The 57,671-nt window shown below is 45.4% G+C and carries 49 protein-coding genes (2 of these 49 running past the window's edge); 29 read left to right on the top strand and 20 right to left on the bottom strand.

From position 1 onward, the window contains the following. The 4 genes from cydB to HPT30_RS22185 all read left to right on the top strand — a co-directional run. Window positions 1–925, top strand: the 3' portion of a protein-coding gene (gene cydB / locus HPT30_RS22200; RefSeq protein WP_066377886.1) for a cytochrome d ubiquinol oxidase subunit II. 92 nt of this gene lie to the left of the window's left edge; 925 of the gene's 1,017 nt are visible here — the last part of the coding sequence; its start codon lies off the left edge, out of view; it ends in the stop codon at window positions 923–925. After that, complete coding sequence (gene cydD, locus HPT30_RS22195) at window positions 925–2,799, top strand: thiol reductant ABC exporter subunit CydD (protein ID WP_175373498.1); 1,875 nt, start codon at window positions 925–927, stop codon at window positions 2,797–2,799. Before cydB ends, cydD begins: the two co-directional genes overlap by 1 nt. After that, window positions 2,796–4,724, top strand: a complete 1,929-nt coding sequence (locus HPT30_RS22190; RefSeq protein ID WP_175373497.1) for an amino acid ABC transporter ATP-binding/permease protein — start codon at window positions 2,796–2,798, stop codon at window positions 4,722–4,724. Before cydD ends, HPT30_RS22190 begins: the two co-directional genes overlap by 4 nt. A gap of 541 nt (window positions 4,725–5,265) precedes the next feature. Further along, window positions 5,266–5,433, top strand: a complete 168-nt coding sequence (locus tag HPT30_RS22185; protein ID WP_066377900.1) for a CxxH/CxxC protein — start codon at window positions 5,266–5,268, stop codon at window positions 5,431–5,433. 171 nt (window positions 5,434–5,604) lie between these two features. Here the strand turns inward: HPT30_RS22185 and HPT30_RS22180 are convergent, their stop codons facing one another. Beyond that, window positions 5,605–5,886, bottom strand: a complete 282-nt coding sequence (locus HPT30_RS22180; protein ID WP_175373496.1) for a hypothetical protein — start codon at window positions 5,884–5,886, stop codon at window positions 5,605–5,607. Between the two features lie 219 nt (window positions 5,887–6,105). Here HPT30_RS22180 and HPT30_RS22175 point away from each other — a divergent pair, with 219 nt between their 5' ends. The 8 genes from HPT30_RS22175 (at window position 6,106) to HPT30_RS22140 (ending at window position 14,892) form a co-directional block, all read left to right on the top strand. Then, window positions 6,106–7,518, top strand: a complete 1,413-nt coding sequence (locus HPT30_RS22175) for a hypothetical protein (RefSeq protein WP_175373495.1) — start codon at window positions 6,106–6,108, stop codon at window positions 7,516–7,518. A 264-nt stretch (window positions 7,519–7,782) separates the two neighbouring features. Then, window positions 7,783–8,631, top strand: coding sequence for an EcsC family protein (locus HPT30_RS22170; RefSeq protein WP_175373494.1), 849 nt, complete (start codon window positions 7,783–7,785; stop codon window positions 8,629–8,631). Between the two features lie 206 nt (window positions 8,632–8,837). Next, window positions 8,838–9,317 (top strand): 23S rRNA (pseudouridine(1915)-N(3))-methyltransferase RlmH, encoded by a 480-nt coding sequence (gene rlmH / locus HPT30_RS22165; RefSeq protein WP_066377914.1) that lies wholly within the window; start codon window positions 8,838–8,840, stop codon window positions 9,315–9,317. Between the two features lie 370 nt (window positions 9,318–9,687). Further along, complete coding sequence (locus tag HPT30_RS22160) at window positions 9,688–11,856, top strand: hypothetical protein (RefSeq protein WP_175373493.1); 2,169 nt, start codon at window positions 9,688–9,690, stop codon at window positions 11,854–11,856. A 478-nt stretch (window positions 11,857–12,334) separates the two neighbouring features. After that, window positions 12,335–13,267, top strand: coding sequence for an HNH endonuclease (locus HPT30_RS22155; protein WP_175373492.1), 933 nt, complete (start codon window positions 12,335–12,337; stop codon window positions 13,265–13,267). A 163-nt stretch (window positions 13,268–13,430) separates the two neighbouring features. Further along, window positions 13,431–13,574: a hypothetical protein gene (locus HPT30_RS22150; protein WP_175373491.1), complete on the top strand. Its 144-nt coding sequence runs from the start codon at window positions 13,431–13,433 to the stop codon at window positions 13,572–13,574. A gap of 382 nt (window positions 13,575–13,956) precedes the next feature. After that, window positions 13,957–14,367 (top strand): DUF1413 domain-containing protein, encoded by a 411-nt coding sequence (locus HPT30_RS22145; protein ID WP_175373490.1) that lies wholly within the window; start codon window positions 13,957–13,959, stop codon window positions 14,365–14,367. A 66-nt stretch (window positions 14,368–14,433) separates the two neighbouring features. Then, window positions 14,434–14,892 (top strand): hypothetical protein, encoded by a 459-nt coding sequence (locus tag HPT30_RS22140; RefSeq protein WP_175373489.1) that lies wholly within the window; start codon window positions 14,434–14,436, stop codon window positions 14,890–14,892. Window positions 14,893–15,256: 364 nt separating this feature from the next. Here HPT30_RS22140 and HPT30_RS22135 read toward each other — a convergent pair whose 3' ends face one another. From HPT30_RS22135 to HPT30_RS22090, 10 genes are all read right to left on the bottom strand, one after another. After that, window positions 15,257–16,969, bottom strand: coding sequence for a recombinase family protein (locus HPT30_RS22135; RefSeq protein WP_175373488.1), 1,713 nt, complete (start codon window positions 16,967–16,969; stop codon window positions 15,257–15,259). Between the two features lie 19 nt (window positions 16,970–16,988). Next, entirely contained in the window at window positions 16,989–17,210 is a 222-nt protein-coding gene (locus HPT30_RS22130) for a hypothetical protein (RefSeq protein WP_175373487.1), read from the bottom strand. 130 nt (window positions 17,211–17,340) lie between these two features. Beyond that, window positions 17,341–17,799: a JAB domain-containing protein gene (locus tag HPT30_RS22125; RefSeq protein WP_175373486.1), complete on the bottom strand. Its 459-nt coding sequence runs from the start codon at window positions 17,797–17,799 to the stop codon at window positions 17,341–17,343. After that, window positions 17,792–18,217 (bottom strand): hypothetical protein, encoded by a 426-nt coding sequence (locus tag HPT30_RS22120; RefSeq protein ID WP_175373485.1) that lies wholly within the window; start codon window positions 18,215–18,217, stop codon window positions 17,792–17,794. Before HPT30_RS22120 ends, HPT30_RS22125 begins: the two co-directional genes overlap by 8 nt. A 73-nt stretch (window positions 18,218–18,290) precedes the next feature. Continuing rightward, the gene (locus tag HPT30_RS22115; protein ID WP_175373484.1) at window positions 18,291–18,896 is read right to left on the bottom strand and encodes a hypothetical protein; all 606 of its coding nucleotides are present in this window, start codon (window positions 18,894–18,896) and stop codon (window positions 18,291–18,293) included. A 200-nt stretch (window positions 18,897–19,096) separates the two neighbouring features. Continuing rightward, window positions 19,097–20,728 carry a DUF927 domain-containing protein gene (locus HPT30_RS22110; RefSeq protein ID WP_175373483.1) on the bottom strand — a complete coding sequence of 544 codons (1,632 nt, stop codon included), beginning with the start codon at window positions 20,726–20,728 and terminating at the stop codon, window positions 19,097–19,099. Between the two features lie 82 nt (window positions 20,729–20,810). Then, window positions 20,811–21,596 carry a hypothetical protein gene (locus HPT30_RS22105; protein WP_175373482.1) on the bottom strand — a complete coding sequence of 262 codons (786 nt, stop codon included), beginning with the start codon at window positions 21,594–21,596 and terminating at the stop codon, window positions 20,811–20,813. 437 nt (window positions 21,597–22,033) lie between these two features. Beyond that, a complete protein-coding gene (locus HPT30_RS22100) occupies window positions 22,034–23,056 on the bottom strand; it encodes a helix-turn-helix domain-containing protein (RefSeq protein WP_175373481.1) in 1,023 nt (340 codons plus the stop codon). Window positions 23,057–23,181: 125 nt separating this feature from the next. Then, on the bottom strand, window positions 23,182–24,300 hold the full coding sequence (locus HPT30_RS22095) for a copper amine oxidase N-terminal domain-containing protein (protein WP_175373480.1): 1,119 nt from the start codon (window positions 24,298–24,300) through the stop codon (window positions 23,182–23,184). A gap of 64 nt (window positions 24,301–24,364) precedes the next feature. Continuing rightward, window positions 24,365–25,357 carry a TcaA NTF2-like domain-containing protein gene (locus HPT30_RS22090; RefSeq protein ID WP_175373479.1) on the bottom strand — a complete coding sequence of 331 codons (993 nt, stop codon included), beginning with the start codon at window positions 25,355–25,357 and terminating at the stop codon, window positions 24,365–24,367. A 161-nt stretch (window positions 25,358–25,518) separates the two neighbouring features. Between HPT30_RS22090 and HPT30_RS22085 the strand changes: the two genes are divergently transcribed. Beyond that, a complete protein-coding gene (locus HPT30_RS22085) occupies window positions 25,519–25,866 on the top strand; it encodes a helix-turn-helix domain-containing protein (RefSeq protein ID WP_175373478.1) in 348 nt (115 codons plus the stop codon). Between the two features lie 8 nt (window positions 25,867–25,874). On the opposite strand, the gene HPT30_RS22080 is transcribed toward HPT30_RS22085, so the two are convergent. Both HPT30_RS22080 and HPT30_RS22075 read right to left on the bottom strand, forming a co-directional pair. After that, entirely contained in the window at window positions 25,875–26,903 is a 1,029-nt protein-coding gene (locus tag HPT30_RS22080) for a hypothetical protein (RefSeq protein ID WP_175373477.1), read from the bottom strand. A gap of 71 nt (window positions 26,904–26,974) precedes the next feature. Next, entirely contained in the window at window positions 26,975–27,445 is a 471-nt protein-coding gene (locus HPT30_RS22075) for a hypothetical protein (RefSeq protein WP_175373476.1), read from the bottom strand. A 498-nt stretch (window positions 27,446–27,943) separates the two neighbouring features. Here HPT30_RS22075 and HPT30_RS22070 point away from each other — a divergent pair, with 498 nt between their 5' ends. From HPT30_RS22070 to HPT30_RS22040, 7 genes are all read left to right on the top strand, one after another. Continuing rightward, the gene (locus HPT30_RS22070; protein ID WP_175373475.1) at window positions 27,944–28,741 is read left to right on the top strand and encodes a hypothetical protein; all 798 of its coding nucleotides are present in this window, start codon (window positions 27,944–27,946) and stop codon (window positions 28,739–28,741) included. Beyond that, the gene (locus HPT30_RS22065; protein WP_175373474.1) at window positions 28,738–31,977 is read left to right on the top strand and encodes a DEAD/DEAH box helicase; all 3,240 of its coding nucleotides are present in this window, start codon (window positions 28,738–28,740) and stop codon (window positions 31,975–31,977) included. Before HPT30_RS22070 ends, HPT30_RS22065 begins: the two co-directional genes overlap by 4 nt. A 206-nt stretch (window positions 31,978–32,183) precedes the next feature. After that, window positions 32,184–33,737 carry a hypothetical protein gene (locus HPT30_RS22060; RefSeq protein ID WP_175373473.1) on the top strand — a complete coding sequence of 518 codons (1,554 nt, stop codon included), beginning with the start codon at window positions 32,184–32,186 and terminating at the stop codon, window positions 33,735–33,737. Window positions 33,738–34,387: 650 nt separating this feature from the next. Continuing rightward, window positions 34,388–34,804, top strand: coding sequence for a GntR family transcriptional regulator (locus HPT30_RS22055; protein WP_175373472.1), 417 nt, complete (start codon window positions 34,388–34,390; stop codon window positions 34,802–34,804). Further along, on the top strand, window positions 34,801–35,487 hold the full coding sequence (locus HPT30_RS22050; RefSeq protein ID WP_175373471.1) for an ATP-binding cassette domain-containing protein: 687 nt from the start codon (window positions 34,801–34,803) through the stop codon (window positions 35,485–35,487). Before HPT30_RS22055 ends, HPT30_RS22050 begins: the two co-directional genes overlap by 4 nt. Beyond that, entirely contained in the window at window positions 35,484–36,329 is an 846-nt protein-coding gene (locus tag HPT30_RS22045) for a hypothetical protein (protein ID WP_175373470.1), read from the top strand. The genes HPT30_RS22050 and HPT30_RS22045 overlap by 4 nt, the downstream gene beginning before the upstream one ends. A gap of 24 nt (window positions 36,330–36,353) precedes the next feature. Beyond that, window positions 36,354–37,553, top strand: a complete 1,200-nt coding sequence (locus HPT30_RS22040) for a hypothetical protein (protein WP_175373469.1) — start codon at window positions 36,354–36,356, stop codon at window positions 37,551–37,553. Between the two features lie 860 nt (window positions 37,554–38,413). On the opposite strand, the gene HPT30_RS22035 is transcribed toward HPT30_RS22040, so the two are convergent. Both HPT30_RS22035 and HPT30_RS22030 read right to left on the bottom strand, forming a co-directional pair. Beyond that, window positions 38,414–38,977 (bottom strand): sugar O-acetyltransferase, encoded by a 564-nt coding sequence (locus HPT30_RS22035; protein WP_175373468.1) that lies wholly within the window; start codon window positions 38,975–38,977, stop codon window positions 38,414–38,416. Window positions 38,978–39,227: 250 nt separating this feature from the next. After that, window positions 39,228–40,316 carry a sensor domain-containing diguanylate cyclase gene (locus tag HPT30_RS22030; RefSeq protein WP_175373467.1) on the bottom strand — a complete coding sequence of 363 codons (1,089 nt, stop codon included), beginning with the start codon at window positions 40,314–40,316 and terminating at the stop codon, window positions 39,228–39,230. 287 nt (window positions 40,317–40,603) lie between these two features. Between HPT30_RS22030 and HPT30_RS22025 the strand changes: the two genes are divergently transcribed. Both HPT30_RS22025 and HPT30_RS22020 read left to right on the top strand, forming a co-directional pair. Continuing rightward, the gene (locus HPT30_RS22025) at window positions 40,604–41,185 is read left to right on the top strand and encodes a sensor domain-containing protein (protein ID WP_175373555.1); all 582 of its coding nucleotides are present in this window, start codon (window positions 40,604–40,606) and stop codon (window positions 41,183–41,185) included. A gap of 121 nt (window positions 41,186–41,306) precedes the next feature. Then, window positions 41,307–43,097, top strand: a complete 1,791-nt coding sequence (locus HPT30_RS22020) for a helix-turn-helix transcriptional regulator (RefSeq protein ID WP_175373554.1) — start codon at window positions 41,307–41,309, stop codon at window positions 43,095–43,097. 126 nt (window positions 43,098–43,223) lie between these two features. On the opposite strand, the gene HPT30_RS22015 is transcribed toward HPT30_RS22020, so the two are convergent. Further along, on the bottom strand, window positions 43,224–45,275 hold the full coding sequence (locus tag HPT30_RS22015; RefSeq protein WP_175373553.1) for a serine hydrolase domain-containing protein: 2,052 nt from the start codon (window positions 45,273–45,275) through the stop codon (window positions 43,224–43,226). A 271-nt stretch (window positions 45,276–45,546) separates the two neighbouring features. Between HPT30_RS22015 and HPT30_RS22010 the strand changes: the two genes are divergently transcribed. The 7 genes from HPT30_RS22010 to HPT30_RS21980 all read left to right on the top strand — a co-directional run bounded on the left by HPT30_RS22010 (window position 45,547) and on the right by HPT30_RS21980 (window position 50,956). Further along, entirely contained in the window at window positions 45,547–46,083 is a 537-nt protein-coding gene (locus HPT30_RS22010; protein ID WP_175373552.1) for a DedA family protein, read from the top strand. 85 nt (window positions 46,084–46,168) lie between these two features. Beyond that, a complete protein-coding gene (locus tag HPT30_RS22005) occupies window positions 46,169–46,330 on the top strand; it encodes an aspartyl-phosphate phosphatase Spo0E family protein (protein WP_175373466.1) in 162 nt (53 codons plus the stop codon). Between the two features lie 311 nt (window positions 46,331–46,641). After that, window positions 46,642–46,920: a hypothetical protein gene (locus HPT30_RS22000; RefSeq protein WP_175373465.1), complete on the top strand. Its 279-nt coding sequence runs from the start codon at window positions 46,642–46,644 to the stop codon at window positions 46,918–46,920. Window positions 46,921–46,991: 71 nt separating this feature from the next. Further along, window positions 46,992–48,047, top strand: coding sequence for a LytTR family transcriptional regulator DNA-binding domain-containing protein (locus HPT30_RS21995; RefSeq protein ID WP_175373464.1), 1,056 nt, complete (start codon window positions 46,992–46,994; stop codon window positions 48,045–48,047). 142 nt (window positions 48,048–48,189) lie between these two features. After that, window positions 48,190–49,035: an ABC transporter ATP-binding protein gene (locus tag HPT30_RS21990; RefSeq protein ID WP_175373463.1), complete on the top strand. Its 846-nt coding sequence runs from the start codon at window positions 48,190–48,192 to the stop codon at window positions 49,033–49,035. Further along, window positions 49,032–49,754 carry an ABC transporter permease gene (locus HPT30_RS21985; protein WP_175373462.1) on the top strand — a complete coding sequence of 241 codons (723 nt, stop codon included), beginning with the start codon at window positions 49,032–49,034 and terminating at the stop codon, window positions 49,752–49,754. Before HPT30_RS21990 ends, HPT30_RS21985 begins: the two co-directional genes overlap by 4 nt. Window positions 49,755–50,194: 440 nt before the next feature. Further along, window positions 50,195–50,956, top strand: coding sequence for a leucine-rich repeat domain-containing protein (locus HPT30_RS21980; protein WP_175373461.1), 762 nt, complete (start codon window positions 50,195–50,197; stop codon window positions 50,954–50,956). A 154-nt stretch (window positions 50,957–51,110) separates the two neighbouring features. Here the strand turns inward: HPT30_RS21980 and HPT30_RS21975 are convergent, their stop codons facing one another. The 4 genes from HPT30_RS21975 to HPT30_RS21960 all read right to left on the bottom strand — a co-directional run. Beyond that, entirely contained in the window at window positions 51,111–53,735 is a 2,625-nt protein-coding gene (locus HPT30_RS21975) for a family 16 glycosylhydrolase (RefSeq protein WP_175373460.1), read from the bottom strand. Between the two features lie 168 nt (window positions 53,736–53,903). Beyond that, window positions 53,904–55,475, bottom strand: a complete 1,572-nt coding sequence (locus HPT30_RS21970; protein WP_175373459.1) for a response regulator — start codon at window positions 55,473–55,475, stop codon at window positions 53,904–53,906. A gap of 3 nt (window positions 55,476–55,478) precedes the next feature. Next, window positions 55,479–57,317: a sensor histidine kinase gene (locus tag HPT30_RS21965; RefSeq protein ID WP_175373458.1), complete on the bottom strand. Its 1,839-nt coding sequence runs from the start codon at window positions 57,315–57,317 to the stop codon at window positions 55,479–55,481. 148 nt (window positions 57,318–57,465) lie between these two features. Further along, window positions 57,466–57,671, bottom strand: partial view of an extracellular solute-binding protein gene (locus tag HPT30_RS21960; RefSeq protein WP_175373457.1) — the final stretch only. The gene runs 1,453 nt beyond the window's last position; only the last 206 of its 1,659 coding nucleotides appear in the window; the start codon falls outside the window, past its right edge; the stop codon is at window positions 57,466–57,468.

Raw genomic sequence — 57,671 nt, 5'->3', positions numbered from 1 at the left:
GGAAACACAGCTCTTGGCCAAGAATGATACGGAGCGCCGGGTGCTGATCAACTCGATTGGACCGTTCTGGGATGCCAATGAAGTATGGCTGCTGACGGGTGCAGGCGCGATGTTCGCGGCCTTTCCGAACTGGTATGCTACGCTATTCAGCGGATTTTATATTCCCTTCGTGTTCGCGCTACTGGCGCTGATCGCCCGGGGTGTAGCATTTGAATTCAGGGGCAAGCGGGATTCCCTGGCCTGGAAAAGAACTTGGGATGTCTGCATCTTCCTCGGCAGCTTCCTCCCGCCGTTCCTGCTGGCTGTCGTCTTCGCAAGCTTCATCAAGGGCTTGCCGATTGACGCCAATATGCAGATGTATGCCGGATTCACGGATATCGTTAATATCTACACCGTTGTTGCCGGAATTACAGTAGTTCTGCTCTGTCTGGTACACGGCCTGATGTTCACGACGCTGCGTACGATTGGTGATCTGCAGGTACGGGCCCGCAAGCTGGGGCAGAAGCTGTTGATTCCACTGGGCGTACTGCTGCTGGGTTTTGTGGTAATGACCTACTTCATGACCGATATCTTTGAAAAGCGTGGAACAGTGCTTCTGAGTATAGTAATATTGGGTATTATTGCATATGTACTGGCAGGCTACTTCATGTTGAAGAAGAAGGACAGCTGGGCATTCGGCATGACTGGAGCGGTATTCGCCTTGTCGGTGGCTTCGATCTTCGTGGGACTGTTCCCGCGGGTGATGATCAGCTCCATTGATCAGGCGTTCAACCTGACGATCACGAATGCGGCTTCCGGACATTATTCACTGAAGGTTATGACGATTGTGGCGTTGACGCTGCTGCCGTTCGTATTGGGTTATCAGATTTGGAGTTATTTTATCTTTCACAAACGGGTTCACGAGAAGGAGCATCTTGAATACTAATGGATAAAAATTTGCTTGGGTACAAAGGAGTTAAGCCGGTCTTTCTGATCGTCGGCTTCCTGACCCTGGTGCAAAGCCTGTCCATTCTTCTGCTGGCCAAATGGCTGGCGGAAGTTGTCTCTGCGCTGTTTGCGGGAGCACCGCTGAAGGAACAATGGGGTACTTCCCTATTGTTCCTTCTTGCGTTTCTGGTGCGCCATGTGTGCGCCCTGCTGATGAGCCGGGTATCCTACCGGTTCGCGGAAGCGACCGGAAGAAGCATGCGGCAGCAGATGATGGATAAGCTGTTCCAGCTAGGGCCGAGATTGGCAGGCGACCGGGGCACCGGTACGCTGGTTACACTGGTATTGGAAGGCGTAACAAAGTTCCGCACTTATCTGGAGCTGATCATTCCGCGCATGGTTGGAATGTCAGTCACACCGCTAATGCTGCTCGTCTATGTGTACACACAAGACACGACAAGCGGCGTGATTCTCACCGTGACGATGCCGATCATTATTGCATTCATGATCCTGATCGGAATGACGGCTCGCAAACAAATGGATCGTCAGCTAAAATCCTATCGGACGCTGTCGAATCACTTTGTCGATTCGCTGCGGGGCTTAGAGACGCTGAAGTTCCTCGGCCGCAGCCGTAGTCACAGCGAGAGTATCGCTCATGTCAGCGATCGTTATCGCTCAGCTACGATGCGCACCTTGCGCGTGGCGTTCCTGTCTTCCTTTGCTCTGGATTTCTTCACCATGCTCTCGGTAGCTTCCGTGGCTGTCAGCCTCGGTCTGCGGTTAGTCAATGAGCAGATGACATTGGTCACCGGACTGACCATTCTGATCCTGGCGCCGGAATATTTCCTGCCGGTTCGGCTTGTGGGTGCGGATTTCCACGCTACGCTGGACGGAAAAGAAGCTGGTGAGGCTATGAAGAGTATTATTGACCGGGAGACCGTGCAGGCGGTTAAGTTGACGGCGAGTGGAGCAGGGCAAGGGGTTGCTGAAAAAGGAGCTGCCTCGGGTGCTGTGGCTGGTAATGTAAGTAGTGCTGGACGTGTTGGTGGTGCTGGTCGGGCTGGAACTAATAGAACTGCTGGTACTACTCTTGTAGGGCAACCGTCCTCTGCATCCGACTTTGCTTGGACTAACGGCGCCATTCTACAGTTGAATGGCGTGGGTGTTAAGTATGAAGAAGGGGGATTGTCCTCGCTGGAAGGGGTCAGCCTGCGTTTCGCAGGGGCGGCTAAGATCGGAATTATTGGGGAGAGTGGAGCAGGGAAGTCCACACTGGTGGATATCCTGGGTGGCTTTCTGCATCCTACGTCTGGCAGTATTACCGTGGGCGCTAGCACGTTCAGCTCACTGACAGACGAAGCCTGGCGGAAGCAGACGGCGTATATCCCGCAGCGGCCGTATATCTTCAGTGGCACGCTTGCGGACAATGTGCGCTTCTATTATCCAGAAGCTTCAATGGAGGAAGTTCGCCGAGTAATCGGCGAAGCCGGATTGTCGAGACTGGTAGATTCTCTACCGAACGGGTTGGAAGAAATGATTGGCGGCGGCGGTCGTTCCCTCAGTGGCGGTCAAGAGCAGCGGGTAGCGCTAGCTCGGGCGTTGCTGAGCAGTCGTCCGATTATGCTGCTGGATGAGCCAACAGCCCATCTGGATATTGAGACGGAGTACGAGCTCAAGGAAACGATGCTTCCACTGTTTGCCGGGAAGCTGGTCTTTCTCGCGACACATCGCTTGCACTGGATGGTAGATATGGATCTCATCGTCGTGATGAAGCAGGGGCAAGTAGCTGAGACCGGCACCCATCAGGAACTGATCGCCCGCAAGGGTGCCTATTATGAGCTTATTCAATCGCAACTGGAGGGAATCCATTGAAACGAGAAGGATGGTTCGCCCCATATGTATCTTCATACTTCTGGCGGTTTGTGCTGATTATTGTCCTTGGTGCACTGACGGTGTTCTCAGCTTCTTCTCTGATGTATACCTCGGGGTTCCTAATCTCCAAGGCCTCCATCCCGCCGGAAAATATATTAATGATCTATGTGCCGATCGTCGGTGTACGCACCTTTGGCACAAGCCGTGCTGTGATCCACTATGTGGAACGGCTCGTCGGTCATGACACGATCCTGCGGATTCTGTCCAAGATGCGTGTCCGCCTGTATCATATACTGGAACCACAGGCGCTGTTTCTGTCCTCACGCTTTCGGACAGGAGATATCCTCGGCATGCTGGCCGATGATATCGAATATTTGCAAAATGTATACCTGCGCACCGTCTTCCCAAGCATAATTGCGCTGTTGCTGTATGGTGCGGCAGTAATTGCTCTCGGCACTTTCGATCTGACCTTTGCACTGCTGATGGGTCTGTATATTCTGGTGCTGGTGGTTGTACTGCCGCTGGTCTCGCTGCTGTTCACGCAAAGACGGCAGCGTGAAGTGAAGCAGGAGCGCAACCGTCTCTACCAGAAGCTGACGGATGCCGTACTGGGCATGGGCGACTGGATGATCAGTGGTCGGCAAAGCCAGTTCGTGGCCACCTATGAAGCCGACGAGCGCAAAGTAGCCCGCACCGATGGCTGGCTGCGGGGCTGGGCCCGCCTGCGGATGTTCATTGGGCAGGCGATTGTCGGCATCGGCGTGCTGTCGATGCTCTACTGGGCAGCAGGACAATACGCAGACGGGGCCATTGCCGGAACGCTGATCGCAGCGTTCGTGCTGGTGGTCTTCCCGCTTGCGGATGCCTTCCTGCCAGTATCGGAAGCGGTGGAGAAGATTCCACAATACCGGAACTCGCTGGAGCGGTTGTCCGGGGTGGAGGATAGGGATGGGGCGCCTACTCAGGGTGCTGAAGTGAAACAGAATGGGCAGGGAACCCGTGCGGTAAGTGCTGGTGTATTGGAAGTAGCGCCAGTGGCTGGAGGCCGTACAGAAACATTAGATGAAGTACGTACGCAAAGTGCTGGAATAGCGAAAATCAAAGTGACTGTTGCTGGGCGCGACATTTCGACTACTACGGGGCAAGCTGGTAATGAAGGCCACAGCCAACATGATATTGCAATACAAACACACATCCGGCTGGAGAATGTCGGCTACCGGTACGGAGCCGATGATGATTGGTCTGTCCGCGATCTAAGCTTAGATCTCCCGCAGGGGAAAAAGATCGCGATCATCGGGCGCAGCGGAGCGGGAAAATCGACGCTGCTTAAGGTCATTCAAGGTGTGATTCAGCCGACGGAAGGTTCGGCTGAGATTAACGGGCGGGCCGCCGCGTCCTACGGCGAAGACATTCCTTCGCTGATTGCGGTACTCAATCAGCGTCCGCATCTGTTCGACACCACGGTGGCGAACAATATCCGGCTCGGGAATCCGCAGGCTTCCGAGGAAGAAATCTGCGCCGCTGGCGCGCTAGCGAAGCTGGACAGCCTGATCTCTTCCCTGCCGGAAGGCTATAACACGCCCGTGCGTGAAGCCGGGCAGCGCTTCTCCGGCGGCGAACGGCAGCGGATCGCGCTGGCGCGTATCCTGCTGCAGAACACGCCGGTCGTCGTGCTCGACGAGCCGACCGTGGGTCTTGACCCACGCACCGAGCGCGAGCTGCTGGCGACGATGTTCCAGGCGATGGCCGGAAAATCGCTGGTTTGGGTTACGCACCACCTTGTAGGTGCGGAACTGATGGACGAAGTGATTTTTATGGAGAATGGAACTGTCGAAATGCGCGGCACTCATGCTGAGCTGCTGGAGAAGGAGCCACGTTACCGTAGGTTGTATGAGTTGGACCGGCCGGTAGAATTCCTTGGTTAGTAAGAAGGCATATAGATTTGGATCATGACAGAGATTCAGCGTGGAACTTTAACCGAAGTGGAATAAGTGGAAGATAGATAATGACAAAGCCCCGCCAGACAAAAGTCTGACGGGGTTATTTTTTCACAATCAGGGTCACCTTTTTATAGTTCCGTACATGAATGTTAGCAGGAGAAGTAGAGTGCACCCGACTTTTAATTCAATGGGAGCCTTAAGGGTAAGGCCTACTATTAGATATGAGAGGAGTATTCCTACATGCTCTGTCTGGTACTTGGTGAACTTTTGCTTGATAGTCCGGAATATAAAGACGCCTGCAGCGAACAGGCTGAAAGCAACATACAATATGGTTATGAGCATTGAAATCCTCCGAGTAGTATTTGCATCTGCATCTCTATATTATCGGATATAATTTCTAGTATTGCACCTGCTTCTAAGGAAATGACAGGAATCGACGGCGGGGAGTTCCCTTTTACCTGGAAGTGTGGTAGAACAGTAGAAGGAGTATTACGCCGCAGCGGCACAGAAAGGGATGCTTGGTTGAATGTATGTAGTGTGTAAGGAACACGTGGAGCTGGCCATTGACAGGTTTGTGGACGAGTACGAAGACGCACCGGATGTAGTGGATCTGAAGGAAACGGAGTTCTCTGACTGGGACCCGCCGGCGAAATGTGCGGAATGTGAGAAGAATGCTGAGTATTTGGTCGTGTAAAAGGCCTGTACGTAAATGATAAGATGACGAAAAGGACGTGAGTGCTCACGTTCTTTTTTTATGCCTCAATATAGGTCAAACGGTAGACGTCTAGACTCACAGCTCTCCAAGGATGTCGGTATCTATGGAGGTTTTGGTATTTGAGTGAGATGAGCAATGTGCTCTCCTCTTTTAGTGTGATTTTTCTATTTTATCAAAGCGGTTTCGTTGGAAAAAACTTGAGCTATAGCTTACTAAATAATAAGTTTGCTCATTAAGAGTACTGGTGTCAATTTTAGAAGGCACTCTCACCATTGTTTTTTCGCCAAGCGAATTTATTACAACAATGCTGTCTTTAGATATCTCTGAGAGTTGAACAATAGCGGATGTACGAGCTCTACTGAATACTAAGAAAAATAGGACAACCCCTAAAATAATCAGCAAAGCAAGCATGTTTTGCTTTATTCTGTTCATTTTCTATCCCCCTTACTGGATATTATATACAACTTGTATCCGTTAGTCTTATTTAAATGTACTTTGCACTGAATAAGTGATAGAAGAGCTCCCACCGATGAGACACTAGCAAGTGGCTCTTTTTTTTTCCTCTAAGGCACCTGATGTCGAACTTTCGCCCATGCCCCTGCATAGCATATAGCACCTATTGAGTTACAGGTGAGAAGGGGGCGCACGATCATGGGGATTGAGCTAGCAGCGATCCACTATGTGTATCTGGTGTTCATTGTGTTCATTCTTGGGTTGCTGATCCGGCGGCGGGATACCACGATGATCTGTGTAGTTGGGATTTTTGCTTTGGGTCTGCTCGCGACGAATACGCTGAGCGGTTCGGTGTCGGGGATCTTCAATTCTTTTGTATATGCGACCAAAGAGCTGCTCGGTACGATCATGATTATCTCCATTATTGTAGCGATGAGCCGGATTCTGATTATTACCGGGATCAATGAGACGATGGTTGCGCCGCTCAGCCGTTTGATTCGTACGCCGTCCATGGCTTACTGGGGGATTGGGATCATTATGATGGTGACTTCCTTCTTCTTCTGGCCTTCGCCGGCGGTCGCTCTGATCGGTGCTGTATTGCTGCCTGTTGCCGTTCGTGTCGGTCTGCCTGCGCTGGGAGCGGCCATGGCGATGAATCTGTTTGGTCACGGTATCGCGCTATCCGGAGATTACATTATTCAGGGTGCCCCAAAACTCACCGCAGACGCAGCCGGACTTCCGGTAAGCAGTGTGATGGAGGCCAGTGTTCCGCTTGTGATTGTCATGGGGCTGGTTACGACAGTGGCCGCGTTCTGGCTGATGCGCAGAGATCAGAAGAATGGAACATGGCGGAATGGGTTGGTCACGGTAAAAGGAGGCAGTTCACTCACGGAGGTGGGAGAACAGCTAATAGGACCATTGCTGCTTAGCCCTCGTGTCAAAAAAACGCTGGCGATCGTCATTCCGCTTCTATTCTTGCTCGATGTCGTCGCGATGTTCGTTCTGAAGCTACAAGGCGGGGATGCCACAGCACTCGTGGGGGGTACGGCGGTACTCATTCTGATCGCTATCACCATGCTGGCCCACCGAAACCGGGGACTTGAAAAGATCACATCCTATTTAATAGAAGGATTTGTTTTTGGATTCAAGGTGTTCGGTCCGGTGATTCCGATTGCGGCTTTTTTCTATCTGGGCGATTCGGCGTTCACCGAGCTGTTCGGAAAAGTGCTCCCGGAAGCTTCGCACGGCATCGTGAACGACCTCGGTGTCGCTCTGGCGAATCATGTTCCGCTTAACGGTGCAGTGGGCGCGGTCACCATGACCATAATCGGGGCGATCACCGGGCTGGATGGGTCGGGCTTCTCGGGTATTTCACTGGCTGGTTCCATTGCGCAGCTATTCGCATCCGCCATTCATACTGGGGCAGCGACGCTGACCGCACTGGGACAGGTGGCTGCGATTTGGGTTGGAGGGGGTACGCTGATTCCTTGGGCGCTCATCCCGGCAGCCGCCATCTGCGGTGTTAGCCCGTTCGAACTAGCCCGCCGCAACCTGAAGCCCGTACTGCTGGGACTGGCGGTGACGACGATTGTCGCGATGTTCCTGGTGTAGTGGGATAGACTTGCCTGTAAAAAGCATCCGCGGGTAGCGGGTGCTTTTGTGCGTATACGTACGGCTGTCTTGAATGGCTGCACATTGTGGTACACTAAAAGAAAAGTGGAATTTCAGCGGGACTCCGCTATGTGATCATCCGGGAGTGAGTCACAGGGTGAACTGAAATATGGACCTGATCGCCTGCTCGGACGTATACCTTTTAAATGACGATGATTTGAACGGGGCAACTAAGCTCCATATAACATAAGGGAGGTTCTCAAGATGGCGCATCCACAACATCCGTCCGCACAGTTAGAGACATTGGAGCAGCTTGATGCCGCACTGGCTGAAGTCACGAAGTGGGAAAAAGAGCAGAAAAAGCTGATGATCTGGGACCGCATGTCCCGTCTGCCTTTTAAACTGCTGGACAAGATTACACCGAAGATTATTCACGATAAAATAGGCCAACTGCTCGACGAATTGGGGAGCTATATCCAGAACGGTGGCAACTATCTGGTAGCGGGACGTAAGGTAGGAACCCTTGTAGCTTCTCAAAGTAAGGCTGCTGGCGGGTCGGAGCGAGGTCCTTATTCCTTGTCTGTCATGGATGCATCAGCACTTCAGCTCATCGAGACTGGACGGGAGACAGCGACGATTCAGGGGGCGACCACTGGAGTTGGCGGCGTGTTCACTCTGGCAGTAGATATTCCGGCCACTCTGGGCCTGTCTCTGAAGGTCATTCAGGAGATTGGCTTGTGCTATGGCTATGATCCGACCGATAAGGCGGAACGGATATTCACGGTAAAAGTGATGCAGTTCGCTTCCTCGGACATCGTGGGTAAGCAGGCGATCCTGGAAGAGCTGAACCTGCAAGCAGGTGGCAGCGGAGATATCCTTGAAGGCACAAACGCAGCCTTATCCAAGATTAAGGGCTGGCACGAAGTCATCACCGTTTACCGGGATAACTTCGGTTGGAAAAAGCTGTTGCAGATGGTCCCGGTGGCGGGAATTGTTTTTGGCGCATATACCAATCGCAAAACGATTGAGGATGTAGGCGAGGCTGCGCGCATGCTGTACCGGAAGAGAAGGATTCTGGCGCGGATGGCGGAGATGCGTGGAGTAGGGGAGTAAGTGGAGATAGGAGCTTGGAGCTGTAGGCGTAAGAGTTCCAGATTAGAATCGGTAGAAACGGTTAATAAAGAAAAAGTCTGGGACAAGAGGGACCGGAAGTCCAGACATGCTACCTTAGTGAGACCCGGGCCTTTCGCTGGAGCTACACCCCATGAAAGAAGATAGATTTTAGACATAGTATTGTATGCAAACAGATGGAGGGTTTTATGTTAATTCAGATTATTGGCGTAGGCAAATTGAAGGAAAAGTATTTGATCGATGGCATCGCGGAATATGCGAAAAGGCTGACGCCTTACCTCAAATTCCAGGTGATTGAGGTAGCGGATGAAAAAGCACCCGACTCTCTGAGCGAAGCAGAGGTGGTGCAGGTGAAGGGGCGCGAGGGCGAACGCATCCTCGCGCAGATTAAAAGCGAGGCGCATGTTATTGCGCTCGCGATCGACGGCAAGCTCTGGAGCTCGGAAGAGCTTGCCGGAGAGATCGACCGGCTCGGCACCTATGGGACGAGCCATGTTGTTTTTGTTATCGGAGGGAGCCACGGGCTCTCCGACGATGTTATGCGCCGCGCGCAGCAGCGCATGAGCTTCGGGCGCATGACGCTGCCCCATCAGCTCATGCGCCTGGTGCTGGTGGAGCAGATTTATCGCGCGGTGAAGATAAATCGGGGGGAACCGTATCATAAGTAGGGGCAAGTTATTTGAAGAAAAACTCGCAGGAGCCTGTATTATCGGCATGCAGACCATGGGTCAGTGCTGTGTCACATTCCCATGCTTAAGCTGTGTACAAATGCTCCTTCAGCTATCATGAAATAAAGGTTTGACAAACTTCTCTTATTGCAATAAAATCAGCACAAGAGATATGATTTTCACAAGAAGCGCATTCACGAAAACGCTGAGTGAAATCATAAACCAGTACACATTCCTTAACATACGAGGAATCCCTGTATGCGGCAATCATGGGGTTTTATGATGATGCTGTGTATAATTACACAGTTTTTATTATGTTAACCTCCTTGTTGGAAGTCATATCTCTATTCCAACAAGGAGGTTTTTTATTATGAAACGAAAAAAGTTTTCTAGTATTATGGCGAGTGAGGCTTTGAAGCGCAGTAAGTCATCACCAACAATTGTGGTCATTGGACCATCAACATCTGGGAAGAGTACCTTGGTCTATGTTCTGGTAAATCACAGAATAATTGGATTTATTACCGTGGGAATCGGAGACAAGAGCCAAACAACAATTATTCCTTGCAACTTTGTATTTGACGAGCGCATTGAAAAAGATGAGCATTTTGCATTGCGCATTAGAATCAAAGATTTTTCGGCAAAGGATGTACACATCGAAATTCTTGAACAATTGGCGAAACTATTTGCAAGCAACGAAATGTCTACTGAAGATACTTTGGATTCTATTGATGTTGAATGGTTTCAGAATATTCTGGAACCGAAAGATGCAGCCTATCATTTAGGGATGATGGAAAAGCAGATTTCAATTGAGGAGTTTAAAGAATCAATTGCGGATGTCTTATATGCAATTGAGAATGCAGAGCCAACGTTCTCAGAACGTGTAAAGATAAAGAAAAAAGAGCTGGCTCAGCAGAAAGTAAAATTATCCGAAATTAGAAGAATGGTATTTGAGGACATTTGGGGAAGTGTTTCTGATGACTTATTGGATAAATACTTTAAGTGGCTCAATCATATAGGAGAGAATATTACCAATAATTTGAATTTGATATTAGGTGAAGATAATTTAATAGAGGGAATACATGATTACAGTGCAAATGAAGACGATATCTTTATGTACGGTGGAGCAATTCTTCAAACACTATTCGATCCGTTCCAACCATTCAGCCTAATTGTTGAGGATATTACCTTGGCTTGCAGACCAAGAACAGAGATAATAATTAGATCAGATGAAAATATCCCACTGAGATTTTGTTTACGTGATACCATGGGGCTTACTCAGATTGGAATGGATAGTAATTCCATTAAAGATGCATTGGACATTGCATTAAACTGTAGTCCTGATAGTATTTTGTTGCTGATGAATCTTGAAGAACGTGATGATGTCATAGCAGAAAGTTGTGATGCGATTGCAGAGAAACTTTCTAAAGCTACTAAACTGGATGTTCCAGTTAATGTTATATTCACAAAGGCCGATCGACTCATTGGAAACCTTGTCAATAAATCTAACAAAGAAACAGTTGTACTTAAGCAGGAAGATTATGACGCAACCATTCTCAGTGCAATTGATAATATGGAGGAAAATATCAGGGGATATTTAACTAAACTCCCTCAGAAAAATGGAATGTGGTTATCATTAAGATATCTGGATGAGGGGATTGACCCCATACAACGTGCACTAAAAATTCAGGGCAGCGATAAATATGAACGTTTTACACCAACTGGATTATATAAAAATATAGATGAAGTAATTCGTGAAACACAAAAACGAATTCTGCCTAAAGGTATTGAAACCCCGCTCTTTGTTACTGCTGTTAATACGGATGCACCAGCTGTAGAGATAAAGGTTGAAGCCGAAAAAATTTCTAATATTTTTAATTCAATACAAATTATCCTTACTGAGGATAATTCAGTCGTGAATGGATATACTATAACAACAAAATATACTCTTAGTGGGAGAAGTGTCGTTGCATATTATAACAAATTGCAAAGGGGCCAAGGTCATACGACCAGAGCTAATGTCTACGGTAATTTTAGTATTAATATGAAAGCTATGTTGAACAAAATTCTGTGTAAAGAAATCCCTGATTTTCTTAAGCTATATGAATCACAGGTTATTGGTACGGTAGTGGATAATCTTACGGATACTGATGTGGAGCATTTGGCTCAAGAATTTGATAAGAATCAAGACTATAAAGACCTTGCATTCTGTGGTATAAATCCTGCACTCATAAGTAAGTGGTCTGATAAACAAAGAAACACGCAGATTTTGCATCAAGCTATACGCCAATACTTTAGTTCGAGTGAGAAATATTATATGGTTATGGATAAAGTAGCATTTAACTTATCATATGGTAATGAACAAATCAGGAAAATCATTGATGGTGTTTATCAGAAGCCTATCAGCTATGACCAAACCATGCGAGAGATGCAAGACACATTTAAAAAGATATTTGCAACTCCAGCCTTTGCAGCTATTATTGCCAAAGAGATTGGTGACGCTATGACTGATCTTATAAATAAGATGATTATTGTATTATAATTATGAAATAAGAACACATCTCAAGAAGCCCGAGCAGAATGATAATGCTCGGGCTCTTCGTATTATTTTATTCATTTTATTCTTATGTGATGTTCAGTGAACCGAATATGAGTTAGTACAAGTTTTTTTAGAAAAAGTCGCAGGAGCCTGTATTTACAGCATACCAACGATAGTAGCAGGGTAGGTCACACTCCAGTTGGAATGATGCGTAAACGGGTTTCTGCGGGTTTATTTGTGCTAAAGAATGACGATGTATCTCCAAGAGGGCTTTTGCCTAAGCAAGAGTTCAAGAATGAGTTCGCAGAGTGAATATATTCTATTTTATGGTATACTTAGGAAGAACATTCTTTTGTATTTTGCTATAACGGAGTTATGTATTGAGGTTTCAGGCTCGAAAAACATAATTACAGTGAATTCAAACTTGGCTAAAATGATAATTATTTTTAGGAAATTTACTTGGAGGGAGGATAAACCAATAATGAATCATAGTGATCATCATTATGCAGAATTAAACTCTATTTATTATCCCCATGATATTACAGGAACTGAAAAAGATTTGGTAGGTGATAAATCAAAGACGACTTGTCTCTTTTGCAATCAAAGTCCACCAGATGTCACTTTTAAGAAGGAAGCCCATGTGATTCCAGCTGGATTAGGAAATAGAACTCTCTTCTATTTAAATGAATGTGATAATTGTAATGACCGGTTTAGTCATTATGAAAATGAACTGGTTAACTATTTAACCTTCGATAGAATATTTATAAGTGCTCAGAAGAGACCAGGCTCAGGTGCTCCAAAGTTCAAGCAAAAAGGTAAGCAGTCAGAATTGAAAATGAATCCTGATAACGGCAGCCTTAACATTAGCATCTTTGAGCAAGAAGGTATCTTCGAGATTGAAGAAAAAGATGGTCAGAAAATTATGACCTTTAAAATTAATAATCCCCCACCTTATAGGCCTGAAGACATCTGTAAATGTTTAACACACATGGGATGGGCGCTGCTAGAGGAAGAGGATAAGAAGTTAGTCTCCTATATACCAGATTGGCTATTAGGGAAAATTGATATTTACCCGCTCTATATGGATACTGCATTTATCAAAGGTAATGGCTATGCAATCGTCATTTTAGAGGTATTTAAGACCACGAATGAGGAATCGACCAACTATCCCTATTTGATCCGTTTTACTTACGGAACCAAGATTATATCGTTTTATTTACCTGCTTCACCAGACACTAAGGTTGAACCTATTCGATTTACTTTTTGCCCTCACATTCCAAAAGACGCCTCTGTCCATCCAACTACATGGACAATACCTTCTAATGAAAGGCTAAAGCCAGAAAACATTATCTATACGTGGGGTTATCAAGCTAAAGACCCTAGAACTGACATTAAGAATAGTAAACCAGAGTGATGAACAGTCGAATGTTTTTTGTCTCGCTGAAAGCCTGCTCGTTAAACTCCTCAGACCGTGACTGGTAGAGAAGTAAGAAGCTTTCAGGCCAGATAGTGGAGATATATAATTCAGGTTGGGGTTATTGCTCTAGAACCCAATAGGAAAGGAGAAGAGAACTGAAATGAATGAGCTGAAAGAAATACAGGACTTAGAAAAAGCGATTAAAGCATTCGAGAATCTAATTAAAAAGGATCCTAATACTGTGCGAGGGCTTGAACAAAGGTTACAGCAACTGGCTAAAGACATTATTGAATTAACCAAATGAATGAAAAGCTCGCAGGAACGTGTATTTATAGCATACCGAAGATAGGAGCATGGTAGGCAACACTCCAGCCTGAAATATGCGTAATCGGGCTTCTGTGAGTTTATTTGTACTATAGAATAGTGTGTACTTCGAAGGGGACTTTTGCTGACTGTCAGCAAAAGTCCCCTCGCTATTTAATATTGATCGAGAAACATAGCTTACATACAAGTAATTAGGCTTGGTATCGACAAAAAACGACTAGAACTTACAAAGCAAGGAAAATAGATCGAAGAGAGAATACGGGGTTTCTCTAATTCTTAAATTCATAGTAAGTAGTTGACCAAATTGGAATATGATGATATTGTTGTCATGCATAAATAAATTTATGTCATACGGAGGTACGATGGATAACAGAATTGTCATACGATTGAGTGAGTTAGAGAAAAATGAATTGTCAACGATTTCTTATGAATTGGGTTTAAACTTAAGTGATTATGTCAGGAAACGTTTGTTAGGGGGAGGCTTAAGATCTGAGTATTTAAGTTTAATTAAGCAACGCATAAATAATTACAACGAGGGAGAACTATTCACAATTAAGGATGCTCTAGGTGAAATCCATTGGAGTTATTTGTCTAAAGCCGAAAAGAAGACCTTAATAGAGGATTTTATTGAGGCAATTGAAGATGACGAGTTAAATGTAGATGTAGCCAAAATAACTAAAAAGGGGAGATATAAATTCACAAAAATAGAGGACTCAGAGAGGGTACGGAGATTATTTAAGAACTATGTTGAGCAATATTATGAAGAAGATTAAGCAACTGGATAATGAGAATACGACAGTCGACATATTTCTGTAAAAAATCCTTGAGGAGTGTTGTTTATGAAGTTTTATATTATTTTTGATTCTGAGAAAAATGAAATGAATGCATTTAAAAAAAGAGAGAATGCGGAAAAGTGCCTATGCCTAGAACATGATAACGAAGCCAACTATGTTATTGAAGAACTTGATATACCAAAATCTAAAGACGGGGTAAAAAAGGAAACAGATGATAAGGAGTATAGCTACATTCCTTATATTTTTTATGGAGTCAAAATAAATGGGGAAATTATTAAGGCATTTAGAAATGAAGAAAAAGCAAATGATTACGCTTATGAATATAATGAGCAAGCCAAAAAAGATGCTATTGATGAATTAGAATTAGATGATGATCTTTCAGAAAGAGACATATTCGAACTGAACTATAAAATTGGTTGGGATTCTGGCGAAGCAAAGGTCAAGGAAGTATGGCCAGGGAAAACTGAGAGATATCAAGAATGTTATGAATTGTGGAAGAAATAAGTGCATTGAAGATTAAATAGGAAACATCACAAAGGTGTCTCCTATTTTAAATTACATATTTGAATTCGGATAAGGCTCTACAGATCTATTTAATTTTAAAAGGGCGAACGAAGGGTAGAGCTCTAAGGTAAAGGTTCATGAATACTCTCCATAAACATCTATTTAATACATTATAGTATAGCGTATAATCAGATTTTCTACCATATTTTGGCCTATTTATAAAGGGCCTATTAACATCGAGTGTAGACAACTAAATGAAGAAAGCTCGCAGTGGCCTGTATTTAGAGCATGAAGATCATAGGAGCAAATAGTTAACACTCCGGTCGGTACAATGCTTCAACAGGCTTCTGCGAGTTTATTTGTACTATATAATGATGGAGTACTTGGAAAGGGACTTTTGCCGATGCACAGCAAAAGCCCCTTCCGCCATTTCGGCGGAAGGGGCCAGTTCAAAAAAATGCTGTTGTACCTGCGGATTAAATTCCAGTTCAATGCTTTGTATGTCCTTCGGTACTTCAAAGTGAATTTGCCTGATGACGCTCTGGAAAAGGGTCTTCTGCGTCTCTGGTGGAGAAGAGTGCAGCAGTGAGTGGAATTGACCTAGCAATTGCTGCACCAGCTTCACCGGAATCGGGTCGGAGGTACACTCCATGAGGCGCTGCTCTACGTCGGTTTTACGCTCAAGGAGGCGTTCGTTCTGTTCCTTAAACTCGCTTAACCTTTCAATCAGCAGCCCCTCGTCCACTCCGTCCCTTTCGTACAGCTTGAAGTATTTCTTGCGCTGAGTGTCAATGGCGGCTATTTCCTTGTCGATTGCTTCCTGTTCCTTTTGTAAAGGAAACACGTTCACGGTCCGATCTTTGTTCAGCTTGCGCACAACGTCCTCCACAATCTTCGGCTTTTGGACAACCTCGGCCAGCCGATTGAACACATACTGCTCGACGTCGTCTGCCTTGACGGAGTTTGAACTGCACACCCGGCGGCCTCCGTTTCGGAAGGCGGTGCAGACGTAATAGCGTCTAACCACTTTTCTCCCGTCCTTCAGAGTGTCGCATACTCGATGTGCGCCTAGCGTAGCCCCACACTGCGGACAGCGCATGAGGCCAACCAGTGGGTACGTACCATCAAAGGTGCGGGGAGGGGAAAAGGACTTTTTCTGGAAAAGTGCCTGTACGACGTCCCACAATTCCATAGTAATGATGGGTTCATGAATACCTTCCTCGATCATCGGGTTGGGGTTGATGCCCTTGCGCCGCTTCTCGCTCCAGTCCTCCCGCACATTGTAGCGGATCTTCCCGATGTAGACCGGATTGTTGATGATTGTCTTAATCGCTACGCTGCTAAAGAAATTCCCCGGCTTGGTCCGGTGGCCCTCCCGGTTCATCTGGTTGGCAATACTCCGCAGGCCTTGGCCCTCCGCGTACAGATGAAAGATTTTGCGCACAACTTCGGCTTCCATAGAGTTGGGTTTAAGTACGATTTCGGTCTGCTTGCCAGAGGCAATCTCTACACCATCGTAGCCCAGCACTTGTCCGCCATTCCACTTGCCTTCCCGCGCTCGCTGCTTCATTCCCATCTTGACGTTCTCAACGATGATGCTCCGCTGGTACTCGGCGATGGAACCCATCATGTGCATCGTCATTCTGCCGGAAGCGGTTGACATGTCGAACTCTTTTTCGGTCACGCTGCGGAATATTACGTCATGGCGATTAAAGGTTTCCGTGAGGAATGTGATGTCGGCAAGCTTGCGTGAAAGCCGGTCCAAGCGCCATACCCAGACCTCGCGGATTTTGCCGCTCTCGATGTCCTGAAGCATGTCCTGAAGGGCAGGGCGCTTGCTCATGGATTTTCCGGAAATTCCGGCATCCACATATTCCTTGAACACCACCTTATGCTCTGCTCTGGCGCGCCTTCGCAGTTCCTCGAGCTGCGCCTCTATACTGAAGCCAAGCTCGGCCTGTTCGCTAGTGCTGACGCGAATATAGAAGGCTATCCCCTCAATGATGATTGGCGGAAACTCTAGCTGATTTAGTACGTTGACGGGTGCCCTTGTCCTTTTTCTGGGGGTGAGGGTCATGGTGCATCTCTTCCTTTCGTCAGGCAATTCTTCGGAAATGGGTGGTCTGAAGCAGTTCACAGGTCATTTCATATTCATCCTGCTTGGCGGACTGCATCTCCAGAAGGTAATGAATGACCAGCTTTGTTTTGCGGTCGGCCAGCGCTGCTTGTCTGGATGGTTGCAGGCGAAGATGGCTGGAAACCATTCCAGACAACAGGCTGATGAATAGATAGTAGGAATCGGACTCTTCATGAAACATAGATAATCCCTCCAGGGATGATTATTTTTTCTTGCGGTGCTCAATGATCTCGAAAACAAGCAGCGTGGCAGCGTTGATGAGGGCTAGGATCGCTTTTCTCATTGGGACAATTCTCCATGTTTTCTCAGCATTACATCAGCCCTCGTTCCTTCATACTGATGAAACTGCCATCGCCGATGATAATGTGATCCAGAAGGTCGATACCGAGCAGGGTTCCGCTGTCGCGTAGGCGTTCGGTAATCTCAATATCTTGTGGACTCGGAATTGGATTACCTGAAGGGTGATTGTGAAAGCACATCAGGGATGCGGCGTTGGTGAGCATACAAACTTTGAATACTTCGCGCGGATGCACCAGAGAGGCATTCAGGGTACCCACTGAAATGATCTGAAATGCGTTCGGTTGATTTTTAGTATCCAGTGTCATGACGCAGAATACTTCCCTGTCGCAATCCTCCATGAACTGGCGGAACAATTTAGCGGCATCGTCTGGTTTACGAATAATACGCTGCGGGTAGAGCAATGATGTTTTCTCACGGACCATGCGAAGGGAGACAAATTCAATTCGCTTGGCAACATTATTTTTACTCATGAACTGGTCCTCCCTCGCAGCGTTCTGTAAGCCAGTTTAGTGAGTGCTCGTCGAGCACAGCTGCTGGGATAATGTACTGAGCCAGCCAGTCGTTGTCCAGCAGAACTCCAGCTCTAAAGGTAATAGCGCCTGAGAAATCAAAGCGTTCCACGTACTCTACACTCATGGGATGCCCGTTTAACAGCGACAGCACGGGCACGTTGTCCCCTGGTTCACACAAAATGAGCGGGTGGGAGAGCAGATGCTCTAGTTCCTCACCCGGTTCAGCCTCTGCTTGCAGCCCCTCCAAAAGGTCGGAAATGAAGCGTTTCAGCATCTGAGGAAATGCTTCGTGGTCCAACTGAGCCAGGTCTTCCTGCGATTGAATGATAATCATGATCTTGCCCCTTTCTAGTGATAGATATGGATTCAAGATCATGATATTTGGTCCAAAAGGTCGTTAATTCAGTTTCGGAGCTAGGGGAGGTTACGTGCTCTGGCTACTCAAACCATCAATCATCTATATCATCCCAGTCGTATTGTTTGGGTGGCCAGTATACTCCATCGTCTTCGTTGAGAGGTGGCTCCTCATCATCTTCAAACACACAGCCATTGGAGCCATCATCAGAAAAATCCGGCTCGATGTCGTCGGCCTCGTCTGGGTTCGGGTGCAAATATTCGTCCGATTCATTGCTGATTTCACCGTAAAAGTCGCCCAACAATTCAAGGGTTTCGTCCTCGTCAGGATCAGAAGGATCTACAAATGGTACCACTGCCGCGACCCCAGCCCACAACCCTCCATTTCTCAGAGGACGATGCACAATGCGGATAAGGCATTCTTTGTCGATGATATCAATAGGGTCAAACTCTCCAGGCACATCACCCAGTAATGATTGAATGGCCCGTCCAGCTTTATTCGTCCTAGAGTAAGGAAGATTGTATTTTTCCTGTACTCTTTTTGACATGGACTGATGTTGAACCTCAAACTTAATTACTAGCTGATCGACCACGCCAAAAGGGGTTCTCACCCTTGTATCTATATAAGCTGCATCTACATTGGCGAAGAAGATTTTTTCGGGCAGATATACGTTTGGCGTATCGTTTCTGTACAGTGTCATTGTATTGACATCTCCTTTATTTTGAGTGTCCACCCTGTTCACCCTCTGAAATTTGGATGAAGACCCGTAATGAAAAAGGAATATGAATGTTTTTAGGACTCTTACCTTTTCAAAGGGTGAAAGGGTGGATTGAACAAATTTCCTTGCCTTACATCAACTCTTGCCTCACCCTGTATTTCTTTCCAAAAAGGGTAGAAGGGTCAGACTGAATCAGAATCGGCGGAATCAATTATTTTGACGACATGGACCCGAGAACTGGAAGAGGCGGAGATAACCTTTTTCCGGGTGAACTTGTTGCTCTCATGGTCGATCAGGCCCTCATCCTTCCAAAGCTGAAGAATGGTTGACGGATTTTCAAACCCACCCTGTTTCATGAGCGATTGAAAAACAGTAGGGTAGATGTATATTTCCTTTAAGGATTGGTCTTCCACAATCCATTTTCCCCAGACCGGTTCAATGGACGGAGCCACATCATTCATATAAAAATGGTTCTCGTGCATGTGAATGCACTCCATTAGATATTGGTAGGCACGCTTGCCTATATCTCTATGCCCGCTGGCTTGAGCGGTGGCGGAGATTAGAAGACTTGACATGGCCTGTACATCTAACCCCCAATTAAACGCCTCGTTCGCTAGTTCGGCGGTCATCAAGAGGATGGCGATCTTGTCGGATAGACGCTGAGTAAACGTATCAGCTTTAGAGAACGCAGCCTCAATACACTTGCTCCAGTTCCTCCGACGCATGTCTAACTGATCGAGGCCCTGTGTGAGCAGGTATTCGACAAACCGGGGGCCCGCGTGTCCGTGATGTTTCAGGAGCCCCTCCTTAAGGCGATTCGCGTTCTCCGCTGATTGGGTCCAAGGAATGTTGGACAATTCGGTAATGCGGATTTGGCTCCCCGCATTTTTTGAACTGCCGCTGCTCAGCGAACGCTCCCCGTTGGAGATAATTGAGCCACTCCATTGTCCGGAACGGCGAAGCGCTCCTTCGTTGTCCAGACGGCTCTTGTCCTTACCCGATGCCAACTGGTAAATCAGGTTGCCAAAGTCGCCCCCCAGCATGGAGGCTTCGTCAAAGGCGACAGGAAGGCCCTGTATATCCCTCAACTGGGCAAGAACCGCATTACGGGTCCCGTTCCAATCCTTGAGCAGGCTGGAATGGCCGACAATCGGTGTGCCGAATGTGGAGATGCTAAGCATGACTGCCGTCGTCTTCCCTTGCGTGCTATTCCCGCACAGATGGAACAGTAACACCTCTCCACCCGAAATATGGTTAATATATGAGGCGACGGGGGCGCACAGTCCCAAGACGAGTGCCAATTCCAAAGGCGGGTGGCCCATGACCTCTTTCTTGACTAGATGAAGCCAATCTTCGTAGGTCCCCTTGGGATGAATCTGCAGCGGACCGGCGTATTGAGAATCCATTCCTATGGCCTGGTCATGCTTAAACACAGGTCGACTCTGTGAGAAATCAAAGCCAACGGTGGAATGAACCCGCTGGAGCGGCAGTTGTTCTTCCTGATAACTAAGCCATCCTACAATAGCCCCTGCCTTCTGATCAGACACATCGACCCCGTACGCCAAAAGCTCTGAGATTTTTCGTGGGGTGAGTAGGCCTCTTGATATCTCTATCGTGTGACTGGAGCCTGCGTAATCAAAAGACAGCTCTAAGGTAATTTTGCCCGTGTCATCATTGAGTAGCCGACGTATGATTTCAACTCTTCTAGAGATAGGAGTGTAGGAGGCATCGTCAGTTCTTTTGTATAAGGTATTCCCATCAATAACATAAGGGGCGCTTGGGTTTGCTTCATCATTGTCATTGTTGTTAACCATCTGCGATCGCTCCTTCTACCTTTCAGGCAAAAAGTGATAAGTGGTTAGGCAGGAGTCCCCGGAGGGACTCTGCCTAGGGCTCCTAGCAGTAGAGAACGTCGATGTGGAAGCAGATGGAGGCCCCGATTATGCCCTGGTGAGCAAGCCGGAGGCGAATGTCAGGCCCATACATCTTATGTACGATGTACACAACATCCAGCACGGTGCTCACGTATTGTCCTTCCTCAGCCGCACAGTAAAACCGCATTTGGTCGCCGACAGTCTCTGAACTGAGGACGTCAAATTCTTGGGAGATCCTGCTGCTGAAATCTTCCAAACTTACCGTCTGGCTTTGTACTGGCAGCAGAATTTCATAGTGGGGCATGAACAGCAGTTGCTTCAGGGGCCAAGGGGTTTCTTTTTTTGCGTTCATGCTTACCGAATAGATGGGCGACAGGTGAGATTGAATCTTGGCTTCAATTTCACCGGGCTCAAACCTTTCGATGAGTTCAAACAGGGAGTCTTCATCGTCTATGGACTGCTCGCAAGCTGCTGCAAGCATTTCCGGCTGGGAACGATTAATCAGCACATCCCGATCGTACAGGTCCGACAGACCAGACTCTCCAACCGCGATGACATTTCCTGGTTTTACGCCGTGAATTTTCTCCAGTTGGGAAATGTAATTCATCGTGTCCTCCATAGAAACCGGGTTGTACGGCACGGACAGAATGACCTGTGTCTTTAGATACTGTGGAGTCGACGTTGGAGAGGGATTTGCCTGAATGAGAAGATAGGACTGGATAGCAAAGCAACCCAATTGAATCTGATTGATGATGATTGCTTTTTCCAACGGTTGTGCTGCACGAGCTTTTAAGGATACGTTTAACATTGTAAATTCCTCCTAGGAAAGTTTTTGGTGGTGGGTGCAGCAGAGCGGCCCGCACATGGGTGAGCGAATGAAATACATATCATGTATCTCTTTTCGTGCTGTTGGGACGGGGCGGCAGGAGCCCTAACCTTTTATTTGTTGTTGTCAAAGAGCTTGTTGAATTCTGTGTGACGGAGCAGCAGTATGTCCGCAGTGAGGGCAAAGTCAAGAATCCTTGTTCTGGTTTGATTCTTGAATTTATTTTAGGGTTCGCCAGAAGCATGTCGATTTAGCATTAGCAACAATCTCCTTTCAGGGAAGGTTTACTTGCTGCTACAGATTAACACTAGGATAGCTTTGGCTTCTTAGATGTCATTGAAGATTCTCTGCCCGAAATTCCACGCTAAAAAGCAGTAAGGCCTCAAGGGACTTACTGCAGCAGGGTCTCAAAAACTATATTATGATTTCCAAAAATGTGTCGTGATTTTTGGGATTGTTTTAATAATATTTTTATCAATCATTTCCTTATGCTTTTTGATGCTCTCTATATCTGTTCTCCTTATCTTAGAGAATGCTATTTTCATTCTTCTCTCAAAACTTTGAATGGCATAGAAACCAGTTGTGGGTCGATTTTTCAAAAGGTAGGCCTTTACTTCTGATTTTTGGATCGATGTTTGTTTTTTGTCTCTTTGGAAATGAAGAAGAGCTGATTGATTTCTTGGGGTCGTATACATTAGAAGATGTATGGGCGCTTCAACATTGTCATGGATATAATCTATTGTATCTTGAATAAACAGGTGATACTTTTTTCTGAACTCATCTTGGAATTTTCCTCTTATCCGTAATGACCGAGAGAACGATTTGACGGAAGAAATGTGCAGCGGTAAATGGGATAATGAGGGATCAACCTTGTCGTTGGATGAGCAACCTATATTGATTGCTATAAAGCAATAAAAAACCTTGGTATATCTGACAGTTTTAAATTCAACTTTGCCTCCGTCATTACCTAACTTGAAGACATGTATAAGCCAAATCTCTGAAGTTATCTCGTCAGTATCCTCCAAATAATTTTGAAGTTCCCTTGAATTTATTGAGGCGGCCGTTTCTTTTCTCGTAAAATCGGATTGCTCAAGTATTCTCCTGCATGTAGAGTAAGAGGCCTTAGTCTTTATCTGTAACATATGGGGATACCAAGTATCCAATAAAAAACCGTGTTTTAAAGGGCTCTCTTTTAATAAGTCTTGAATATTGGAATGAGCAACAACTTTCTTCCTGCCTCTTGTTTCCTCTGTGATGGAGTTAATTCCTGCTTCGTGATAATACTTAATGTATCGTTGGACAGTGCGCTGGCTAATGCCCATAATACTGGAGATTTCCGCAGTTGAGAGCGCATCTTTTAAGTGTAGCAAAATGCAAGTTGCCCTTTGGCTAACCCTTTTGTTTTTATGTTGAATTAAATCTAAGATTTCTTTAAAGTCCATCTGTTAACTCCTTATTTTTATTTTTATTATAACGTCTGTTCTATTCGGATTAACAAAAAAAGTATCACCCCAAGTAGAGGCGATACTTTTCTGATGTAACAAGAGAAATTAAAGGTATTGGCAAATCAAAAACTCCAGCTAAACTCCCCGTAATTAGTGATAATCGTGACCTTATACGGTTGGCGCCAGCCCGTTGCTGCCTTGAAATCCTCCCCCAATGTGTTCTTGAACTGGGTAAGAGGGAGACTGAACTTCTGGTTCTGCCCGTCAATGGTGATCGGGGATGCAGGCGTGTAGAAGTAGCTGTCCTCGACCTTGATTTGGGTGATTGTGAACGCTGGCTTCGGCGAGAAGTCACCCACTAAGTTGTCACCCACTAAGTTGTCACCCTCAAGGGCGATGGGACTGCCCATGTATCCGTATTTGATATCGTCAACGGCGGCCTCGTCAGCCTTAGTGGGTGTGCTTGCCTGATACGTCTCGGAGCGGACGATGGAGCCTGCATCGGTAACAAGGTTAATAAAATACATTTCCCCGTCTACTGGATTAAGAGGCCTGCCGCTGTCGTCCACAAAGGAAGCAAGATCAATCGTGATGCCTTCGTATCCTGGTGAAATGGGCAAAGAGGGAATCATGATTTTGCTGTAGTCCATGATTTGAATCTTTTGAATGCTCAGGTCACCCGACCAAGCGTCGATGATTTCTAGCTTCCCACTTTTCAGTTTGACGGACAGCTTTTCCAGCGCTTTTTGTTTGTAACTGGGCTGGCTGTCCAGATCGGGAATGCTGATTTCGGGGCTGATGCTTGTGCCTGAAGTCGATGATCCGTTGGTAAGTATAACGGTACTTGTCTTACTGTCGTACTTTACAGCATAATCAAAGGCTTCGGCTACGACTCTAGCTGGAAGGTACACCTTGTTTTGAATGGACTGGGCGGGCACCTCCAATTGCTTGAACAGCTTACCGTTAAGAGTGACCTGTTTCTTGCCGACTGTTACAGTCACAGTCTTGTCTCCTTTAATTGCGGTGACCGTCTGCGTCTTGGCGTCCCATTTAATTTGACCAACACCAAGGGCATTAAGCATCTCCCGCAGTCCGAAGAAAGTGGTGCCTTGTTGGATGAAGGAAGGGCTTGTGACTGCCGTTCCGTTGACGCTGAGCTTGACCGAAGCAGCAGAGGCGGTGCCACTGAGAAGAGTCAGGGCGGCGATGGAGGCAATAAACAGTGATTTGAGTTTTTTCATGAAATCGAATGCTCCTTTTAGAATGAGTGTGGTTGGAAACATAAGAAGAATGGACTTAAAACTTTTACTCAGCCTTGGCTATCGAACTGAACTGAAAGACTCCTTGATCGACCTGTAGAGCGGTGTACATCCATGAACTGTCGGTCGCTTTCACTGTACCGTCCGCCGCAATGACCTTAATCTGCTCCCGTACCTTCATCGTGAGCGTACTACTGTCCTCATCATAGGACGTCGATTGTATTTCATAATCGGTCATTTCCTCGCGGGTACCCATCTCGCTGAGCGTTTGAACAAGCTTTTGCTGCTGGGCGTAGAGGTCACTGTCGTACAGCAAATGGATCTCCACCAAAGAGAAATCTCCGGTGTTGATCGCTTCGATCAGGGAGTTAAGGTATCCTAGATAATTGTCCTGGAAGATGAAATCGTCGGACTTGGCGTTGCCGCCTTCGATGAAGCTACTCTCTTCAGTTGAGGCTAAGGTATCATTCGGCGCTATAACATTATTAGAGAAAACGCTTTGAAGAGCGGTTATTTGGTATATAGGTTCTGAGCCATCGTAAAAGAAAAGTTCACTCACTTCCTCTGGCTTGACGACAAACCCTACACGTAGATTTCGTTGTCCGCCGGAAAGAACAGTTGTAGTCTGATTATCCGCAGGCTCAACGGTCTCGGCTGTTGGGTCGTATTCAAGCAATTCCTTGTTGACTGTGAGCAAAATAAACTGGCTTGCTGAGACAGCGAGCGATTTGTTGGTCCCATTATGCAGAATGAGATCAAAAACCAAATACTGATGATCAAAAACATCTCGGGTTGTCTCTAAGTTATTTATATCAATTAGAAGTCCATCATAACCATCCTTCCGGTAATGCTCTGGGACAGTCGAATCCGCCGTTCTTGCATCTGGCGAAGGTGAGATGGTCGATGCTGGCTTAGGAGCTTTAGTCTGAATGGGGGCTTCCGTTACTTCTGGGGAAGGAGCAGGAGCAGACGCGTTTTTCTGACCGCAGCCAGACAAGAGAAGCAGGGATATCAATAGAGTTAAAGGTAATAGCTTCATAAATAGATGTCTCCTTAAAAATGGTATGGAAAATTAGTCCAAACAAGATCAATCACATTATAACATCAGTAGTTCTTTTGGGGTATATTTTTAAATAAAATACCCTATCGTCCCTTGGTGCCTTTTCTTTACTGAAATAAGGTTGGCATAGGGTGATGATCTTGAGCGAAATCATGAAAAAGGTCGGACAAGGAATTCGACATTTCCGCAAACAACGCAAAATGAGCCAAGAAGAACTTGCACATTTGGCTCAAGTACATGAAAGTTACATGGGTAAAATTGAAAGATCAGAGAAGGTTTGTTCTATTGAAGTGCTTGAAAGAGTCACAAGTGCTCTTGGCATTTCATTAGAAGCATTTTTTCGTTATGTCCAGCCTATTGATAGTGTCAAACAAGAAGAATTTACAATAGAAGAAATTGTTGATCAATTACGAGGACGTAATGAAGAGGAGCAAAAGAGGGTGTTGAGAGTAATTAAAGCACTCTTAGAGGATGATCGTAAGGAATGATTTGATGTTTAGGGCTGCAATATATACCTTTGATTAATCTGTAGTCTCTCTCCCGTATGAAGCTGGTAAAATCGCATATCTCTTGTGGACTGGTTGGCCTGCTCCGTAAAGGCACGACTGATTTCAGGTTTATCAAACACCCAAAAGTCTCTTTGCCGTTGCTGGCTAAAGAGGCTTATAAGTGCGTAATTGAAACTGGCCTCGTTGCAGATCCCGGCGGTTCCCACAGGCAGCATGTCCACAACCTCTCCTACTGTGAACTCTGTCGCAGAATTGCGTTGTGCCTCCAACGAAAGAAGGAAGCAGGCGAATAGTACGTCACAGTTTGCGCGCCCAACGATCTGTTCTAGCTTGAACCGCTGAGAAGTAATACCATCCCAAGTAAACGTGCGAATGCTGGGTTCTGTGGTCCGAAAGTCCGGCGACACCTGCTTGTAGGCGTGCCTGTTACCATATGCCTTCAAGAAACGGTCGAGCTTGACCCGTGAATCGTCCTTATAAGGTAACTTGTTAATGATGGAACGGAAAAAGGATGTGTAATCCTCCAGATCAGTAAACTCTAGTCCTAGGCTGGCCTCATTTTCAGAATGATTGATTTCTTGAAGCAGTTCCCGCATGGCTTCCATCCGGTGTCGATCCACGAGTTCAAAATCATTAGGACGTTGAAGGTGGAGCAGAAACGCTGCTGCCGAAAAGCCGGTGCTCCAATCTTGAAGTTGTCCCTGCCAGAACCGAAATATCTCCTGTGGCTCTGATGGCGCAATCGGCAAGAACTCCGGCCAGGCTTTGAGAATGGCAGCGATCGTGCGCGAAAAGGCTGAGGGCAGGCTTTGGCGTTGCCAGCCTCCGAAGTGCCAGCCAAGGGCCTTTTTAATCGTCTCAGGGAGAACAGAGGCCGGATTGCAGAAAATTTTGCACCACTCCTCCAACAGTTCTGCCGGGTATCGGGCGTAAGGAAAACGCCCCAAATGTTCGTCGATTCGCTCCTGAATGTTGGCGGCCACGGCACGCCTTTCTTTTTCGATTAATGTAATCATGATATGCTCCTTTCGGTTATTTACTTCACAAGAAATCCTTCAAAGAGTGCTTTTATCCAGTAATCAGCTTGTTATTTGCTGGACAAATCTGCGAACGGGTCTTCTGAGTTATTGCGTACACTATGCTCTTCCACTCTCGTTGCCTCATCATCATTCTTAGCTGCTGCTTCTCTCGCTTCGTCGGATACCCACAACGGCGTGGCTATTTCTGATACCCACTCTAAGGCTAATGCGTTTGGGCTTCCCTCAATGATTGGGGGTTCATCTATCAGAGCAGCCTCATTAACCAGCCGGATGATATTCCTGCACCAAGCGATATCAAGCTCGGTTCCGTCCCAGTATGGGTTAACAGCAGTGTCATTTTCCCTGTATGTCAGAGCGACTCTCAATTTCCAGTACGACTCCAAGGCTGCTCCATCCCCTGTGTTTCCCCTTGCTGAAACTGCCAAAAGATACGTTCTGCTGTCGTAATTAAACGTTCTGTCCAGAAATTCCAATAGTTTCTGCCTCATGCTTATGTTTGTGTGAAAGTCCTCTTTCATGTAAATCTCCTCCTATTTATTGGTGTTCAATATATTAATATTTGTCTCAAGCTCCTTGCTTTCCGATAAGTAAAGAGCCCTCGTTCGGTGTCTACATTTCAGGTTTGCTTTCAGAATGACGATATAGCACTGTCCAGCACAAAGAGACAGTCAACTATGCTGATTTCGTCTCGCAGTTGGTTGAAGTGGTTTTGGATGTGAGGGAGGTAGGGGAAGAGGCTGGCTGAGTGTAGGGGGGGGAGGTCTTGTTGGGTTTTGATGAATCTCATAGATTCACCTCAATTAGAGTGTATTCTCGGGCACTTCTAAGAAATATTGTATGTCTCAATTTCTTTCTATTACGCTCTGGATTGGCACATTTCTAGTGCAAGAATTGGGTTATTCTGGTATGCTTGGAGCGGGACTATTATACTAGTTTGCTTGTCGAGTTGCTTATAAAATGGAGAATAAGAGTCTTTACATAATATACAGTGTGGTTATGAGGGAGAAGATGGCTAGATGACTCTACCTATAGGGAAAAATGAATATCTGATGGGATCTACCCCCGTTTTTGGATACGGAGTCTCGTACTCTGAATTAGAATTAGACGTTGCATTATCTGGTCCAGTTGCAGAGATAGTTTTTGATATTGAAGGAACTGCTGATTTAACAGACCTACTTGATAGTGTAATTGATACAGATTTTGATCGTAATGAGCTAAAACGTGTATTAGAGTCTGAAAAGAAACCAGAAAATTGGCGAGTTGGCGAAGCACTAGCAGAGTTATTTCTAACTTGTCACAAGGCTTGTTGCTTTCCGTGGCCTGATGGTCGGGATGAGAGAAAGTCCGGATCAAGCTTGCCTGGAGCAGATTTAGTAGGGTTTAAAGAAATTAATGATGATGCATTTTTTACCTTTGGTGAAGTTAAAACATCTACTGAAAGTGGTTATCCACCTGGTGCAATGTATGGGCGAACTGGATTGAAACAGCAATTAGAAGATCTGCGTGATAAAGTGGGTATTCGAGATGATCTTGTAAGGTATCTTGGTCATAGAGCTGTAACGGCCTCTTGGAAAGATTTATATATTCGTGCGTTTAAGAAGTATATTTCAAATAATAAAAGCGTACACTTATTCGGACTACTAGTGCGGGATGTTAAGCCTCATGAAGACGATCTGAGAGTAAGGGTACTTTCATTAGGGAAGGATTGTTCTAATGAAATGTCAATTGAATTACATGCGTTATATTTACCTGAAGAAAGTATTAGTAAACTGAGTGAGAAAGTAATGGCAACAAAAAGGGAAGGTGCTAAATGATAGTTAATACTGATTCCCTAGAACAGATTGATAATCATTGGGCGGTTATGGCGCTGGACTCAGAACTCCAAAAGGGGCAGAAGATAGCTGAGAATTTAATTGTAAAGAATGCTGTAGGCAATCAAATATATTTAGGTGGAGAAAGTTCTCAGTATGAACAAGAGGTAATTAATAGGTTATCAATGGCGTATGAAATGGTAGCAATAGAAGGATTAAACGCGGTGCTGAGACCAACTAGTTCTAATGACGAACTATTAAAACAATGTACAGCGGGATGTTGGAAAGCTTTTGAATTTAGACGCTTAATGCATATTCCTACTGAGAAAACAGATAAAATCCTACATATTCTTCATGTATCTGCGTTGGCCTATTGCGGTGACAGATGGTCAGACCTTAGACGGTGGTACTATGAAAATAATGAGTTTACTAATGTCGGGATAGATCAAGATATGACATGGGATATGCGTCTTCTGATTACACTTTATGAATGCTGGCTACGACTTTTCAGAAAGAATGGCTGGAAAGATTTAAATGATATTAGTTCTATTATAGGTAAATTAAGAGAGGATCAAAAAACGTTTGAATCTGGAGCATTAAATAATTCTTCACAGACACATGGACGTGTAATGGCACTACGTTTAATTGGTCTATACCACTGGGCAAAAGCAACAGAGTTACTTGCGCTTTACATGTTACAGGGAGAGCCAAATGATATAACAACACAACTCGATAAACATTTTGAGTCTGGTGTTGAAGCTGCTAATATATCAAAAGATTCTCAATTAGAGGTTTTGTTACGATGGTTACATGCTGCGTCAAAACAAATGGTAAGCGGCTCTCTTTGGTCATTAGCTCGAGCTGGCAACTCGAGAGTCACACAATTTGTAAAAAATGCAATATCAAATCAGGCACTCTTTGAATTGCTACCTCCACAAAGAATTGCAATACAAGAACAAGGCTTGTTGGACCCAGCAGCAACTGCCGTTGTTGTTGAAATGCCAACATCTGGTGGCAAGACATTACTTGCTCAATTTAAAATATTGCAGGCACTTAATCAATTCAATTCCGAGTCTGGCTGGGTTGCATATGTTACGCCAACGAGGGCATTGACATCACAAATAACTAGAAGATTGCGGCGCGATTTCTCACCATTAGGTATTCAGGTAGAGCAGTTAACAGGTGCTATTGAAGTAGACGCATTCGAAGAAGATATGCTTTTGGGTTTAGGAAGTGAGCGTCCATTTGATGTACTGGTCGCAACTCCAGAAAAATTACAACTGATTATAAGAAATAATAAGATTTCTCGTCCATTAGCATTAGTTATTATGGATGAAGCTCACAATATTGAAGACGAGACCAGAGGACTTAGAATAGAGTTGTTATTAGCCTCAATTAAGCGAGAATGCAAAAGTGCAAATTTTCTATTATTAATGCCATATGTCGAAAAAGCAGAAATTCTCGCTCGTTGGTTAGCACATGATGTAAATGCAGCAAGAACAATTAGTTTAGGAAGCTCCCCGTGGAAACCTAATGAAAGAATAGTTGGCATGTATCATACTGTACCTGATGATTCTGTTCGAGCGGGATGGAGATTAAAGTACAGAACATTAGTGACTAGCCCTAAAACAATTCATTTAGATGGAGAGCATTACGTAGGAGAAGTAAAGCCTTTTAAAATTCCGAAAAGTAAAATGACCAGTCTGAGTCTACAGACTGCTGCAATGGCAACAATTATGTCTGGTAGGGGTACAAGTATTGCTGTAGCTAATAACATTAATTCTGTTTGGAATATGGCACGTAAAATATGTGAGACCTTACCTATACTAAGCCAAATACCTGAAGAAATAGAACTCGTGTGTAAATTTATTCAAACGGAGGTTAGCGCTGATTTTGAATTAGTTGATATGCTTTCACGTGGTGTAGGAGTACATCACGCCGGCCTCTCAGATGAAATACGTTCCTGTATAGAATGGCTAGCGGAGGAAGGAAAGCTTCTTGTGCTTTGCGCTACTTCAACTATAGCTCAAGGGATTAACTTTCCTGTATCATCCGTATTCTTAGCCTCTCGTTTCGTACCGCTTGGACGTCGTTCAAAAGAAATGTCACCAAGGGATTTTTGGAATTTAGCTGGACGAGCAGGACGAATGGGGCAAGATAGTGTTGGGGTAGTAGGGATTGCGGCTGGTGATAAGCCAGCTGATATAGTGAATTATGTTAGTCGTGCAACGGGAGAAATCGTATCTCAGTTAGTCACGATGATGAATGACCTGGAGGAAGCAGGGAAATTAAATCAATTATCAATGATAATCCAAGATGAACAGTGGGAAGACTTTAGATGTTTTATTGCACATCTATGGAATGAGAAGAAGAATTTGGAACTTGTTTTAGCCGAAACGGAACAACTATTACGTAATACATTAGGTTATGAAGTATTACGATCTTCGGCTGATGGTGATAAGAAGGCGCGTTACCTACTTGAGGCTACTAAGGATTATGCAAAGAAATTATCATCTAACCCAGGAAATACAGCATTAGCAGATATGACAGGATTTTCACCTGAAGGAGTAGGAAGAGCTCTAGCTGGTATGAATCAATTAGAAAATAAGCTTACCGCTTCAGATTGGTCTCCTGAAAGTTTGTTTGGTACTGGTACTGCTTTAGCAGATCTTTATGGAATAATGTTAAGAGTGCCTCAACTTGCTAATTCACTTGAAGATATTGGAGGAGAGGGCCAAGAGAAAAAATTGCTTGCAGAGATAACTCATGCTTGGACCAATGGCATGAGTATCAAGGATATAGCAATTCAGTTTTTTAAGGGAGACCAAACAAGTTCTATTACAGAAGCCTGCAGGGCTATATACCGAAATTTAGTTAATGCGGGGACATGGGGGATATCAGCATTAAGTCGAATGTCAGGCATTGATTTTGAGACATTGTCTGAAGCTGAAAAAAGAAAAATAAATGTGATACCTGCCATGATATACCATGGAGTAAGCACGGAAGAAGCTGTTCTAATGCGAATGAATTCTGTACCCAGAAGTATGGCAGAGAATCTCGGAAAAGAATTCAGAGGAAACATGAAAACCAAAGAAAAAGCTCCTGATGTAAGTGAGGCAAGGAAGTTTTTACAGCGTCTTGAGGAATCAGATTGGGAAAAACTCCGGCCTAAAGAATCTTATCTTTCTGGAAAAGAATATAAAAATGTTTGGGAGTTGCTATCAGGGGGAGAGATTTAAACTAGTTAAGGACACAGAAGGTGAGGTGTCCTTTTTTATATTTTACACCGATTTTTTTAAGAATGTATCGCCCTAGTCTTATTATTTAAAATATAATAAGGTCAGTGTTACATTTCTTAAGACGGTGGCGATTACTTATTAAACCAAATTATGCGGGTATCTGTGTTGAGTTGCTTAAGACTATGGGGCCTATGTTGGGAAGCGAGTTGCAAGAACAACTCATTTATAAAACCAATGTCAAACCAAATAACGCTAGACAAATCTTATTAAGGTTACGTAATGAAAAGGTAGTATTAACAACGGAACCAGTGAAATTTGCTAGAAATCAATTACTTTATTTTCTTCCGAAACAAAATTTAAAGGATAAATTAAAGGGTGTAATTCCAGACCATGGACAAACATTTCACCGATTATATCAAGCGCTTGTTGAACAACAAGGTTTTCTCCATATAAGCGAATTCGCAAAAATTTGTGCCGGTGTTGTTAACAAAAAGGAAAAGGAGAATCTAGCATTAAAGCAGAAGGATGTATATCAAATTATTGATGAATTATTACGGTTACAAATTATAGAACCTTTACTCGACCATGGTTCAGAACGCTTTATCGTTGCGAAAAAAGAATGGGTTCCTACAGTCAAGCTTGATGAGAACAACATTCAAAAGAGACTAAAAGATTTATCCTTTTCTAATGATTTTACTGAAAGTTTGTTAAAGTGGTTAGAGAGAATGAATTTAGCAGGCACCAATAGTACTCACCTATTTACACAATTTGATAGAGATCATTTTAACGGATTTTATTGGAATGCAATAGGATACTCCTATCTATGGGGATTGTATAAAGCAAATGAAATAGATCCTTTTAATCCTTCACTTGAGAAAACCCCTTCATCAATAGTAATAGAGTCAGTTTTGCACAGAGTGATGAAAAAGTATGATGTTGCAGGGTTTATTGCACGTGTCAGTGTTTTATACGGAAGGCTTAGAGTAAAGGATAATTATAGAATAATACCTATATGCTTTGTTCAAAGTATTGAATCAGATGCTCTTCAACTGGCAAGACAAAGAGGAATAATGGTTATCTCAATTTCTGAGGTTTTCGGAACCAAAATTGCTGAAGCAATTAAAATGGTTAGAGAATTGGATCCGCGTAAAATTGATCCAGAGGCATTAGCGGCTGTACTTGCAGCATCAGATGCCAGTGGTCATGATGGGAAATTCGGCTCGCTAAAAGGATATGTTTTTAACTTTATAGTCGCTTCAATGTTTAACAATCAAGGTTACAATTCAAAAATTGGGTGGAAGTATGAAGCATTGAATAAGAAATGTGAATGCGACGTTGTGATATCAGTGGATGATGAATATCTTCTGGTTTGTGAAGCAAAAGGATACAACGAAGGGACTCAGATACAACTTGGAGAGTCTGAGGATGATTCAGATACAGTTAAAAAGTTTTTTGAAAAAACTTGTAGAATCGTTGAAGCTGCAACTGGGAAAAAGGTTTTTCCTGTTTTTATAACATCAGGTGAATTCACACCACAAGCGCTAGAATATATGGAGGAATTCAGAAAAAGAAAAGCCATATCGAAGTTTTTAAAGATGAGAAATTTCCCTACCAGTGTATATCTTGATCGCAAAGGGTTAATGGATTTATTTGGGAATTCACAAATATATACTGAACATAAAAAGATACTAAAGGAGTTTTTTAGAGATCATAAAAAGGATAAAATAAACGGAAACAAAGGAGAAGAAGTGATTCATTAAATAAATGAAAGGAGCCTTCCTGGTTAGGAGGGCTCTTAAAACTTGCCGCTAAAGACAGCGCGGTGAACCGTATCATAAGTAGGGCGAAAAAAACAGTAAATAAAAGAGGTAAGAGAACCTGTATTAGTAGTGGAAAAAGGTGCTATAGAAATATGTTTATCCCTCTAGAGATGGGCTCTAGGGGGATTTTGTGCGACCAAATGAGACAATATTTTCTATATTTATGGTATGATTGTGGTAAGTGGAGGGCTTTTTAGTCGAAAGTACTTTAAGAAAGTGATCAAATAGCGGATTTCGCGAATAAGTGCAGCGAGCCAACTCCCCGTCAGGGCTGGCTCAAATACTTAGGACTTAATGATTTATATAGTATTTTTTCAGTTGTTATAAGGGAAGGGTTAACATGCTAAAGCTGCAAGAGCGGTCTTACGACTGGGCATTAGAGCATATAGAGAAATACGGTGATACCAAGATTTTCCCTTTGCCGTTTGAGTTTGCCGCAATTCGAGAGTACTGTGACTCGGAAAGAACGATAACCCCAGAAGCCTGTGCTCAAAATTAAACTATTGACACAAAAGTGTATTACACGTATAGTACATGAATAATATGTATGAACCACTTAGTACACACACTTAGTATATGGAGTTGGTTGTATGACAGAAGAACAGAAATCAGGCGTCAGCTTTAATATTCGTGAGCCGGTATATATTCAAGTTGTACGTCATTTCAAGGAACAGATCGCCACAGGGCAGATCGGAGCGGGAGACAAAATTCCTTCACGGCGTGAATTGGCAGCATTAATGAAGATTAATGCGAACACGGCGCAGAAGGCATATAAGGAAATGGAGGAACAGGGCTTGATCGTTACAGAAGGAAATTCCCCGAGTCGAATTACACAGGATCAGCAAATCCTAAGCTCGATTCGAGCTGAATTAATCGAAAGTGCAGTGGATATATTCATCGGTTCCATTCGGAATATTCAAATTCCAGTTGAAGAACTGGTAGACATTATAAAGACAAAATATACATCCGAGCGAAAGTTGTCTCCAGAGGGTGGTGACACAAGATGATCCAAGTGAATCAGATGGTGAAGATTTATGGATTCAAGAAGGTACTAAATGGCGTTAGCTTCACTGCTGCCAAGGGAGAGATTACCTGCCTGATCGGAATCAATGGTGCCGGAAAGTCAACGGTGCTGAAGTCAATCATGGGACTGACACCATACAAAGGTGAAGTCTTAATCGATAATGCACTACTTACACCTGTGATGTATGAGGAAATCACTTTCATTCCAGACTCGTTAACGATGCCCTCCAATATGCGAATTGCTGATTGCTTGAGCTTTATGGCTGACTTTTATCGGAATTGGAACGCTGAACGTGCAGAGGAATTGCTAAAGTTCTTCGAACTGAGCTCTAAAGATCGCGTGTCTTCATTGTCGAAGGGGATGGCTGCAAAGTTAAACTTGTTGCTTGGACTTGCTTTGGATTGTGATTATATCCTAATGGACGAACCTTTCTCAGGGATTGATATGTTTAGCCGCGAGCAAATTACTAATGTGTTCACGAGTGAATTGATCGAGGATCGTGGTGTGATTATTACAACTCATGAAATTAACGATATTGAGCATTTAATTGATAAAGTGGTCTTGCTACAGCACGGGAAGGTAGAACGTGAATTCTACTGTGAAGAAGTTCGCGAGCAGGAAGGTAAGTCCATTACGGACGTAATGAGAGAGGTGTACAAGAAATGAGAGCTTTTGTGAAGCTATTGAATTTTGAAATGAACCGATTTGCCAAAATATATATTGGGCTCATGGTGCTGACAGTCGCCTTGCAACTTGCAGCAGTCACCATCGGTGCTAATCATTGGCTGGATTCTGCGAACGAGGCAATGAGAGTGAATCAATGGACCCTTGAGCAATATCACAATATGACTGGATATATTCAGCTAAACAGTATGATGTATGCTCGGTATAATGGACTTCTATATTTTGGACCCATATTTTTGAGCATAACAGTGTTGCTAATATATAGCTGTTTCATCTGGTACCGTGACTGGAGAGGTAAAAATACGGTAGTATATCGCCTGCTCACGTTGCCATCCAATCGGGCGAATTTGTATTTTGCCAAGCTGGTTACGATCTTGCTATTCGTATTTGGGCTTGTCGCCCTGCAAATTATCCTTGTTCCACTGGAGCGTTTGATAGCACAGTCGATTCTTCCTGCTGAATTATATCGGAATATCTCGGTATTTGATTTTTTGAAGTATCCTACTGTGCTTAAAGTGCTGGTTCCGCCCTACTTTTCTGAGTTTGTACTATACTATGGCCTGGGCATAACGGGCTTGATCGTCTTGTTCACAGCGATTCTAATGGAGCGGAGCTACAGACTGAAAGGGATAGGTTTGATCGTACTATACTTAGCGGTTTTAGCTGGATTAGCCTCAGTACCCTATCTTATGGGTTATAACAGATACGATAGCTACTTCTATCCAGGAGAAATTATAGGCGCTTGTCTCGGATTAATAGTGATCATTGCTGGAGGTTCGCTTTGGTACAGCTTGTATCTATTGCGTAAGAAAATATCGGTATAATTGAAGGGGTATGGAGGTTAAGGAATGAGAAAATATATGGTTACCGCCGTTCTTTTAGTGTTTGCAGTTGTTACAATTGGTACGTATTATGCACAGGCTTCACAAGAGACACCACCCAATTATAAGCTGACGATGGTCCAAGGGGATGCTTCCCTCGTTGAAGGTATAGCTGTATACGGAAATTACGTGAGTAAGGATAGTACTTTTGGCATCGAACGAGCTTATATCACGACAAATGGTACTGATTATCCAGATGAAAAATCTGCGATAAGCCAAAGCTTAAATCGAAGACCAATGAAAACACAATTGGATCGGTGGATTGAAGAGCATCGTCAGTTCATGCGCGGTAAGACAAATACATCTGGTTTCTATGAGAATGAGGAAATGCTTGCTTATGTTAATGCGACAGTAGATACGAAGCGATCAAATGATCCATCAGCGAAGAGAAATGCAAAGCTTAGTATTTCTCTACTCAATAAGCAGAAGAACAATACGCTTGAGATCACATCCGATATCAATGTAGATCATGATATTTCAGATATGTATGTACAAAATGTACAGCTTGTTAATCAACAGCTTGTTGCAATGGTGTTTTTGAATCACAGTGCCAAAGGCTATGTATCTGAACCGCAGATTATCCGTGTTAATCTAACAACAAAGGAGATTACGAATGAACCGCTCACGTTACCAGGAGCTAAATCTGTAGCAGCAAATGGAGATAATCAATTCGTAAGGTTAGCCAATCAAAATCTGGATCACACGGATCAATGGATCTTAAGTGTTAGTAAAGATAATCATAAAAAGGCATATCAAGTGGATGTTAAAACTGGACAAATCTCGCCGCTCACGTTCCAAGGGCATGAAATGTTATTGAATAATATTATGAATGCCTATGGACAGAAAATTTATTTCCTGCAAAAAGCTGTATCGAGTAAGGAAAATATAGGATTCGCTGTTGTTTCTTACGATCTCGTGAGTAAAGAATATGAGACTACTCTGAAGAATACAAATATAGATTTAAGTGAAAACATTACCTATGCTTTTAAACAAGACCATCTCTATATTATGGGTTATAAGAATTTCAAAGGTAATCGTCTATATGTATTCAATTTGACAAGCGGTAACCTTGAATACGAAGGAAAAGTAGTATCAACAGAGGCTGCAAATCAGGCTGAAGATGAAGCTAACATGGATTTGGATTTTATCGATCTCGATCAGTTTTAGAATTATTTTTTAATAAAAAAATAGAGATAAAGAGATATAAAAAGGTGAAGGTGCTGTTGTATTTATTGAAAATGAAGCATCCATTAAATTACTAACTAAAATGGGTCTCCAAAAAGTGGGGGGTGAGGGACTATGTGTATCAAAACGGTATCGCCCATGATACATATTCCTGTGAAGTGCTTAATATTGTGATTCAAATTAAATAATGAGATGCAACAGTATGGGCATTGATTATTGTAAGCAAGGTGAAGTCGAAAGGTATTATTTTCTCGTTTTAAGTGAATTTTCATTTAGATATTATAATTGTAGAAATAACCTCTTTAGTTGGATTAATTGAATTTTTTTCACAGTACAACACTTACATTCATAATATCCAATTTGAGTTTGCGCAATATTTTACTCATGGCATCTAATGAAACAAACTTTGCGGATGCATTAATATAAATGGGATTTATTGTTCGGAGGTGTTTGTTCAATAAGAGAGAACCTCTATTTAAGGAAACCCAGTCCATTGTCTGGAGTGGGTTCTTGTCTAGATATTGATGTAAATTTTCTGGTCAAACCGCACTTTGTGTTTAGATATATTACGGTGAAACTTATCACAAATAGGGCGAAATTTGGCGCAAGGCAATGGTTGTAACGATGAGAAGCTTTGATCGTGGCCAAGGGGTTCTTCCTAACTAAGGAATAGCCCCTTCTTTTTATGTTCAGAGAGGCTTAGCGTGAAACGGGCTTCTTGTGTAGGTATTTATTCAATCATCGCAATCGGTAATAGTTTTTGAAGATCTGCTCTGGAGTGAGACTACATGAAGGTTGTTGTTATATTTCTGACAGCGATAGAATCCCCGATTAGCGCCTGACTAAAGGGCTTTTTTCAAAGAGCGAATGACCTTGCACGGATTGCCTACAGCCAAACTATCTGGCGGAATGTCCTTCGTAACGACACTGCCGGCCCCAATCACGCTGTTCGCTCCGATCGTCACTCCTGGCAGGACTATAGCGCCTGCACAGATCCATACATTATCACCAATATTGACTGGATGTGTGTACTCCAATCCTGCTAACCGCTGCTCTACATCCATGGCATGTTCTTCCGTTATAAGGCAGACGTTGGGCGCAATAAATACGTTGTTACCAATTGTAATTTTCCCGCTGTCCATGAGCTTGCAATTAACATTGAGAAAAAAATTGTCTCCTACTGTGGTATTGTACCCATAAGTACAGAAAAGCGGCTGCTCTACAACGCAATTATCTCCCGTCTTTCCCAGCAGTCCGCGAATGGCAGTCTGTCGTGCTTCGTGGTCTAGCGGGTGTATATTGTTATATTCGTATAGCTTTTTCACAGTATCCGAACGGTCTGCGACAAGCTCAGGATCGCCAGGTTGGTATAACAGACCAGCATGCGATTTTTCTTTTTCGTTCATAACATCAACTCCTCTATTCAAAGTATTCTATTATAAGGGATGATATGGTTCAACTATAAGATTACGCCATTGGCATTATCGAGATTGTGAGACAGAGATGGCAGGATGTAAATCAATTAAGCAAAAAAAGGCACCCTAATCGGGTGCCTTTCGATTGTGCACTTTTGCCGAGACTCGCCGCGTGGATGAATGCCTTCATTGTTTTGACTGGCTCGGTGACCCTCTTAATGGGGTATGTGTATAACTTAAATCACACTACCAGCTCATCTTTAATAGCAACTCTATTAGTACCGTTAGTCTTGGCGAGATACATTGATTGGTCTGCTACGCGAATGAGATCGAGTTCCGTCATGCCCTCCACCCATAACGTACAGCCGACGCTGGTGGTCATCGGTAGTTGAAGCTCCTTAATCAGCATCGGTGACTCTAGTTGCCCGATCAAACGCTTAGCAACCTGCACCAATCCGTCGTAGTCGTTTTGCAGCCATGCTGCCACCAGGAATTCATCGCCGCCAACGCGTGCTAATAGATCGGTCTCCCGAACGGCTTGCTTAATTCGCTTCGCGAACTCTACAAGTACGAGATCACCGACTTCATGTCCGTAAGTGTCGTTGCATTGCTTGAATTTATTCAAATCGAGGTAGAATACCCCGAATGAGCCTTCTTGGCAACTAGCCCGATTAATCCAGCCTTGGATGCGAGCGCTAAATCCTCTGCGATTCAACAAGCCCGTCAAAATGTCACGCTCTGTCAATTGAATAAGCTCGATCTCTAGTTCTTTACGTTTTTCGATCTCGGCTCTTAATTGAATCAATAATTGCTCATAATCGTTAAGAATACGAATTTTGTCGTCGTAGTTGATTTGTTTACCTAACTCTGAGCCTAGGGCGAGCGATAATAATTGTAGCGTTTCAATATCGCGGTCAGAGAAAGCGTCGGAGCGACCGGAGATGACCTTCAACACGCCGACGGCAGTGCTGGAGTCAAACAGGGGTACGCAGACCATGCTCCGTGCGCCGACTTTCATAGTAGCTGCCTTGTCGACACGATCGTCCTGCTGTGTATCCGGCGAATACAAAATTTCTTTCTCTGTCACGCACAAACCCGACAAGCTGCCGTGCTTTTTTATTCGAATTCCAAGATGAGGCTGCAGGGTACCGCTGACAGCGGCATAAACCATTTCATCGTCCGCCAGCATTTCTATGGTAGAACCGTCGGCATCGGTTAATAGGCACATCCGATCGCAGATTGTTTGCATAAACAACTTCAAATCAAAGTTAGATAACAGCATCTGCTGTTGGACTTCCATTAAAACTTTTAGGCGATGGTTTTCAAGCATCTTCTTCCCAATTCCTCCATACTAAGCGTAGTAATTATTCGTCATGATTAGATAATATGCTAGCACGTTTAATACAGTTTGTCAGCCAAGCCTAAGCTTGACGGTAAGCTGGGATCGCTGCATCTTTCCGCGATGTTTAGTGAAGAAATCATGTGTTGAGGTCTTATCCCGCTCGTTACTGCGGATAACTCCGTTCATTTTGTGTCATATGACATTATGACACTGGCGGATTTGACATCAAGATCCTTAAAATACATCTACTACTTGGAAAGGATGTGGGCTCTTTGATGGCCAGAACCGTCGTTATCTTTATTCAAAACGGCTATTTCCTGCTGCTTACTTTCGTCACAGGAATGTTTTACTTCAGCTTTTATCTGGTCGCTCTAACCTTGGGCTTGAGTCTTTCGTTTACTGTCGCGGGCGTTCCTCTCCTGACACACGTTTTGCGGACGACGACCGCCTTCCTGCAATTTGAACGAGTACAGACCAAGATCTATACGGACATTACCACCGAGCCTTGCGTTAAATCCGCGAGCCCGGATGTGTCGGGCTGGCTTCAAGCGAAAAAGGAGCTGCTGAACGTACGCAACTGGATCGCAATTGGCTGGCTGCTGTTGAAATTCCCGATAGGGATTTTAAGTCTGATCAGTGCGGTCTTGCTGTACGCAGCGCCACTTGTATTGATTGCGGCCCCATTCCTCTATCGGTTTATCAACCTTTCCTTTATGGGGGTAGATAGCATTACCAAAGCCGTGATGGTGTCGGCCATAGGAGTCGTATTGATGATGGTGAGCTACAGACTTGCGGGACGCTTGGCGTACTGGATAGGCGGCTACACGCGTCTGATGATCAAGCATGTGAACAGGTAGACGCTACGCCCGGATTTGCCTCGTAGGTCGCCGGGTGGTAGTTTACTCTATAGCGGTTTACTCAATACTAATTACGTAATGTCATACTGAAGGTCGTTAGGGGTTGATGGTTTTGTTCGATATGGTCAAGCGATGGTACTGGTACGACTGGCTCATGTTCATAATCCGTCTGATATGCAGCATTTCTCTCGTATTTACGACTATAGAGCTGAAAGAATATTTTACGCTGCCGATAGTGGCCCTTATGCTGTGGCAGCTGATTGCTTTTTCCGTACCATGGCTTTGCTTACAGCTCGATTATAAATACTACCTGTTTACCGAAATCATGATCTCGGGCGGGTTGTGTTTGTATCTGGCTGCATTTTTTCCGCAAGCCTACTTCTCATTCCTGCTGTATGCCTTTTTAATTGCTGCCCACAGCGCGCAAAGGACTTATCTCTGGTCAGGGCCTGTATCCATATTGCTCCTGCCCGCCATAATCAAGCTGTTTGCAGAGCAGAGTGAATACTGGGTCATGGCCGTTCACATCGGGATGGCATATGTCTTCGGATTCTCCTTCCATTTACTCGTGCTCAATTTTCGTCAAGGTGAAGTTATCCGCGACCAAAATGCTGTGCTGGAGCAGTACCTGTCCCAAATCGAGCGCATCACGCTTGCCGAAGAGCGGAACCGGCTCTCCAAAGAGCTTCACGATACCGTCGGCCATGCCTACACTTCGCTCATTATGGGATTGGAAACGTTGCGTCCTGAGCTGACAACGGAGACAGGGACGGAAAGGCTCGAATCCCTATTGAACCTGGGCCGCCAAAATATGGAGGAAGTCAGAAATTACGTGCATCAAATCGAATCGCCGCATGAGGCGCTCCCGCTGCTTCAGTCTTTAAGGAAGCTGGCAGAGGAGTTTCAGGAGCATGCTAAGGTGACGGTTCGTTTTCATGCCTACGGGGAGGAATACCCTGTAACGAAGCAAGCGAAGACAGCACTCTATCGCTGCCTGCAAGAGTCGTTGACGAATGCTGTGCGTCACGGAAACTCGACAGAGATTAAGGTATCCGTGCAATTTGAACCCCAGCAGACGAGACTTGAAATTCAAGATAACGGCCGCGGGATGGAGCAGGGGAGGGAGGGCTTCGGCCTCAGTGCCATGAAGGAGCGGGCGATGAACTTACAAGGCCATGTGGCCGTCTATACGGAGCCGGGAGAAGGCACTCTGGTTACCTGTACGCTGCCCAGACAAACGGAGCTTAAAGATGAAGTCATTCGCCTGTTGGTTGTCGATGATCAGCCCTTTATCCGTGAAAGCCTGCGGACTCTGCTGGAGGAACAGCAGGATTTGCAGGTTGTTGGAACGGCAGAGGATGGGGAGCAAGCGATCGAGCTGTGCAGGCAGGTTCAGCCGCAGCTGGTGCTTATGGATCTGGAAATGCCGAATATGGATGGAATCACCGCATCTCGTACGATAAAAGAATTGTGGCCCGACATCCGCATTCTGATTCTCACCACGTTCGAAGATACCAGACAGGCTCTCGAGGCGATGCGAAGCGGGGTGGACGGATACTTGTTGAAGTCCATGCAGCCGTTAGAGCTGGCTGAAACGATACGCACCGTCTACCGCAGGGGTACGCTGATCGATCAGGGCATGTCTCACAAATTGTTTGCCCAACTGGAAGCGGACAATAGCGGGGATGATCCTTCGCTAATCAAAGCGTCATCGGCCTATGAATTAACGCCGCGGGAGCTTGAAATTTTACAGTTCGTATCCAAAGGGCTGCGATATAAAAGCATTGCTTCAAAGTTGTATTTATCCGATGGTACGGTTCGAAACTATGCATCATCGGCTTATATGAAGCTGGGGGTACGCAACCGGGAGGAAGCGGTGCAAAAAGCCAGGGAGGCCGGGCTTCTGGAATAACCTTAAAGGTATGTATTATGGTGGCGGATGCCGGCATACGGAGTGATTGTGCTTCGTATGTCGGCATCCGCCATTTTGATTTTTAAAGGCCGTTTTTTACTTATTCAGCATTAGGGTTTACGTTCATTACCGTTTGGCAATTGGCAATGTGTAGTAATCAAATGCTAGATCCAATAAGGCGCTCGCTTCCTGCCGCTTCAGTGGCTGCTTGGAACGGAAGTTGATGGAGCCGTCCTTATTGATCTGGGTATCCGGGTCCATGATGCCTTGGGATACAAGGGTTGTGATGGCTTTAACTGCCCAGGCATCCGTTTCGCCACGCAATGTAACCTTCTTGGTTCCAGGCTCAGCTTGTCTCAGGTTTTGGATCATCACTGCCGCCATCTCTCTAGTGATAGGAGAATTAGGTTTATAATTAGGCACTCCGGACAACATCTGCTTCTTGTTGGGTTCAATCGTATCAGGCATGCTTTCCCATCCATGGGCGTGTAGCAGCAGCGCTGAGAACTCACCCTGAGTTAACTTTCCATTCGGATCGAAGCGGGTAGCTGTCTTTCCGTTCATGATCTTTAAGGCACGGAGATTTTGAATATAAGACGCATACTTGCTGCCAGCAGGTACATCAGTGAATGGCAAATCTCTATTTAATTTTTGTGCATAACCCACGTAGTGCGGAAGTGCCATGTAATAGAAATAGGTGATTTTGCCGGCCCCATTTTTTTGAAAGGCTACTTTATTGCCGGCTTCATCTTCAAAGAGTAACGGGTGGATCATTTTCAGCGTACTCTTGCCCAGATCTCCTGTCTCCGTAAACAATTTTCCGTTTGAATAGGAAACGAGGGTCCGCATGGATCCAAGACGCGTGTTTTGGTACAATCCCACGTAGTCCTTGGCCTGCTGCTCACTGATTGCCGAATAGGATGGCTTTGGAGCCGCTTCTTTTTTCGGATAGTAATGATTCATAAATTCCTCATACACGTCGAGACTCATCATAGAGTCGTTATTGTAGGACATGTAGAACGCTGTGTTTTTCTCTGGAAGAAGAACAATCAAGGACGAATGACCAGTCACATTTCCCCCTTTGATAACCACATGTTGACCATTCATCTTCTCTTTGAAGTAGCCTTCAAATCCGATGGTTGTGACAGGGTAGTCTTTATCAGGGAACACCTGGTAGGTGTGCATTTGCTCAATGCTCTTGGCACTTAAGATTTGTTTGCCTTCATATGTTCCGTTGTTCAGATGCATCATAAGGTACTTCACCATGTCATCTGCGTTGGATACCATGCCGCCGCTAGGCCGATCGGTTGGTATGAATCCCTCCAAGGGGATTAGCTTGCCTTTAGGATCATAATGGGCAGCCATTCTGCTGAGCAGTTCGGGTTTAAACCGCACATTCGTCGAGTTCATGCCCAGCGGCTTGAAAATATTGTCCTCCATATACTGGGCGTATGACGTGCCCGCTACTTGCCCTACCGCATACCCCGCCAGTGTGAACCCAAAGTTATCGTAGGTGTACGCTTCCCCCGGAGGTCTGACAATCGTCGGCATATTCGCTTCAAGAGCCTCCTTCATCGGGTAGAATTGCTTCACATATTCCGGCTTCGATCCCGAGAGGATATCCGGTTTGTCAAAGCCGCTGGTATACGTAAGCAGATCGTACATTGTCAGTTTTTTGCCAGTTTTATTCGGTACCTTCATCCCTCCCAGGTATTCCTGGATATCGTGATGCAAATCAATTTTCCCCTTATCGACCAGCTGCATAGCTGCCAATGCCGTGAACTGCTTCGTCACAGAACCAATTTGGAAAACGGTGCTGCTGTCTACCGGAATTTTATTTTCCCTGTCGGCATAACCGTACCCCTTGCTTAATAGCACTTTCCCATTCGAAACGACCGCGAAATTAGAACCAACCGTATTATACTTTTTCATCGCATCCGCAAAAACGCCATCTGCAAAGGTCTCCAGTTCCTTGGAATCCCGCGGTCCCTCCAGTTGCTTGGCATCCTGCGGCGCCTTCAGGCTGGTAACCTCAGATGTAACTGGCGGGGGAGTCTGCGGGCTATTAGCTGCGTTCCCTACTTCCGTACAAGCGTTAATGACCGTACCCGTTAACACCAGAACAGTTAATAGTAGAACTGCGCGATTCTTGCGAATCCATTTCTTCGTGTTCTTCATATTCTTCGTATTCTTCATAAATGATATCTCCTTAACTATTAAATTTGCCTTTTAACCATCGGCTGAGCCCAGTATCGCAAAGGAGTTGTCACACCAACAAGTTGCATTTCGTCATCTATGACATCCTGCTACCTTGAAAGCGTCATGTGACAATTCGGTACTAGATTTATTGACAAGGAAGTCATTAAGATACCTGAAAGGGCGATGAATCATCCAGGAGACGAGGACAGTCTTCCTTGCCCAAAGCCATTAGAACTGGAGTGTGGACATCATCGCTTTCTTACAAGATATCGTTATCCAGTACGGTTACATTGCCATCTTTCTATGCCTTGCGCTTGGTATTATTGGTTTGCCTGTGCCTGATGAAGTTCTCATGACGATTGTTGGCTATCTTTCTTCCATTGGGCTGCTTTATTTTCCGATATCCCTTGTGGTCAGCGTCCTTGGGGCTATGAGTGGCATGTTGTGCAGTTACGCCCTTGGGCGGAAGTTCGGCAAGCCGTTGCTGTGGAAGTATGGAAAATGGGTCAGGCTCACGACCAAAAGGTTAGAGAAAACAGAGAGCTGGTTTCAGCGCTACGGCCCCTGGGCGATATGCATCGGCTACTATATTCCAGGGTTCCGCTATCTGACTTGTTATCTGGCAGGGATAAGCGCCATGAACCCACGAAAATATATAATCTACTCGGGCCTCGGAGCCCTATGCTGGTGTGCGATTTTTATTTCAATTGGGTATTTTCTAGGGGGAACTATTGATTTTTCGAATGCTCATGGTTCTTTTTTGGGGTTATTTTTCTCCAGGGAATAGAGGGCTCCCAAAAGAGCTAAATACTTGGCAGCAAAAGATGTAGAAGACGTAGTCAGCTTTCCTTAAGAAAGGAAGGGCCATACGCTTGAATAAACTGGATTTTCAGGACAAAATCGAACTGTTGCGCGGCGAGTTACACGATTTGGCGGATAGATCAGGAATTACTTCAGGAGTAGTTCTGTTGAAGTCTCAAGAGTTGGACAAGCTGCTGAATGAGTACAGCCTGATGTTGGGGAAGGATGAGTAAGTGGGTGGTTGTGCAGTTTAGGAATAGATTCGTATTTGAGAAGTATTGCACTCTCCTATCGTTGTGTCGAACGCCAAAAATGAATTTCAATTAAATGAAGTCGAGATGAAATAAGATAGATAAAAGTGAATAGCACGAATTGCACTGTGCAGTGCGAGTCTGGCGAAAAGTGAACTAAAACCTTACTTGAGTACAGGTTTAAGAGGAGGTTTCATCTTGTTTACTCTGAAAGATTGCTATCGCTGTATTTCCGGGATCAAGGTTATGACGGTAAGTGAATTGGTGGAGCCAAAAGAAATCATGATTATATCTTGACTCTGCTGGTCACTGCTTCTGATCTTACAGCAGATGCGAAACGGGAAGTGGAGCAATTCAAAGTTGATTACTGGCATGGTGGTCTCGTAGAGAACGAGCTCCGCGCCTGGGGCAAATGGCAGCTCAAAAAAATCAGAACAAAGACAAGAGAAGCAGCCACGGCTACAGTTAAAGCCATAACTTGCGGATGTGGTGCCTCAATGGTTGAGCACAAGAATAAGGAAGGTGTGTCTTCACCCGACCATGGAAGCATATGGTTCAACCTTCTATTGTAGGTTACAATCGGAATATATTGAGTAATGATATGTAATACTCCGTTATGGAGATGACAGGAGGCCGGATACGTATGACCGTATTGCAAATACAAAGTGAAGCTGGAAAAAGCAATGCTGCATCGTCATCAGTGGAACTGGAGCTGATGGCTGGACAGTGTGCGGTGGTGCAGTGTAATTATGAGCATGGCCGTCAGTTTATCCGCTCCGTTCTGGGCGAGCCGTCTGGGCTTGGAATCCAGGCGCTCTACCGCAGTGAGCGTCTGCTGATGAACCGTTCTGAAATCGTGCATCGCGTCGGCTGCTGCTTTTTGGATGACGGATTATATGATCGAATGAAGGTAGCCGATTATTTGACCTTTTGGGGACGGCTATACACCACTCGAATGCCGGCTAGTGAACTGTTGACGCTGGTGGGGCTTGAAGGCCATGCCAAGGTGTTAATCTCCAGACTCAGCTATTCTGAGAAACGGCTGCTTAACTTGGCGCGAAGTCTCATCCACAATCCTGAGCTTGTTATATGGGAGAACCCGGAGCAAAATCTCGATCTTGAGAGCTGTATCATTCTCAGAAAATTGATCACCGCTCTTGTCGATCGTGGCAAAGTGATACTCGTTACTTGTTCGACAATGGAGCAGGCCATGTTCCTTTCCGATCATATCTACCGGTTAACGGAGGGAGGACTATACCCGGTTACGACGCAGGACGAACCGGAAGCCTCTGAGCAGACCGTGCAAGGAACAGAAGAACTCGATCCAGAAAGTGATCCAAATGTTTCACGTGTAACGGTGGCCAAGCTGGAAAAGCTGATGATCAAAGCGGATGACAAATTTGTCTTCGTAGACCCGGCGGACATTTATTATATTGAAAGCAGCGATGGGCTATCGCATATCCATACAAGCATAGGTGACCTCACGACGGCGTGGACATTGACAGAACTGGAGGAGAAGCTTGCCCCTTATCAGTTCTACCGCTGCCATCGTTCCTACCTCGTAAATCTTAATCATGCGTCCGAATTGATTACTTGGACACGCAACAGCTACAGCTTAGTTATCCGTGACGACAAGAAGTCAATGATCCCGATGTCCAAGACCCGATTCGAAGAAATCAAGAATATTGTGGGGCTGTAGCGCCTGATTGTTCAACCCTGAAATGACTCCATTCATCCCCCTGACTGCGCTTTTCATGGGGGATTTATTGCTGTTTGGCCTTATTCGCGATAGTCTTGCCGTGAGCTTGAAAAGGCTACTAAGCAATAGTGGGTGAATCGTCATGGAAAGCATCATCGAGGTAGATAATCTTGCGAAAATGTACCAAAAGAAGCAGGCGCTGAAGAATCTTAGCTTCCAGGTGCAGAAAGGAGAAATATTCGGATTTCTTGGACCCAGCGGCTCAGGGAAAACAACGACGGTGAAGATACTGACTTCTCAACTACGCTTTACATCCGGAAGGGTAACGGTATTTGGAATAGCTCCAGACCGCAGCAGCAAAGCAAGTTACTTGGGGCGAATCGGAATTCTGACAGATAATAGCGGCCTATATGATCGTCTTAGCGTCTATGACAATCTGGTTCTGTTCTGCCGTTTGTATGGCGTACCTGAAAAGTCGCTTGAAGGTGTGCTCGATGCTGTGAATCTCTCGGCTGATCGAAATACGTTGGTGCAGCGGTTGTCCAAGGGGATGAAGCAGAGAGTTACACTGGCCAGGGCCATTCTTCACCGCCCGGAGATTCTGTTCCTCGATGAGCCGACATCTGCACTCGATCCGGTCAATGTCCTGCAGATTCATGAGACCCTGCGGCGGTTAAACCGGGAGGGGACGACGATCTTCCTGACTACGCACAACATGCAGGAGGCGGAAGCGCTGTGCGATCGGGTTGCTTTTTTGAACAATGGCGAAATTTCTGCGCTGGATACCCCGTTGCAGTTAAGACTGCAACACGGGGACCAGACCATTACCCTGACGACACCGAAGGGCCCGGAGATTGTAGGAAAGAATGCAGCAGGGGCGATCCGTATTAACGAGTTGATCCGCAGCGGAGAACTGATGGCGATTCACTCGAATGAGCCGACGCTCGGTGATATTTTTGTAAAATTGACAGGGAGGGGCCTGGAATGACATTCTCACTAAACCGACTACTCGCCATCGCCGGGAAGGAGTGGAAGGACTCTGTTAAGAACCCGCAAATTCTGCTTATGGCAGGCATGCCCATTGTTCTCTCCATCTTAATGAAAGGACAGAAGGCATTGTCTGAGGGCGGTACCATCGATCACTTTACCATGCCGATTATGATTGCCATCTCGGTGGTCGGTGCTTTTGTTCAGGCTCTTATGATCTCGGAGGAAAAGGAAAAGAACACCCTGCGTGCGCTGATGCTGTCTCCGGCCTCGCCGGTGGAGGTATTGCTGGGCAAAAGTACAATGACCACCGTGTATACGATTGTTGTCATGGCTGTGTGTATGCTGATTACAGGAGTTCCGGCGATAAATCTAGGGTACCTGGTATTATTCATTCTGCTTCTGCTGGTGATTTTTATGGCTTTGGGCACATCTATCGGTCTGATCTCTCGAACGGCGTCCGAAACGTCCATTGTGGGGCTTCCGATCCTGTTGTTTTTTGTTTTTGGCCCCATTTTCGCGCCTGGGCTGAAGGTGCCCTTCGTTATGGATGTGATTGGCTTCATTCCTTCGTATCATTTCATGGAGGGATTGTCGGCTCTTGTTCTAGACAAGGGGATGGAGCAGCTCTGGTTGAGCCTTGGCAACTTGCTAGTATGGACGGTTCTTTCCATGGTGCTGGTCTTCTTAATTTACGGTGGCAAACGTTTTGACAAGTAGCGTCACTGACGGACTTTGCAAGGGGAGGAGGCTTCGTATGAGCAAGGGGACGAAAAATGTAATCCTAGGCGTGATCGTACTCGCTGTCGTATTGTTGATCAAATGGCTTTGGCTCCCGGACGGGATTATCGGTTTTTTGTTTGAGAGGGAGTAGGGGCGATTAGCTAAGAAGGTTCCATGTTAAAAATGTGCTTGATAGCCTGAAGAAAAAGAGGAGAAAACAAGGTTGGAGGCGTAAGCATAACTTGCGGATGAGGGCCCCAATGGTGGAGTGCAAGAATAAAGAAGGTGTGACTTTCTGGGCTGTATACAATACCAGAATGGAGAATAACATATTGCTTCTAAGAAACTCTATCATCATTAAGCTGAACATTTATACAATCAAATCGGATAAAATAAAGGCATGATACCCAATCGATTTGCGTAAAAGGAGATTCTGTATGTCTGCTAAACTAGTAAAAAATATCATCGTGCTTTGCTTGGTCTTTGTGTTTGTACCAGCGACGTCCATTTGGGCTGCATCCATCATTACGGACCCTACTTTGGCGAAAGCTATTCGGGCGGAATTGAAGCTGCCGGTGAATAAAGAGCTGAAGGCGGCTGATTTGCAGCAGTTGCAGTCTTTATATCCTCCGGAGTCCAAGTCCAAAATCACCAGTCTAAAAGGTCTTGAAAATGCCGTTAATATGCAGAGCTTATTTCTGCCCGGCCATAAGATCAGAAATCTAACACCGCTGAGCAAGCTTAAAAAGTTAACGTTTCTAGCTGTTGAAGGAAATCAGATCTCTGATCTGTCACCGATTTCCGGGTTAAGTTCTCTGAAGACTCTGACAGCTGATGATAACAAGATAAAAAGCCTGGCGCCGTTAAAAAATCTGACTAAGCTGACCGATCTGCTTGCCAGCAACAATCAGGTGGAGGATCTAAGCCCCATTCAGAAATTGAAGTTAGAATGGCTCTTACTGAGCGGTAATAAAATTCAAGATTTGACGCCACTAAAAAATCATCCAACATTAAAGCATCTCTATCTGGATGATAACCTCATTCGTGATATCGCAGTGCTCCTAACGATACCGAAATTAAAAGAAGTGTCTTTAGCAAACAACCCGTTGAATGAGCAAGCCAAGCAAGTTATCGAGCAACTGGAGAACAAGGGTGTCATCGTAGATTTGCAAAATAACAATGCAACCAAGCCGGAGTAGACTCAGGTTTCCAGCATAGCTGAAACAAAAAACAGGCGAGAGGGAAGCTCTACACTTCCCCCTCGCCTATTCATATTCACACAGTTCTCCTAGTGTCCCGTCACTTTAAAATCCTCTCCTAATAGCGCCATGCTCCTACTAAGGTCTAACCAATTTACTCCGGAGTCCCCTGCGTCACCCCATGAACATACGTGAGCGTCGGGCTATCCACCGCCCCTTGCCCCGGATTATAGGTGAAGAAGTACTCAACGGTATCCCCCTGTTGCAGGTTATTTACAGGATAGGTATAGTTACCATTCCCTACTGCGGTCATGGCTACGTTCTGCTGCCCACCGTTATTGATCTTATAGTGTAAGTCGGCAAAGGTTGCACCATTCACATAGAAGGTCAGATCATTGCCTGTTTTCTTCAGTCCTTTCACCGGATCACCAACGATGATTGTACCGGATGATGATGACGGCACAACAGTGATGGTGGAGGTGGCGGTTTTATTGCCATCCGCTGTTGTAGCTGTAACGGTTGTCGTGCCTGGAGCGAGGCCGGTCACGGTACCGTTTTGGCTCACAGAAGCGACGCTGTTGCCTGACACGCTCCAAGTGACCTGTTTATTGGTTGCATTGGACGGGGCTACACTGGCGTTCAGCTGTACAGTCTTTCCAACCTCCACCTGTGCGGTGGTCTGATTCAGCGTTACACCGGTAACTGGTACGTTGCTACCCGGGTTTTCACTGTTGCCTTCTTTATACACACGAACATAATCGACCTGCATTGTTGCAGGGATATCAGACGGATCTGGGGTATTTAAATTATCAAAGTAACCACCGATCGCCAGATTCATAATGAGATAGAATGGCTTATCGAATGGGGCGTTTGGATTGTTTGGCGCGGCTGTGGAATACCATTGATCTCTGCTGACTTTGAAGAAGAAATTGCCGTCCACGTACCACTTCATGTTATCTTCTTCCCAGACCATGGAATACACATGATAGTCATTGGCGAAGGTCTGACCTTCAGGGAAGTGATATTCACCGGCAATATATCTGTTAACCGGCCACTGTCCGCCAAAGTGTATAGCGCCGCTGGTTGTGCCTGGCAAACGTCCTTTCGCTTCCATAATATCGATTTCACCGGATGCAGCCCATGCACCATATGCGGAATCTTCCGGAAGCATCCAGAGTGCTGGCCAGACGCCATTCCCTGTAGGCAGCTTGGCACGAATATCTACTCTGCCGTACTGGAAGGACAGATGATCCTTGGTGTTGATTTTACCAGAGGAGTACTGTGCGAACCGGTTAGGGTCCTGTGGAAAGGATTTGGAGTCGTGTAAGACTCTGATGTTCAGCTTTCCATCTTCTACAAAAATATTTTGTGGACTGTCTGTGTAGTGCTGCAGCTCCGCATTTCCCCAACCCCAGCTATGAGGATCGTTGCTGATGTAATATCCTTGTTCATAATTCCATTTGTTCATATCGAGCGATGTTCCGTTGAATTCATCCTGCCAAATAAGATTCATGCCAGCGATCGTCGGATCGGTAGGTGTTCCGATAACAATATCATCATGATCGGATACATCCGGACGCGGGGCATTTGGATTGCCAATAAAGGTATAATAGACGAAATTATTGCCGACACTTCCGCCCGCCTGGCCATTCAATGGATAACCGATACGGATCTGCATATCCTCCTGGATCGGTTGGAACCACAGACCGTAGATATGGTCGGCCCAGTATCCCCACTGGTTGGCATCGGACATGTGGTTGTAGCCATTCGCGGCGTATACAAATCCGCTCTGACTGGAGTCACTCATAGCCACCCATTGTCCGTTGATGTTAATCTGGTAGACGTATTTTCCAAGCTCAGTGCCAATTGGCGCACCCCCATCAATCTTGGGAAGCGGTACACCTATGGTGCCGTTCACATCCGCTGTATAGGTAGTTCCATCATAAGGAGTGAGCACATACGAATTTCTTACGGGCTCATTAAAAGTGATCGTATAAACGACGTTAGCCGAGGAAGTTCTCGACTCTAATCTGACGTTCATAGACTCCGTTACGGTAAACCAGTAGCCACCGCCGCCTTCAGTGAATTGTCCGAAGTTGTTATCATAGATCCAGCCGCTGGCCGCATTATTTTCAATATCAATCCATGTACTGCTGTTTACAGGTTTTACGAACACCCTCAAATCATCAGCCACAGCTTGATAGGTTATGGATGGATCATTGTTGAAGGTAGGATAAGTAAAGCCTGCACTGCCTGTGAAACCTGCTGTAATCTGCGGCCCTTGTGTAGGTGCCATGGCAGTGATGGTTGTTTTGTTAATGTTTTGAAAAACAAGGGTGTAATCAAGGGTAACCCCAGTTGCCTTGGAGAACAACTGAATCTCAGTTGTTGCGGAGAGAGTGAACCAATAGCCGTTCAAGCCCCCATCGCTCCAGTGCCCCCAGTTTTGGTTATAAGTGTAGCCGCCGGCGCTATCAATATCAACCCAGTTGCCAGCTACTTTCACATTTACGCCTACGTCATCTGAAACAGTATTCCAGGTCGCAGAGCCTCCATTGAATATAGGCATGACAAAACCGAAGCTAGCTTGCCCAACCCCTGATTGGGAGATGACAGGTCCGTCTGCTGCTGAAAAGTAATCCATAGAGGTAACGGTCGTTCCTGCTGCCTGAACCTTCGAAGTTGGCAATAGGCCAACACCGGCCAGCAGCACTACTACTAAGAACAAACTCAATATCTTGTGCGTCCACCTGTGTTCCGTTTTGTAAATTCGTGTCATACGTATCCTCCTGTAATAAAATTTTTAAATTAGAAACCGCTTTCATCCTGTGACATCTTTATTCTATCGAATGTAATAATGGGCTTAAAGGTACAATAATTTTTGTTATAACCCATTTTTTTGGCTTTTGATGATATTTGCTCGTTCAAGCAGGGGATACCGCCCGATTTATAGAGCTGTGTCCTGGTATTCTCCTTCGCTATCATATTTTCGACGCATCAGTTGCCGGTATTCTGTGGGTTGCATGTCCATGACTTCCCGAAAAGCCCGTGTAAAGCTCTTGTAGCTTTCATACCCGACCATGGTGGCTATCTCGACGATTTTATGATCGGTTTCGGCCAGTAGCCTCCGGGCTTTATCGAGGCGCACATCGCGCAGGTATTCGGCAAAGCCTTTACCGATATTCTTCTTGAACAGGTTTGAAAAATAGGCATAATTAAGCGACACGTGGTTGGACACCATCGCGAGGTCTAGCGGTTTATGATAGCTTTCGTGTATAAAACGTATGGCTTCATTCAAATCCTGCGTGTTGCGATAGCTACACTTATATTCATAATAGAACTGGTTCAGCCTAAGCAGTTGTTGTTGCATGGCCTGAATATAATCACGAATGCCTGGGTAATCAAATAGATTACGCAAGCATTCGATGTCCAGCGTTTCTTCCCCCATATAGGGGCGGATCACTCGCACATATTCCTCCAGCATCTGTACAATGGCGCGGGATAACTGCTGTGTGTACCGGATGTGATAGCGTTGCAGCGTATCTTTGTGAAACACCTTGGAAATGCCTTGGGTGATTGTACCGCTGTTCTTGGTGCCGATTAGCTGGAAAAGGGCATACAGCTCCTCATAAGGAAGTTCCCATTGCTGCTCTAGCCGCTCAATATGAGCTGGCAGAATGCAGTTCCGATCCGGAAAAAGGTAACTGTGGTGATATAGCTCTAACGCTTGTGTATAGCTATTAGGCAGCTCTTTTAATCCTTGCTGCGGGCCGGTCATGGCAGTGATGGCATCCTTCTGCTCCGCCTTGAGGGCAGCAGGAAAGACTCCCGGATCTACGGCTGCATCCACCGCAAGGATCAGGTACGGACGGTGTTGCAGGCATACACATCCCTCTCTGCCATATACGCGGTAGGCAATGGATTCTATGCTGTGGCTACTGTCGGCCCCTGGTTGATTAATCCATAGCTCCTCTCGCAGCAGACACAGGCGGTAATTCTGCCACAGTTCTGGATTCTGCCCCTGGGTCTGGAGCACCCATGCCTCATCGCTTACCGCGCCCTGCATATACATACTTAGCTCTTTGCGGTCTGTTTCTTGGGCACGGCGGGAGATATGCTCCATATTGCGCGAGAGCGCCTGCCGTGTTCTGATCTCCTGCTCTACATGCTCCACTGCGGTCTGCAGATCTTCGCGTTTCACAGGCTTGAGCAGGTAGCCCTTGGCCCCAAGCCCGATGGCCCTTTGCGCATAGGCAAAATCGCTATAGCCGCTAATAATCAGGTAATCGACCTCGATGTGCTCCTCTTTGGTCTGCGCCATCAGTGTCAGCCCATCCATATCGGGCATTCGGATATCAGTAATCACCAGCTGGATGACGTGCTGACGCAATATTTCCAGTGCCTCAATCCCGTTTACGGCACAGTAAATGTTATCAAGCTGCAGAGGAAATTGGCGCAGCATGGCCTGTAGCCCATCGCGAATGTGTTTTTGATCGTCCACAATCAGAATATTGATCATGCTCTACCATCCTCCAAGATTCACATTTTCCCATGGCAATCGTATGGTTACACAGGTATAGTCGCCCTGTACGCTGTCAATCCAAAGGCCACAGCCCTGGCCGTAATGAAGCTGTAAACGCTTATGCACATTTTCCAGGCCCAGTCCGTTTTTGCTAGTAACGATTGGTTTATCTGATTCCCCCCGTAATACAGCCTGTAAGCTGGCTAGCATCTCAGAGTCAACACCTGCGCCGTCATCTCGTATTTTGATTAGCAGCAGGCTGTTATTTTCTACAGATACGGTAATTTGGATGTCTACACTGCCGCCCGAAGGCACCGCGTGATGAACGGCATTTTCGACGATGGGCTGCATACACATTTTAGGAATCGTATAGCGTAGTACCTCCTGAGGAAGATCCGCCGTCAAGACAATATTGCCGCCTTCCATAAAGTTTATGAAGCGGACATAGCTGTGTATGTTGGACAGTTCTTCGCTAAGGGCAACTGTATCGCTGCGCCACTGCATGCTGTATCGTAGTTGCGAGCCTAATGACACCAACGCGTCGGCGATTGCTGGTTGCCGCTGAACCTCTGCCAGCATACGGATTGATTCCAGCGCGTTATACAAAAAGTGAGAGTTGATCTGCGAATGCAGCGAGTGCAGCTGTGCGTTTTTGGCAATTAGCTGCTTATCTACCACCTGCGTCATCAGCTGTTTGATCTCGTCTAACATGCTATTGTAGCTGACGGCTACCTCGTCGATTTCATCGCCAGGTTCATTTTCACCGAGGCCAGTATTAATTTTTGCATCCAGTTGGCCTTGTCGCACCTTACGCATGGAAATCAACACCCTGTCTAACCGGCGGAAAATGCGCCGGGTGGTATGCGAAACGAGCAGCAGCAACAACAGCAGCACACATAATGTGATCGCTACTACGAGTAGATACCAGTTTCGCGGACCCTTCATCAGGTCTTGATGGGAGGCGATATCCACCACATAGGCGTTGAGTGGAGCGATGTAGCGATAGAGTGCGTAGTAAGTATGATCCCCTACACTGACCTTAATAGGGCTATTCTGCTGCAGTACATCCAGCCGCTGATGGATGCTGCCAAGAATCTCGTTTAGCTCGTTCCCAGCCGTTTGGGGAAACACATGCCGGGGATTATATACATTTCGAGCCGGATTACTTCCGTCCATCACCACTGAGAAGAAATCTCCACCGTTCTCCTCGAACAGGTCGCTGAAAAACACGCTATGCGGGGTGCGAACTTCCATAATGGTGGGGAGTTTCTGCTGTTGCCCCTGAAGGCGTACCAGCCGGTAATAGGACAGCGTATGCTCGCCATTTTTAAAAGCAAATAAGCGGTGTGCCGCGCCACCTTCTTCCCGAAGTGTCACCCAATAATTCTGCGGCCAGAACTTGTCATAATGATAGATTTCGGGCCAAATCTCAAACAGGTTTGGATTATCGACATAAAAGCTGAGCTCACTGATCATCTCATGGCTTTGAATAATATTATGCATTTGCTCAAATTGGTTTTGTCTGAATTTCACCAGACGAAGGCCATCCCCGCGCATATTGGAGTGAATAAAATCTACAAAGGCCTTTTGATTCAGTGCAGTGGAGGAAGCGCTCTCAATAATGCCCAGTCTACTGCGCAGCTGTTCGTTAAGCCGTGAGACATGACTGCTGCCGGTGGCCATTGCATCCTTGTATAACTGGTTCTCCTGTGTGCGGATAAATAAAAGGGATACCAAAATCCCAGGGATTACAATCATCATGCTAAAGGCTAAAAATAATTTCTTAGATATGCGCGAATTGCGGTAAAGCTTCTTCACTTTAGTCAGCAGATACGTCATTCAAATAGCCTCCCTACTCTTGTAATATACCATATATTACAAACCGTCCGGTAGGTAAATAGGCTGTTGTGCCAAGTGATTAGAACCCCAGAAGAAGGGAATACCGGCCACCATCTCGGTGACCGGTAGTAATCTTAATACAAGCATGTTACTCTGCCATTTTGGCCTTTCGTGCATCCAGTTCCGTCTGCCGGTGTTCCATCACCTTGTCAAAGCCATAACTGCTACGGCGGTCAAGGAAATTATCGAAAACTTTATCAAACTCAGCCTCATTCTTGGCCGTAATCAGCTCAGGCATCACTTCCTCCCAATTCTGAGCAATACGGGCCCAGGACACCGCTACATCAGAATCGC

The organism is Paenibacillus agri (genome assembly GCF_013359945.1).
Classification (GTDB): Bacteria; Bacillota; Bacilli; order Paenibacillales; family Paenibacillaceae; genus Paenibacillus_AQ; species Paenibacillus_AQ agri.
This window is presented reverse-complemented; position numbering and strand designations above follow the sequence as displayed.

Excerpts from the sequence above, each read along its gene's own strand:
- cydD (WP_175373498.1), top strand. The coding sequence starts at position 925 with ATGGATAAAAATTTGCTTGGGTACAAAGGAGTTAAGCCGGTCTTTCTG.
- HPT30_RS22185 (WP_066377900.1), top strand. The coding sequence starts at position 5,266 with ATGTATGTAGTGTGTAAGGAACACGTGGAGCTGGCCATTGACAGGTTT.
- HPT30_RS22180 (WP_175373496.1), bottom strand. The coding sequence starts at position 5,886 with ATGAACAGAATAAAGCAAAACATGCTTGCTTTGCTGATTATTTTAGGG.
- HPT30_RS22175 (WP_175373495.1), top strand. The coding sequence starts at position 6,106 with ATGGGGATTGAGCTAGCAGCGATCCACTATGTGTATCTGGTGTTCATT.
- HPT30_RS22170 (WP_175373494.1), top strand. The coding sequence starts at position 7,783 with ATGGCGCATCCACAACATCCGTCCGCACAGTTAGAGACATTGGAGCAG.
- rlmH (WP_066377914.1), top strand. The coding sequence starts at position 8,838 with ATGTTAATTCAGATTATTGGCGTAGGCAAATTGAAGGAAAAGTATTTG.
- HPT30_RS22160 (WP_175373493.1), top strand. The coding sequence starts at position 9,688 with ATGAAACGAAAAAAGTTTTCTAGTATTATGGCGAGTGAGGCTTTGAAG.
- HPT30_RS22155 (WP_175373492.1), top strand. The coding sequence starts at position 12,335 with ATGAATCATAGTGATCATCATTATGCAGAATTAAACTCTATTTATTAT.
- HPT30_RS22150 (WP_175373491.1), top strand. The coding sequence starts at position 13,431 with ATGAATGAGCTGAAAGAAATACAGGACTTAGAAAAAGCGATTAAAGCA.
- HPT30_RS22145 (WP_175373490.1), top strand. The coding sequence starts at position 13,957 with ATGGATAACAGAATTGTCATACGATTGAGTGAGTTAGAGAAAAATGAA.
- HPT30_RS22140 (WP_175373489.1), top strand. The coding sequence starts at position 14,434 with ATGAAGTTTTATATTATTTTTGATTCTGAGAAAAATGAAATGAATGCA.
- HPT30_RS22135 (WP_175373488.1), bottom strand. The coding sequence starts at position 16,969 with ATGACCCTCACCCCCAGAAAAAGGACAAGGGCACCCGTCAACGTACTA.
- HPT30_RS22130 (WP_175373487.1), bottom strand. The coding sequence starts at position 17,210 with ATGTTTCATGAAGAGTCCGATTCCTACTATCTATTCATCAGCCTGTTG.
- HPT30_RS22125 (WP_175373486.1), bottom strand. The coding sequence starts at position 17,799 with ATGAGTAAAAATAATGTTGCCAAGCGAATTGAATTTGTCTCCCTTCGC.
- HPT30_RS22120 (WP_175373485.1), bottom strand. The coding sequence starts at position 18,217 with ATGATCTTGAATCCATATCTATCACTAGAAAGGGGCAAGATCATGATT.
- HPT30_RS22115 (WP_175373484.1), bottom strand. The coding sequence starts at position 18,896 with ATGACACTGTACAGAAACGATACGCCAAACGTATATCTGCCCGAAAAA.
- HPT30_RS22110 (WP_175373483.1), bottom strand. The coding sequence starts at position 20,728 with ATGGTTAACAACAATGACAATGATGAAGCAAACCCAAGCGCCCCTTAT.
- HPT30_RS22105 (WP_175373482.1), bottom strand. The coding sequence starts at position 21,596 with ATGTTAAACGTATCCTTAAAAGCTCGTGCAGCACAACCGTTGGAAAAA.
- HPT30_RS22100 (WP_175373481.1), bottom strand. The coding sequence starts at position 23,056 with ATGGACTTTAAAGAAATCTTAGATTTAATTCAACATAAAAACAAAAGG.
- HPT30_RS22095 (WP_175373480.1), bottom strand. The coding sequence starts at position 24,300 with ATGAAAAAACTCAAATCACTGTTTATTGCCTCCATCGCCGCCCTGACT.
- HPT30_RS22090 (WP_175373479.1), bottom strand. The coding sequence starts at position 25,357 with ATGAAGCTATTACCTTTAACTCTATTGATATCCCTGCTTCTCTTGTCT.
- HPT30_RS22080 (WP_175373477.1), bottom strand. The coding sequence starts at position 26,903 with ATGATTACATTAATCGAAAAAGAAAGGCGTGCCGTGGCCGCCAACATT.
- HPT30_RS22075 (WP_175373476.1), bottom strand. The coding sequence starts at position 27,445 with ATGAAAGAGGACTTTCACACAAACATAAGCATGAGGCAGAAACTATTG.
- HPT30_RS22070 (WP_175373475.1), top strand. The coding sequence starts at position 27,944 with ATGACTCTACCTATAGGGAAAAATGAATATCTGATGGGATCTACCCCC.
- HPT30_RS22065 (WP_175373474.1), top strand. The coding sequence starts at position 28,738 with ATGATAGTTAATACTGATTCCCTAGAACAGATTGATAATCATTGGGCG.
- HPT30_RS22055 (WP_175373472.1), top strand. The coding sequence starts at position 34,388 with ATGACAGAAGAACAGAAATCAGGCGTCAGCTTTAATATTCGTGAGCCG.
- HPT30_RS22050 (WP_175373471.1), top strand. The coding sequence starts at position 34,801 with ATGATCCAAGTGAATCAGATGGTGAAGATTTATGGATTCAAGAAGGTA.
- HPT30_RS22045 (WP_175373470.1), top strand. The coding sequence starts at position 35,484 with ATGAGAGCTTTTGTGAAGCTATTGAATTTTGAAATGAACCGATTTGCC.
- HPT30_RS22040 (WP_175373469.1), top strand. The coding sequence starts at position 36,354 with ATGAGAAAATATATGGTTACCGCCGTTCTTTTAGTGTTTGCAGTTGTT.
- HPT30_RS22035 (WP_175373468.1), bottom strand. The coding sequence starts at position 38,977 with ATGAACGAAAAAGAAAAATCGCATGCTGGTCTGTTATACCAACCTGGC.
- HPT30_RS22030 (WP_175373467.1), bottom strand. The coding sequence starts at position 40,316 with ATGCTTGAAAACCATCGCCTAAAAGTTTTAATGGAAGTCCAACAGCAG.
- HPT30_RS22025 (WP_175373555.1), top strand. The coding sequence starts at position 40,604 with ATGGCCAGAACCGTCGTTATCTTTATTCAAAACGGCTATTTCCTGCTG.
- HPT30_RS22020 (WP_175373554.1), top strand. The coding sequence starts at position 41,307 with ATGGTCAAGCGATGGTACTGGTACGACTGGCTCATGTTCATAATCCGT.
- HPT30_RS22015 (WP_175373553.1), bottom strand. The coding sequence starts at position 45,275 with ATGAAGAACACGAAGAAATGGATTCGCAAGAATCGCGCAGTTCTACTA.
- HPT30_RS21995 (WP_175373464.1), top strand. The coding sequence starts at position 46,992 with ATGACCGTATTGCAAATACAAAGTGAAGCTGGAAAAAGCAATGCTGCA.
- HPT30_RS21990 (WP_175373463.1), top strand. The coding sequence starts at position 48,190 with ATGGAAAGCATCATCGAGGTAGATAATCTTGCGAAAATGTACCAAAAG.
- HPT30_RS21985 (WP_175373462.1), top strand. The coding sequence starts at position 49,032 with ATGACATTCTCACTAAACCGACTACTCGCCATCGCCGGGAAGGAGTGG.
- HPT30_RS21980 (WP_175373461.1), top strand. The coding sequence starts at position 50,195 with ATGTCTGCTAAACTAGTAAAAAATATCATCGTGCTTTGCTTGGTCTTT.
- HPT30_RS21975 (WP_175373460.1), bottom strand. The coding sequence starts at position 53,735 with ATGACACGAATTTACAAAACGGAACACAGGTGGACGCACAAGATATTG.
- HPT30_RS21970 (WP_175373459.1), bottom strand. The coding sequence starts at position 55,475 with ATGATCAATATTCTGATTGTGGACGATCAAAAACACATTCGCGATGGG.
- HPT30_RS21965 (WP_175373458.1), bottom strand. The coding sequence starts at position 57,317 with ATGACGTATCTGCTGACTAAAGTGAAGAAGCTTTACCGCAATTCGCGC.